This is a genomic window from Dickeya undicola (genome assembly GCF_000784735.1).
Taxonomy (GTDB): Bacteria; Pseudomonadota; Gammaproteobacteria; order Enterobacterales; family Enterobacteriaceae; genus Dickeya; species Dickeya undicola.
This window is the reverse complement of the sequence record NZ_JSYG01000012.1, coordinates 1-57,671: the sequence shown is the minus strand read 5'-3', so window position 1 is coordinate 57,671 and position 57,671 is coordinate 1. Positions and strand designations below refer to the sequence as shown.

Sequence of the window (57,671 nt, the reverse complement as noted above, 5' to 3'; positions counted from 1 at the left end):
GCGAACAGTAAGCCTTTGCCATTCGGGCGGTCGAACTGGTTGCCCGCGTACAGCCACGGTGTACCGGGGCTATCTTCTGTCAGGCACGGCCACGGCACGTAACCCAGGCCGGACATTTTCTCGTAGGTCGCGCCGTAGTAAAGCGGGCACAGATTGCGCAACTCATCCCAAATTTCCTGGGTGTTGTTGTAATGCATCGGGTAACCCAGCGCGGTCGCCATCAGGCTGATGATTTCCCAGTCCGGTTTGACGTTGCCCTGCGGTTCAACCGCCTTGTAAAAACGCTGGAAGCCACGGTCGGCGGCGGAGTAAACCCCTTCATGTTCGCCCCAGGAGGTCGCAGGGAAGATCACGTCCGCCACGGCGGCGGTCTTGGTCATGAAGATGTCCTGAACGATCAGCAGTTCCAACTGGTTGAAGGTTTCGCGCACCACTGACAAATCCGGTTCGGTTTGCAGTGGGTCTTCGCCCATCAGGTAATTGGCCTTGATCTTGCCTTCCTTGATCATGTGTGGCACGTCGGTCAGCGAGTAGCCGATACGGTCGGACAGCGATGGCACGCCCCAGGCTTTGGCGAATTTTTCGCGCACATCCGCGTCGGTGACTTTCTGGTAGCCGGGGAACTGATTCGGCAGCGCACCCATATCGCAGGCACCCTGCACGTTGTTTTGCCCACGTACCGGGCCGACGCCGACATTCGGGCGGCCGAGGTTGCCGGTGAGCAACGCCAGACCGGACAAGCCTTTCACCACATCCACGCCTTGCGTCCACTGGGTCACACCCATGCCCCACAGTATGGTGGCGGATGGTGCCGCGGCATACATCCGAATAGCATCACGGATTAACTGCGGGTCAAGACCGGTGATGTCCGCCACGTATTCCGGCGTGTACTTCGCCACCAGATTACGGTATTCCTCGAATCCTTCGGTATGTTGGGCCACGAAGTTGGCGTTATACAGCCCTTCATTGATCAGCACATTGGCGAAGGCGTTGACCAGCGCCATGTTGGAGCCGTTTTTCAGCGGCAGCCACAGGTCGGCGATACGGGCGGTTTCGATATGGCGCGGGTCGCAGACGATGATTTTGGCACCACGCTCTTTGGCCTTGATGATGCGGCGCGCCACAATCGGGTGGGAATCCGCCGCGTTGTAACCGAACACCAGAATGCAGTCGGTGTGTTCGATTTCGCAGATTGAGTTACTCATCGCACCGTTGCCCAGTGTGACCTGCAACCCAGACACTGACGGGCCGTGGCACACACGGGCGCAACAGTCGATGTTGTTGGTGCCGGTGACCGCACGGGCGAATTTCTGCATCACATAGTTGGTTTCATTACCCGGCCCGCGGGACGAACCGGTGTGCATGATGGCGTCCGGACCGTATTTCTCCTTGATGGCTTTCAGGCGCGAACTGGCGAAATCGATAGCTTCGTCCCAGGATACCACTTCGAACGGTGCGCCTTTCTGGCGGCGGATCATCGGTTGTTTCAGGCGCGGGGTTAACAGCTTGGTATCGTTAAGAAAATCCCAGCCGTAGTAACCTTTCAGGCATAACTCGCCTTCGTTGGTCAAGCCGTTGGCACCTTCTGCGCCGACCACTTTACCGTTTTCCACCAACAGGTTAATTTTGCAGCCTGACCCACAGTAAGGGCAGACGGTAATCACTTTCTGCATGACATTGCTCTCCTTCATCGTACCGACGGCACGCTCAGAATTTCATTTCCGCGGCTTCATCCAGTGCAGCGCGCCGCTGTTTACGTTGGATCATTTCCTGAATGTCTTCTCTGCTTATCAGGCGCAGGGCTTTGGTCGGGCAGACTTCAACACAGGCCGGGCCGTTGGCGCGACCTTCACACAGATCGCACTTATGCGCCTCTGCCTTGATGCAGTTGCCCAGCGTCTGATAATGGCTGATACGCGCTACCGGTTTACTGATCACCGTCATGGCACCGTAAGGGCAGGCCACTACGCAGGTTTTACAACCAATGCATTTCTCTTGCTGCACCCGGATATGGTCGCCTGCGTGTTCGATAGCCCCATTCGGGCAAACATTGGCGCAAGGCGCGTCTTCACAGTGGCGGCATTGAATGGTGGTACTGACATTCAGCCCCTTCACCACTTTCAGGCGCGGTGTGAAATGCTCTGGCGACAGCGACGACGGGTTACCATCGCTGTGCGCCAACACACAGGCAACTTCGCAGGTGCGGCAGCCAATACATTTCCTGGGGTCTGCTAAAACGAACCGGTTCATGACAGGGTCTCCTTCCGCGGCTCTGATGGACTAAGGGTTATGTCGACGACGTAGCCACCGACACATCACCACCCATAAAGCAGGGTTTATGCCAGAATGAATGCTTATGATTTATGGTATTGATTTTAAATATATTTAAAGTAGTTCCTTCGAAAGTAAATCACCTTTTACCCGTCAGTGACGAGTGTCGGACGACGAGATTCGGCAGATTTGACGATGTGTGCCCGGTGCGATGCAGGTCGCAGTGACAGACAAATAACCCCATCTAGTGCGAAGCGTGTTCCAGTGTTGAAAACAGCCTGTCGAGGTGAGAAAGCCTGGCCTTTATGGTGTCTTCAGCGCGATGGCGCTTTACCCGCCTATTTCAGCGCTGCGCAGTGGCTTTTTATTTCTCAGTGAAATCAATATGAAGCCTTTTGCTGGGCGGAAGACTGAAATAGGGTGATTGTATCCCTTGGGATACGGTGTTACGCTATTCATTGACAAGGAGTGCCAATGCCTGAGATTGACAGACTGGCAGGGTTAATCTTCCATTTGTACTTTTACGATGATGAACGGCACCACTTGCCGCACGTTCATGTCTGCTACGGCAACCATGAGCTGATCATCAGTATTCGTACCGGAACCGAGATCGAAGGATATCTGCCGAATAACAAGCGCAAACTGGCGCTTGCACATATCAGAACCCATCGGGAACAACTGCTGAGTATGTGGGAGCGGGCGGTAGTGGGGCGAAATCCGGGAAAACTGTGAGGAACTTATGCATAAAATCGTAGAAGTTGATGTTATTGGTGACTTTTCGTTGCGCCTGACCTATGAAGATGGTTTGGTTTGCGACATCAATCTTTATCAGTATGCCTCCAGCCCGGTATTTTCGAACGCCAGCCTGTTCATCAAGTTTGGACTGTTGCCGGATGGTGCACTGGAATGGTCACCAGATATCAAGATTTCCGCGTCGGAATTGCGAAAAAAAGGGGAGTATGTCAGCCACACGTTGGCGGTGCGGGAAAATAACTTCGCTGATGTTATTTCTCGCGCCTTCTATGATGCCGTGATTGAAAACCGGCCGGAAATTCTGCAAGCGGCGTTAAAAATCGCGGTGGCAAAGCACGGCAACAGTACTGTCGCCAAAGAGGCGGGGGCGAAAAGCCGCACCAGCCTGTATAAGTCGCTGAATAAAAATACCCATGTCAGCCTGGCGACGGTGGTTAGCCTGGCGCATACCGTGTTGCAACTGGAAGAAAAAGAATAATGTAGAGGAGTAATCCTGTTTATTACCATTTCTATATACCCATGCTCATTGATGGATGCGGAGCTTGTAATTTAAATCTTCATTTAATTTTTTTTTTTGTTATTTATTCAATGGTTATTTTCCAATAATCAAATACATCATAAATTATAATCATGTAAATTATTTATGTGATAATAATTGAGTTTGAATTTGTAGAGATAAATTAAATGTATGATATATTTAATTCTGCATCATCTTTCATAAAAAGAAATGCTTTTATTATTGTTCGTAATAGTGCTAATCGTAAGGGATAATATATGACTTGTAAATTTATTATATATAATGTGGCATTAGGTCAATGTATCGGAGTTGTTCCTGAAGATAATAATTATGCTATGATGGTTGATTGTGGGCATGATGATAATTTTCATCCTATTGATGATTTTAAAAAATATCTTCCTAGGGAAAATAATAAAGAGTGCCTTCGTAGTTTGATTATTACGAATTACGATCATGACCATTTTAGTGATTTGCCAAGAGTAAATGGATTTGTAGATATTAAAAGTGTATTGCTGCCTAATAATTTATCCATGAATCAGATTCGTGATTTAAAGAGCGAATCCACTACTGCATTAGATACTTTGGAGGATATTCGTAATCGATATACATCATCTGTAGAAAATTACAACCCACCATTTACTAAAAAACGATTTCTGCTACAGCAAGATGAACTTAGGGAGGCTGGTATTCCTATCGAAACAAACCACTTGAGCCAAATGATTTTCATTAAGTATGGTGATATAACTATTTGTATACCAGGTGACCTAGAAAGAAGAAGTTGGGAGTTGATGTTGTCAAAGACTGATGTCCAAAGTTGGCTTGGAAAATCGAATATTTTTGTAGCAGCACACCACGGTAGAGAGAATGGATATCATGCGGGTGTATTTGATTACTGTCAGCCAGATTGCGTGATTATATCAGATAAAGAGATTATTCATGGTACTCAGAATGGAATGTCAAACTCATATTCTAATCATGTAAGAAGCGATGGGGTTGTATATACATCAGGCTCTGGAGATGAATCTAGACGGAAAGTATTAACAACGCGTAACGATGGACACATTTTGGTGACGGTGCCTTCTTCGGGAATGCCGACTTTTCGTGCATACAGTATATGATTATCATGAGTGAGTATACTTTTAAGGCTCGCCTCGCGCCAACGGCGTTGGCCGCACCGCCAATTTTATTATTATGCAATGTCTTGTTTGATACTCAAGCAAGTCAATGGTTGGAATCCGATACTATGACATGGTTATTTGGTAAAGGTGTCGCTTCAGCAGCATTAGTCTATTTTATGATGCAGGTTAATCGATTCATTGGATTAGAGATATTCCAGCGTTGGGTCTCAAAGGATGAATTGAATTTTCCTACTACCCGATTGCTTTTAGCAACAAATATAGAGATGAGTAGTGCTCAGCGAGATAATATTGACAAAAAAATTCAAAAAGATTTTCAAATTGCTCTATTATCTCAAGTTATGGGAGATAATCATCAAGTTCGTCGCCATAATGCTGATATTGTTGGTCGGATACGAAAATTTGTTGGAAATCCAAAAAAACTATTACGATTTAATATTGAATACGGTTTTTTCAGGAATCTAATCGGTGCTAGTGTCCCTGCACTACTCGCAGGGATTGTATGTGGATATATATATTGGGATGGTTTATTCCCTAAATGGGCATTTCATATTACATTGGCTTATGATTTCTTTGCGCTGATTTTAATTTTTACATCGCGATTTATTATTGAAAGGTTAGGAATTCAATATGCACGGGTTCTTTTTCAGGAGTATCTTGAAAAAGATAACAAGAATAGTGTGGGGTAATTATTGACGGTGTATTGTAAACGCATGTGTTTCTCTTTTTTAAGAAATAACACCGGTTATTACCGGTGTTATTATTCACGCCAGCACCTCAAACCCGCCGTTCTCCTCCCAGCCGGATAAGCGCTGATACAGGGTGTCCACCGCCTGGGTTACTTCCGGGCTAATCGGGAAGTAGAACGCCACCAGCATTGGTTGGATGCCGACGAAAATCACCTCGGGAATGTCTTCCTTCAGGCTGTCGATCAGGTAATTCAGCGGCAGGCTGTGGGTATTCATCAGCATATCTTCGGCGATACGGTCCGGGTCGACGATGCGGATTTCACCGGGTGCAAGCCCCATATCGGTGGCGTCCACCACCAGCAGGCGGCGGGGCTTCAGTTCCCGCAGCGTGTGGGCGGCATTTTCCGGGATAGCGCCGCCGTCAATCACCGACCAACCCGCTACGGGCTGCTGGCTCATGCGTTCCGCCAGCAGCGGACCGGCACCATCATCGCCCATCAGGGTGTTCCCGACGGTCAGCACCATGTTTTCGATATACAGTGGCGCTTCATTATGCAGATGTTCAGTCATCGATACGTTTCACCATCAGATAAAGAGCCGGTTCCCGTTGCATGGCGGCGAGGTAGTCCATCAGTGTCGCGGTCCACTCCGGGTTGCTGTCTTGCGGTGCTAGTGCGCTGAATGCACCGCCCAGCAGGGCGGTGTGGGTGTGGTCAATGGTGATTTCGCCAAAGCGCAGCAGGCCCAGCATTTTGCGGCGGGCTTCATCATCGCTCAGTTGGCCGACCCAGCCTTCGTACCCTGCCAGTGGGCAGTGCAGCACCTGTTTCAGGCAGTCGATAACACCGACGTGATGGCCGATAGCCAGTGAGTAATACATCACTTGCTGTGCCTGTTCCGGTATTTTGTCGCGGCTGTCGAGAAATTTGCGGTTCAGGGCATAGAAACGCACGCTACTCATCACAGGATCTCCCCATTCAGCATGGCGTGGTAAATGCGCAGCAGGCGACCGACGATCTCGTTCAGCCGAGGGTCGTTATGCTGATCAAGCCAGCCGGTAACCCGTTGCTCAAACCCTTCCAGTGGCTGGTTTTCCAGCAGCCCAAGGAAACGATCGCTGATTTCTCGCCCCTGGCGATACCCCGCCATTAAACGGGCTTCCCGCTCCACCCGTACCCGTAAATCCAGCGGCAGTGCCGCATGAATCAGCGCGGCTTTTTCATGGTCGGCCTGTTGGTGGTCGCTGCCGTGCAGTTTTTGCTCCAGCAGCCCCAATGCCACGGCGAAACCATAAATGGTTGCCGCTGGGGTCGGCGGGCAACCGGGGATGTAGACGTCGATCGGCACAATCTTGTCGCTGCCGCCCCACACGCAGTACAAATCGTGGAAGATGCCGCCGCCGCAGCCACAGGCACCGTAGGAGATGCAGATTTTCGGATCCGGTGCCGATTCATAGGCACGTAGCGCTGGGGTTCGCATGGCGCGGGTTACCGCGCCGGTAAACAGCAGAATGTCGGCGTGGCGCGGCGATGCCACCACTTTGATGCCGAAGCGTTCGGCGTCGAACAGCGGGGTGATGGCGGAGAAAATTTCTATCTCGCAGCCGTTACAACCGCCGCAGTCCACACGGTAAACATAGGCCGAGCGCTGGATGTCCTTCAGCAGTGTCTTTTTCAGCTGTTGGGCTTGTTCATCCAGTGTAATCGGGGTGGTCTGGTAGTGATCAACCCCGTTGGGCAGCATACTCATTGTGCGTTCCCCCTGTGCGTGGTCGGGGTGGACAGGTGCTGGTTTAACTGCACGTTGCCCTGATGGTTCATGTTTTGTTTGCGTTTGCAGTCCGGACAGGTTTCGAACTGATGACGGCGAGATTCCACCTCGCTTTCCGGCACACCGGCGTGCGCCAGCAGCGCCATGGCGTACTCCACCTCTTTCTGTGGCGCGAACGGCTGCTGGCAAACATGGCAGTTCAGCAACCGAAAGGTGGCTCGCTGATACAGGTCGGCCTTGCTGGCGACCGCCATTTCGAAATCTTGCGACAGCACGATGGCGCGGGTCGGGCACACTTCTTCACAGCGGCCGCAGAAGATGCAGCGGCCGAGAAACAGTTGCCAGGTGCGGGTGCCGTTATCCAGATCATTAGCCATGGTCAGCGCGTTGGCCGGGCAGGCCATGGTACAGGCCGCGCAACCGATGCATTGCTCCGGGTCGTACTCCGGTTTGCCGCGAAATCCGGCGGGCACCGCCAGCGGGGCGAACGGGTATTTCACCGTGCTGTTACCCGCTTTGAGGATGGTTTTGAACAGTTTAATCATGGGGCCTCCCTCATTTCAGCGGCGAACGGGTACGTTCCAGCCCGTAGCGCTCAATTTCTTTGTACGGCACGGTGGTGATTTTTTTCTTGCGCACATCCACCAGCGTGACGCGGTCGGTACAGGAGTAACAAGGGTCGAGGCTACCGATGATCAGCGGCGCGTCTGATATCGTGTTGCCACGCAGCATAAAGCGCAGCACCGGCCAGTTGGCATAGGTGGCCGCGCGGCAACGCCAGCGGAACAGCTTCTGGTTGTCACCGGTCATACTCCAGTGAATGTCTTCGCCGCGTGGCGCTTCGGTAAAGCCCAGTGCGAACTTGTGCGGCTGATAGTGGATATGCTCGTTGAGGATCGGCCCTTCCGGCATGTTATCCAGCCCGAACTCGATCATCGCCAGCGAGGTGAACACCTCCCGCACCCGCACCAGCACACGGGAGTAAACGTCACCGGCGTCGAGGTGATGCAGTTCCATCGGCAGGTCCAGATAGCCCGCGAACGGGTGGTCAACACGCACGTCGCGCTGGAAGCCACTGGCGCGGATCATCGGCCCTACCGGGCTATAATCGCGCGCCACCTGACGGTCGAGCACGCCGATACCCTGGGTGCGCTGCGCCATATTGGCGGTATTCAGCAGCATGTCGGTCAGTTGTGTGACTTCTTCGCGCATTTCACGAATCAGTTTGATGGTCTTCAGGCGGTCTTCTTTCAGAATGTCGCGGCGAATGCCGCCAATCAGGTTAAGGCCGTAGGTTTTGCGCGCGCCGGTCAGCATCTCGGCTATCTGCATTGATTTTTCACGCACCCGGAAGAACTGCATGAACCCGGTGTCGAAGCCGACAAAGTGGCTCGACAGCCCAATATTCAGCAGGTGACTGTGCAGGCGCTCGACCTCCAGCAAAATGCTGCGGATGGTATGCGCGCGCGCTGGCACCACCACGCCCAGCGCGTTCTCGATCGATGAGGTATACGCCACGCTGTGGGTGAAACCGCAGATGCCGCACACCCGGTCAGACAGGAAGGTGACTTCGTTGTAACCCATACGGGTTTCCGCCAGCTTTTCCATGCCGCGATGGACGTAGAACAAACGGTAGTCGGCGTCGATAATCTGCTCACCGTCGACGAACAACCGGAAGTGCCCCGGTTCGTCGGAGGTGATGTGCATCGGGCCGATCGGCACGACACGGGTGTCGCCGGTGGCTTCATTGACGAAGGTGTAGGACTCGTCGTCACGGGTGGGGGCAGGGCGCTGGCGGTAATCCATCGCGTCTTTGCGCAGCGGGTAGAGTTCGTCCGGCCAGTCGTCCGGCAGCACCAGGCGGCGCTCATCCGGCAGGCCAACCGGGATCAGCCCGTACATGTCGCGTACTTCGCGCTCACCCCACACGGCGGCGGGTACGCGCGGCGTTACCGACGGGAATTCCGGCACCGTTGGGTTGACCAGCGCTTTCACCACTACCCAGCATTTTTCGCCCTGTTCCATCGACAACACATAGTAGACGGCGAAATGGCCGTTGAGGGTACGTTCGTCGTTGCCGAACAGCACCGACAGCCAGCCGCCGTGCTGGTAATAGAGGTATTCCACCACCTCCGGCAACTGGTGAAGTTTGACGGTGATGGTCAACTGATTGGCGGTTTGCCGTTCTTCTTCCAGAATCGCCGTCGGGAATTGCTGTCTGACATGGGCGACGTAATTAGCGCCTAAATTTTCAGCACTGGTCGCAGCGGATGAATTAATCACGGTACATCTCCTGACGGGAAGGGGTTAACGATGAAGCGGGTGCCGTATCTGGCGTGCCAGTACTCGGCGTGGTGGTACTGGCGTTCAGCGCAGGCCAACCCAGGCTGGGCTGCGCTTGCTCACCCGCCGGGTTGCCGTTCAGCACAATGGCGGTGGCACGCTCCAGCAAATGGGTGACTGGCTGTGGAATATGCGTCCCCATCACCAGCATTAATACCAGCAGAATCAGCATCGGTGCGGTAGTCAGCCAACCCAGCTCGCCTTTGCTGACCGCTTCCGGCTGGCTGCCCAGCACACTGGTGGCGATCATCCGCACCAGCCCGGCCAACACCACGGTCAGCAGCACCAACAACACCAGCACCAGTGGCAACTGACCGGCGTGGATACCGGCGGTCACCGTCATGAATTCGCTCAGGAACACGTTGAACGGCGGCATACCGCCAAGCGCCAGCGCGCCACCGGCCAGCAGCGCACCGGTTACCGGCGCAACGCGCAGGATGCCCTTCACCGCGTCCATATCGCGGGTGCCGTATTTCAGCAGCACGTTACCGGAGCCGCAGAATAGCAAGGTCTTCGCCAGACTGTGATTCAGGGTGTGCAGCAGCGCGGCCAGAATGCCGAGCGGGCCGCCGATGCCGAGCGCCACGGCGATCAGCCCCATGTTTTCCACGCTGGAGTAGGCCAGCAGGCGTTTCATGTCGCGCTGTACCAGAATCAGGAACGCGGCGACGGCCACCGACAGCAAGCCGAATATCAACAACAGCCGTTGCGGGAATTCAGGGCCGATAGCCGCGCTTATCAGGATGGTGTAACGCACAATCACCAACAGTGCGCAGTTGAGCAGCACGGCGGAGAGCAGGGCGCTGGTGGGGCTGGGTGCCTCACTGTGGGCGTCCGGCAGCCAGGCGTGCATCGGAAACAGGCCGGTTTTGGTGCCAAAACCGATCAGAATAAAGATGAACGCCAGATGCATCAGCGTACTGTCCAGCTCGCTGGCGTGTTGCAGTACTTCGGTCCAGAAGATGGCATTGCCCGGTTCCGCCATCACGTTGGCGGCGTTGGCGTACACCAGCACCGTGCCGTACAGGCCGAACGCGACGCCGACGGTACAAATGATGATGTATTTCCACGCAGCTTCCAGCGACGAACGCTGACCGTACAGCCCCACCAGAAACGCTGAACTCAAGGTAGTGGCTTCAATCGCCGCCCACATCAGGATCAGGTTATTACTGGTGATCACCAGCAACATGGTGAACAGGAACAGGTGGAAGAAGCCGTAGTAGTGGCACAACGTGGTCACGCTGACTTCGCCGCCGTCCACCTCGTGGCGCATGTATCCCATCGAGTAGAGGCCGGTGAGAAAACCGATGACCCCGAGAATCGCCAGAAACAATGCGCTCAGGCTGTCGAGATGCAGCCAGCGGTGGGCGGCCAGCAGTTCACCCTGCTGGTATACCGTCCATACCGCCAGCAATGCCACCAGCAGCAGCGCACTGATGCCGAGCAGATGAATCAGGCTCACCAGCGTGCGCGCTGCCGGGCCGGTAAAGCGGCAGGCAAACGCCAGCAGGGCGGCGGCAAACGGCACGCCCAGCAGCAGGGAAAAAAGATCCAAAGTCGTCATGGTGATTATCCTTTCAGCGCGGTCAGTTGCTGAACATCCAGCGTGTGCAGCGTGCGGTGGATTTTGCGCGCCATCAGAGCCATCACGATGACGGCGAAAATGGCGTCGGTGGCGATGCCGATTTCCACCAGTTCTGGTGCGCGATAAGCCAGCAACGCCAGTGTCAGGTGGGCACCGTTTTCCATCAGGCAGTAACCGAACACCTGTTTGAGAATGTTGCGCTGGCTGACGATGCACAGCAGGCCGATCAGGAAGTGGCCGAGCGATACCGCCAGCACCGGCTTAAGATCGTTGACCATTGGCAGTTTTACCGGCGAGACGGCAAAGTAGCTCAGCAGCACAATCAGGGTGGCGATCAGTATCAATGTGGCGGTGCCAATCACGCCGCCATCGGCTTTCGGGTCTGCCAGTCGGCAGAAGGCAAAACTCATAATGGCGGGCACCATCACCACCTTGGTGATGAACGCGGTCAGCGACCACAGATACAGCTCGTGGGAGCCCAGCAACCCACCCAGTGCCACAAAAATCAGCACCAGTACCAGCGACTGCAACGCGTACAGCGCGGCGGACACCGTGGGTTTTCTGGCGGCGATCACCAGCAGCGAGGTGATGATCAGCAAACCAGCCAGATTATTGACGAGAAGTGATCCAGTCATGGGTATTCCTTATTTCAGCCAGAGTGCGGCGATAACGCTGGAGCACAGCGACATCACTATCAGCACCAGCAGCACCAGATTCATCGACAGCGGCACCGATGTGGCCGACGCCACGTCATCGGACGGCTCGCCCGGCACGGTACGACCAAACCAGTAGAGGAACCAGGCAAAGCTGGCGACCGATTCCACCAGCGCGATAATCAGCAGCGGCAGCAGCCACCAGATGTCGTTTGACAGCGCAAACCCGGCGGCGAACAGCGGAAATTTGCTGAAGAAGCCGTTGAACGGCGGCACGCCGGTGATCGCCAGCGCCGCCACGCAGAACCCTACGCCCAGTAGTGGTAATCGCGTCATCATGCCGCGCAACTGCGGCAGCATACGGGTGCCGCAGCTGTAGCTGAGGGCACCTGCTACCAGGAAGAACAGGCTTTTGGCGTAAGCGTGGTTGAAGATGTAGGCCATACCGGCGTCGAAGGCCGTGCGAGAACCAAAGATGGACAACGACAGCGCCAGAAAGATGTAGGCCAGCTGGGTGATGGTGGAGTAGGCCAGCAGTCGCTTCATGTCTTTTTGTGGCAGGTACATCAGGAAGCCGTACACCAGCGTGATGGTCGCCATGATGACGCCGACTACGCCTATCACATGCGGCACCTCGACGGCGGACAGAATGGCGCGGGCAAAGATATACACGCCCACTTTCACCATCGACGCGGCGTGCAGGTAGGCACTCACCGGTGTTGGCGCTTCCATCGCATCCGGCAGCCAGACATGCAGCGGCAACTGGGCTGACTTGCCCCAGGCCGCGAACAGAATGCCGCTGAATACGATGATTTTGCTGTTGTCGTCCAACTGTGCGATGGCACTGAGCGCGAAGGTGCCGGTGGTGGCGAACAGCCAGGCCGCCGCCAGATACAGGCCGACCGACGCGATATGGGTCACCAGCAGTGCTTTCAGTGCCGAGCGTAGCGACTTCGGTTTCTGGTAGTAACCAATCAACGCCCAGGAACAGCCGCCGGTGATTTCAAAGAACAACAACTGGCCGAGGATAGTGGATGACAGCGTCAACCCGGCCATTGCGCCGATGAACACCAGCAAAAACGCGTAGTAGCGATTGCTGCCGTCGTGTGGGTGCTCGCGGTTGCCCAGCGTCAGGTAGCCACACGAGTAGAGGCTAACCAGGAAACCGAGCGATACCACGGCAAAGCCGATCAACAGGCTGATGCGGTCAAACACAAAACCGAATAAATCGGCCTGACCGTACCGATAAAGCGGAACGACCAGATCGGTTTTGCCGCCGTCGAGGTAACGCCAGGCCAGCAATGCCATGCCGAGTGTCGCCAGCAGGGCAAATAGCGTACATAACCCTTTGGCAAGGCGTTGCGGCGCAAACGCTATCAACAGCGCGCCGAGAAACGGCAGCAACAGGGTAGCAAGAGCAATATTCTCCATGATGGATGCCGACTCCTTATAGTCCGGTGAGGTAGAAAACAAACGCCAGCGCGGCTACGCCGAAGCCGAGCCAGGTCACCCGGCCGGTCAGCAGAAAGCGCCCGCGCGCCAGACTGTTTTCGATAATCGCGGCGATGACAAACACCACTACCAGCTTGATAAGCAGCGCCAGCACACCCCACAACAGGTTGACGGTGGTGAGCGTTTCCGCTTTGCCGAATGGCACGAAAATCGACAAAAACAGTGTGGCAACGACCACCTGTTTAAGGCTGATGCCCCATTTCACCAGCGCCAGCCCGGCACCGGCGTATTCGGTCAGCGGGCCTTCCTGTAGCTCTTGTTCCGCCTCTGCCACATCGAACGGGATTTTGCCCATCTCGATAAAGGTGGCGAACGCGCAGGCCAGCAAGGCTAATGCCGTAGCCGTAGGGGACACCCAGTGGCCACTCGCCAGTTTGGCGCTGATGTTGCCGATGTTGGTGGAGTCGGCGACCAACGCCACCACCAGCAACGCCAGCATCAGGATTGGTTCCACCAGAATGCCGAGTGTCAGCTCACGGCTGGCACCGATACCGGCAAAAGTGCTGCCGGAATCCAGACCAGACAACGAGAAGAAGAAGCGAAACACCGCAAACAGATACAGCAGGGTGATGACGTCACCCGCTGCGCCGAACGGCGATGCGTCGGTTACGGCGGGCAGTGTCATCGCCACCAGTAGCATGGTGGCGAGCAACACGAACGGCATCAGGCGAAACACGCCGCCGCTGTGCTCGGGGGCCACTTCCTGACGGCGCAGCAATTTGAAGATGTCACGGTAATCCTGTAATACGCCCGGCCCCTGACGGGAGTGCATTTTGGCGCGGATCACCCGCGACATGCCGGACAACAGCGGAGCCGCTGCCATCAGCAGCACCGCCTGTAACAGCGCGCCCAGCAGCGGAAAAACGAGTGAAACGTAAGTCATGTTCCGTTCTCCTTAAGCCAGAGTAGCCAGTAGCAGGGCAACCAGCGCCGCCACCACATACAGGCAGTACACCCGGAAGTCGCCGTGCTGAATCCATTGCACCGCGCGGCTGATGCGCTGCACACCACTGACCACCGGCATCACCACGTGGTCGTCCCATACCGGCTCGACATACGCCGCCGCCTGGGTGGTTTTCTCCAGTGCCTGTTGCATGGCGGGCACCGGGTCGAGTGTTTTACGCACGCGATAGAGCGGCGCGAACATCACCCGCAGCGGTTGGGTAAAGCTACCGGCCGACGCTGACATGGCTTGCTCATAGCCATAGCCACAAGCCCAGGGAGTGCCTTTGTGGCGAAAGCCGAGACGCGGGCCGCGCAGCAGGCTGTAGAGCATCAGCGGTAGCAGCGGCAATGCCAGCAGCAGGATGAAAATCAGCGGGGTATTGAGGCGGGTTTGCTGGCTGTCGCCAGGGAAGACACCCAGTCCTTGCGCCATGGACACCGCGGGGATGTGTGTCAGGTCGGCGGCAATCCGGGTGATGACCGGTGTGATCATGCTGGCCCCGACGCCGAGCAACACGCACAACAGCGCCAGCAGGAGCATGGCGACCGTCATCGGCCAGGGCACTTCGCGGGCGTGAGCGGCTTTCTCACTGCGCGGTGCGCCACAGAAACTGATGCCATATACCTTGACGAAACACATCGCCGCCAGCGCGCCGGTGATCGCCAGCATCACGATGGCGACGGGTGCCGCCAACCGCAGACCGATACCGCCGTCATGGCTGAGGGTGAACAATGACTGATAGGTAAACCACTCGCTGACGAAGCCGTTAAGCGGTGGCAGGGCGGATATCGCCATACACCCGACCAGAAACGCCAGTGCGGTACGTGGCATCAACCGAGCCAGACCGCCCATCTTTTCCATGTCTTTGGTGTGAACGCGGTAAATTACCGCACCAGCACCGAGAAACAGCAGCCCCTTGAACACCGCGTGGTTGAGCAGGTGATACAACCCACCCAGCAGGCCAAGCAGCGCCAGCAGCGGATGATGGGTGGCAATACCGATCATGCCGACGCCGACCCCCATCAAAATGATGCCGATGTTTTCCACCGTGTGGTACGCCAGCAAACGTTTGATATCGTGTTCAGCCAGCGCGTACAGCACGCCCAGCACCGACGACACCGCGCCGAACGCCAGCACCACCACGCCCCACCAGGCTTCGGTCGCTCCCAGCAAATCAACACCGACTTTGATGATGCCGAACACACCGATCTTCACCATCACGCCTGACATCAGCGCCGAGGCGTGCGACGGTGCGGCCGGGTGTGCGCGCGGCAGCCAGCCATGCAGCGGCAACATCCCGGCTTTAGCACCGAAACCAAAGAACGCCAGCAGGAACACCACCGAGGCTTGCGGTGCGGATAACGAGGCATGGCGGAAATCGGCAAAGTCGAGGCTGCTGCTGTGACGATAGAGCAGGAAGAAGGCAATCATGATCAGCACCGAACCGGCATGGGCGATCAGGAAATACAACAACCCGGCACCGACGGCTTCTTCATCCTGATCGGCGATCACCAGGAAGTAGGAACTGAGCGACATCACTTCGAACAGCACAATGAAGTAGAAGGCGTTGTCCACCACCACCAGCGCCACCATTGAGGCGACGAACAGATTCATGAAGAACCCCATCGCCCAGGCACCACGACCGCGGTACTCCTCCAGATAAGCCAGTGAATACAAGGCGGACACCGCCACCAGCAGCGAGATCACCAGCGTCATAAATGCAGACAGGGTATCGAAGCGCAGCGTGAGGTGGGCGAAGGCGTCAAACGGCCCGTCGAACACGGCGGTCAGCACACCGCCACCAAGCAAAATGGGCGCTGCCGCCAGCACACCGGCGCAACCGCCTACCAGCGCACACAGCCCGCTTAAGCGAATCGCCAGCGACTCCTGGCGGCACAGGCATAACGAAAGCAGCGCACCGGCCAGGTACAACGTGAGCGACAGGCCCAGCCAGTGCAGTGGCGTGATCAATTGCAGAGGCGTCATCATAATGTTTGCTCCCTGTCAGTCCCTGCGGCGGGAAACGGGATGTTGCCTTCCGGCCATTCCGCTGCCTGACGGCGTTTGGCGGCGATAGCATCGTCCAGCGCGGCGTCATCCACCAGATACAGTGCGTGTGTCGGACAGACACGCACACACTCCGGCCCCTGTTCACGGAAATCGCACAGGTCGCATTTCACCGCGATGCTGCGCACCCCAGCGTTCCACGCCAGCATCGGGTGAACCGACGGCGGGCTTACCGGCACATCGGACAGCAGCGACAGCGGGATGTGGTGATCAAACGTAGTCGGGATTGCCAGCGGCGTGCTGCCGGATGGCGTGATAGCGCCGAACGGACAGGCGATGGCGCACAGTTTGCAGCCGATGCAGGTGTTTTCATCCAGTAGCACGGCGTTGTCCTGGTGCCTGATGGCGTTGACCGGGCACACTTTGGCGCAAGGCGCATCCTCACAGTGACGGCATAACACCGGCGCGGTGCCGTTGGCATCACGCTCGACCGCCAGCCTCGGATGAGACTGTAGACCCTGCTGACGATGTACCTGCGTACAGGCCGCCATGCAGGTGTTGCATCCGATACAACGCGTAGGCTCCGCAATGACGAAGCGGTTCATAGCCATACCCTCCGGGGTGATAGAAATGTTTCCTGCGCCGGAAGCATATTCCATGCCATAAGAAAAATGGTGGATTGATATCTTTTAAAATCAGTTGGTTATTTGATGGTGTGCTATCTGTTTCAGCGAATCGAACCTGCTGCTCGACATTAGTGACGACATTTTTCCGCCGGTTTTTACCCGATTGTCGTCACCGTCGACAGCATCGGGCGACGCTGAAAACTCGACACTTTTGACGAGCGCTGCGGTTTTTTACAGGTCAAAGCGATATTAGTTACAACATACTTTATCATGGTGGGCTTTCCGCTCGCGGCTGGTGCGGGATCAAGGTGGCTGGCACCGAATTTGCTTAGGCTGTCGGGTAGCAATGGTGACTTCAACCAACAGGATGGATGTTATGTGTCTGGGAATTCCGGGGCAGGTGGTGGAATGGGCGTCGGTGGATCATCAACTGGCGTGGGTGGATGTGTGCGGCGTGCGGCGTGAAGTCAATGTGGCGCTGGTGCTGGAAGACGGGCAACCGTCATCGCTGGTAGGCCAATGGGTGCTGGTACACGTCGGGTTTGCCATGAGTCGGCTGGACGAGCAGGAAGCGCGCGACACGCTGGATGCGCTACGGCAGATGGAAGAAGTGGAGTCGGATGTCGGCGCGTTTCTGGCTAAGTCGATTTGAGGTGGGAAGAGCCATAATTGGTATTATGGCTCTGAACGGGACTGTGTTTTAAATTGTATAATCGGCGGATTCAACGCCGAAGTGAGAGAGTTACAATCCTGCAAATTTAAACGGCGTAGCCAGCTTAAAGTGTTCTGAAGCTTGACCAGAATAAATGATGCTTTGGTTTGGCCCTAAATCTAATTTGCTGGCGTTATTTCCGCGTGGAGCGAAATCAATCTTTTTCAAGTCAACCCAGAAGATATTGGGAGATACAGCAGATTCAAAAAAGTATTTTAGCGATTTATGGTCGATAACGGTACGCCAGCGTGTTGAAGCGATATTTGGTATGTTCGGTAAAGAATAACCATAAGGAACCGAAACATTTCGTATGATACTGAATGCGGTGGCTAAATCCGATTTATCTTTTTCTATTTTCCCTTTTTCTGCTACCCCAGGAATGAGCTTATTGGGGGCAACATTCTTCACATAGAATGAAGCACGAACAAAGCGGTCAGCAGCGCGGTTCGTTCCTGGTAGCATTACATTACCACCGATCTGATCCCAATAAGCATTCAGTGTTAACTGTTGATCGAAAGTCGGAGAATTGGTCATTACCTGATATTTTTGGTCATGGTGAATAACTTGTTTACCATCGATATATTCAATGATTGCACTGTCGCCAGACGAATCTGATAAGGATAAATGGAGCGTTGCCAGTCGATCCTGTCCAGGTACGTCTTTGGTAACCAGTATAAATTTTTCCTGCTGTAGCGATTTCACCGCTTCATCGACGGTAGCAAAATTATCCAGCACGTATTGTGCCCATGCAGCGACGCTTAATCCCGGTTTTTCCGCTGTCGGCTTGATTTTAGGATATTCAGACTCAGCCAGCCAGAGCACGTTAGCTGCCAAACCTTTCTCGTTTATGCCATCAGTTGTGGAAGCCATTTTCTCGTTGCCATCAAAAGCAGCGGCAATAACACTACCGTATTTTGATGTCCATTCAAGAGAATACCGGCCAGCGGCACCAGAGCGTTTTAATTCTCTAGGGAAGATCCAAAGATTCGTTTCCGTATCGAATGCCCAATCCATTGAGCGAGCGGTAACAGGATAATCAGGGTTATTAGGGTCTTTATAAACGAACCGCGTGCAGGCGAGTGAAACTGCTGAGCCTAGCGTTAATACTGTTAATGATAGTGCATATACTGCAGTCTTAAGATGCTTATTATTTTTTTTCATTTAATTTCCCCATGATTGCTTATTAATTGTCAAAATTAATATTGAATTCTTATTATAGTCTCTTGTTTTTTATTTTATGGTTTTAGAACTTGTCCACAGGACATGTCGTGTAATTAGCGAATTAATTGGTGACGAGATATAACCATTTTTCCCATTCGTCTCTGGTAACCAGGTGCTGAGTTATCAGATCCTGACCAGGCGCCAGAAAACTCCCTTGGGATGTGTTGACTAAATGAACCCTGGGTAACATAGAACCGCCTTATTGCTGAATAGTAGAGTAAGCCATTGATACCATCTGGTTAAAATAAAAAATGATTTTTGCACCAATACACAGTGTAGGCAAGGTGATGATAGATATACCCGGCATACCTCAGGTTACAGGTGTGTTGGCTACGCTACTCGTCCCATTTTATGGGCCTCACCCCTCCGGGATTGCTGCTAACAGCGTTCAAACCCACGTCGCCAATTCGTTATCATATATCGCAAAAAGTTATAAATAGTAAGTTTTCTTTATTTGTATGAAATAACAATACTTCGTATGAATAGTGCTAACAACAGCGATGGACAAGGGACAAGGGCGTGAACTTTCAACAATTGAAGATTATCCGTGAGTCGGCGCGGTGCAACTATAACCTGACCGATGTCGCCAATACCCTGTTCACTTCCCAGTCCGGGGTAAGTCGCCATATCCGTGAGCTGGAAGAAGAACTGGGTATCGAGATTTTTATTCGTCGCGGCAAGCGCCTGCTGGGGATGACCGAGCCGGGCAAAGAGCTGCTGGTGATGGCCGAGCGTATTCTTAACGACGCCAATCATATTCGGCGGCTGGCTAACCTGTTCAGCGATAACGATGTTGGGCAACTGGTGATCGCCACCACCCACACGCAGGCGCGTTACAGCTTGCCGGGCGTGATCAAGGAATTCCGTGCACTTTATCCTCAGGTGCAACTGGTGCTCAATCAGGGCACGCCGGATGAAATTGTGGCGATGCTGGAATCTGGCGAAGCGGACATCGGCATTGCCACTGAGCAGTTGATGAATGTGAATTCACTGGCGGCATTTCCTTATTACCGTTGGCATCACGCCATCCTGGTGCCGGAAGGCCATGAACTGGCGCAAGAGACTGCGGTGACGCTGGACAAGCTCAGCGCGGTGCCGCTGATTACTTACCGGCAGGGCATCACTGGCCGTTCTCGTATCGATCGTGCATTCGCTGCCGCCGGTCTGACGCCGCATATTTCCATCAGCGCGCAGGATTCGGATGTGATCAAGACCTATGTCGAGCTGGGTTTGGGGGTGGGTATCGTCGCCGACATGTCATTTGACGCGACACGCGATCCCGCTCTGGTGCGGCTGGATGCTCGTCATCTGTTTGAAGCCAATACGGTCTGGCTGGGCCTCAAACGAGGACAGTTGCAACGTAACTACACCTGGCAGTTTATCCAGTTATGCAACCCGGAACTGACGCAGGATGATATCAAAGCGCGGGTGTTCGCCGACGACAACGACGCGGTGATCGATTATCAAATTTGACGGTGGCGATTCAGTCTCTTACATCCGAAAATCCGATCGCATGGTGTTCTGTGCGAGCGGATTTTTGGGTATTCATCCCCGATAAGGGCGCTGCCTACGTACAGTGATGAAGCGCATAATTATGAAAGTTCGTCTGAATGAAGCGCTTGATCTCAAGGGGATGCGATAGTAGCATGTCGCGGCATAACAATAAGTTATGTTTTTTTATTTTCTTTTGCGATACAAATAGTTGAGCATTTTAAATGAATAACTATTTGATTACGCATTCTGTTTTAGTGGGTCACATGTTTGCCTGTGGGTCACGCAATTGTGCAAAAAACAACCTTCATTTCTCCCCCTATCTGTCGTAATTCAGCATTAGCTGGAGTGTCTGGTGGTAGTCATTTAACCATCAGTAAGTAGTTGCAGGGAGCACAGACAATGGATTCGTATCATGAAAAAACAGAAAGTTAGCCTTGCCTGGCAAATTCTCATCGCGTTGATCATCGGTATTGCTGTTGGAGCCTGGTTGCATGAAAACCCGGCCAATAAACAATGGCTGATCGCCAACGTCCTGAGCCCGGCTGGGGACATTTTTATCCGGTTGATTAAGATGATTGTGGTGCCGATTGTTATCACCACGCTGGTGGTGGGCATTGCCGGTGTTGGCGACGCCAAAAAGCTGGGCCGCATCGGTTTCAAAACCATCCTGTATTTCGAAGTGATTACTACGCTGGCGATTGTGATCGGCATTACGCTGGCTAATGTGTTCCAGCCGGGGCATGGCATCGACATGTCGATGCTCACACGGGTGGATATTTCCCAATACGAGAAAACCACCGAGCAGGTGCAAAGCGGTTCGCACAGCCTGGTGAGTACCATTTTGTCGTTGATTCCATCCAACATCTTTGCCGCGCTAGCCAAGGGTGACATGCTGCCGGTGATCTTCTTCTCGGTGTTGTTCGGTCTTGGGTTGTCCTCGCTGGCGCGTGAACAGCGTGAACCGTTGCTGAACGTGTTCCGCAGTGCATCGGAAACCATGTTCCGTGTCACCAACATGATCATGCGCTATGCGCCGGTCGGGGTATTTGCACTCATTTCCGTTACCGTTGCCAACTTCGGTTTCGCGTCGTTATGGCCGCTCGCCAAACTGGTGATTCTGGTGTACATCGCGATTCTGTTCTTTGCACTGGTGGTGCTGGGCACGGTGGCGCGGCTGTGTGGGCTGCGTATCATGACACTGATCCGCATTTTGAAGGATGAGTTGATCCTGGCGTACTCCACCGCCAGTTCGGAAACGGTGTTACCGCGGATTATTCAGAAGATGGAAGCCTATGGTGCGCCGAAGGCCATCACCAGTTTCGTGGTGCCGACCGGCTACTCGTTCAATCTGGATGGCTCCACGCTATACCAGAGTATCGCGGCTATTTTTATCGCTCAGCTGTACGGGATCGATCTCAGCCTGTGGCAGGAACTGGTGCTAGTGTTGACGCTGATGATCACCTCTAAAGGCATTGCCGGTGTGCCGGGCGTCTCCTTTGTGGTGTTGCTGGCAACGCTCGGCAGCGTCGGCATCCCGCTGGAAGGGCTGGCGTTCATCGCCGGTGTTGACCGCATTCTGGATATGGCGCGTACCGCACTTAACGTGGTGGGCAATGCCCTGGCGGTGCTGGTGATCGCCAAATGGGAAGGGCAGTTCGACGAAGAAAAAGCACGTGCGTACGAGCAGGAACGGGCTGCGCTGGCGGCGCGTCCGGCCAATCAGGAATAATTCTGTCGTATCATGTCCGTCACCTAATGCTGGTCACGTCAAGTGACCAGCATTAATCCGCAACGAGAAACCGCCCGACGGCTGGGGCCGAACGGGCGGTTGGAGGGAGAAACGATGACTACGCCGATGTGCCCGGCGCAGTGGATAACTCAGTAATACCCGTACATGGCAGCGAACACCCAGCCGAATACGCAGGAGGTGCTGACGCCAATCAGGCCGGGCAGGATGAAGCTGTGGTTAATCACAAACCGGCCGATGTGGGTGGTCCCTGAGCGGTCAAACTGGATAGCGGCCAGATCGCTGGGGTAGGTCGGCAGAATATAGTAACCATAGCAAGCCGGAGCGGATGCCACGATGTACGCCGGGTCAACACCAATCGCCAGTGCAACCGGTACGATTGCAGCCAGCGCAGCGGCTTGCGAGTTGACGAATTTGGACACCAGCAACAGGATCAGCGCATACGCCCACGGGTACTCTTTCACCAGTGCGCCCAGTGTCTCCTTGATTTGCGTCAGGTGTGCACCGAACATGGTTTCCGCCATCCAGGCGATACCGTACACCGCAACAATCGCGATCATCCCAGAACGGAACACCTCATTCTTCGAAATCGATCCCGGATTGGTTTTGGTGGCGATAATGATAATGGCACCCGACAGCAGCATGAACATCTGAATCACCAGCACCATCGACAGCGGTTTACCGCCGAAGGACGGACGCAGGCTTTCCACCGCGCCCAGCAGTGCTACCGCAGCGATAGTGGCAAGGAAGATCCACATGGCGATCCAGTTGCTGCGTGGCAGTTTGCGGTCCAGCAGGGTGGCTGTGTCACCGTATACATATTCACGGTTTTCTGGTACGGAAATTAACTTCTGGAATTCCGGGTCTTTGTCCAGATCTTTACCCCTGAACCAACTGAAAATCCCGATGGCCAGAATACCCAACAGGGTAGAGGGAATCGTGATTGCCAGTAAGTCCAGGAATTCAAGGTGTTTGCCGTGGAAGGTGAATTTACCCAGCATGGCGACCAGCGACACCACCGCTACCGATACCGGGCTGGCGATGATCCCCATCTGCGCGCCGATCGAACTGGCGGCCATCGGCCGTTCCGGGCGGATGTTGTTCTTGATGGCGACGTCATAAATAATCGGCAGAATGGTATACACCACGTGGCCGGTGCCGCACAGAATCGTCAGCGTACAGGTCACGAACGGCGCAATGATCGACACATATTTCGGGTTGCGTCGCAGCATTTTTTCCGCCACCTGCAACATCACATCCAGCCCGCCGGAGGCTTGCAGTGTAGCCGACGCGGCCACGACGGAAATGATAACCAGCATGACATCAACTGGCGGTTTCCCAGGTTCTAGTTTAAAGATGAAAACCAGAATGACGAGCCCGATACCCCCTAGTAATCCGAGCGCGATACCACCTTTTCGCGCACCGTAAAACAGGCAGATCAGGACTATGATAAGTTGAATGATAAAGTCCATAGATTCCCCATTGCTCAAAATGACGAGTTAATTAATTGAGATTGGATTACTGTCGTCATGGGTACTATAGAGATTATTCCGACTGTTTTTTCTTGATCTAAATCTACTATTCCAACTGTTTCTTTCTCTGATAGTGAATTAAATGGATATATAGCGAGAATAAAAACCGCCTGATTTTTTTAGTTTATTAACTATAAGATTAATTTTATAATTCTTAATAAAGATGAGTTGTCGTGAATTTGTTTCATTGGTTTTATTGTTGCAGCATTTTATCTTTGTCGGTGTTTTTGTTTTGTTGAGTTGATGTTTTTTTATGGTTATTTTATTGCTCCAATAGCGTGCATGTGGTGAGTTTTATTTATTGGTGAAAATGTAATGGTAATAACAATATATATTAACTATATGATTTTTATTGATTTATGTTATTTTGTTGTTATGTTGATTTCTATTTCTTTAATGTCAACCGGGTATGCAGATAGTTGGGGGTAAATGATAATAATTCCCGGCGGTGTTGCATGTGTTATTTTATAAATCTACCGATGGCATCACATTATTCCAGTTGTAACAGAATGAATATGATGAAGAGTGGTTAATAGTTTATCTGGTTATTAAAATATACCCCAAAGAATTCGAGTTTAGAGTAAGGCTCATTAACGCCTTGTAACGCGGCGGTCCCGCAGGAGCAGGCCCAGTGATGAGCCGAGTCATCAAGCCCGCGTACCTGTAACTTGAAGTATGACGAGTACAGTGTGTTATCTGTCAGAAATACGTCAGGTAGCCCAAAGCCCGTGGTAACGGTGGTAACGGGAGTCGCAGGACTGTGTTCTTTTACCTATGGGCTCCCACCCATTTGACCATCGCCGGGCAGCCATGTTCTTGTTGTAACCCATCCATTACCCCCTGGCGGTCTTCCGGTGTTCTGTTCTGGCTCACTTTCCATTTACCGTCGAGTGTCGTGATCGGAATCTCCAGCCCGATAATGCCGTTAAGTTGGGTAGTGATAAACGCGGCGGGCGCGTCGTCCACTTGCCACGGCCGGGGGCGCAGATGTTCATGAATCTGGGTCAGGTCACTAACCTGCTGCCGTAGCCAATTAGCGTCATCTATCAGTGTTGGCGTACCGCGTGCCTGCACCATTACATAGTTCCAGGTCGGTACTGCTTTGCCGTGCACCTGCTTCGATGGATACCAGTCGGGTGAGATATAGCTGTCCGGTCCTTGAAACACGACCAGCACGTCGCTGACCGCCTTTAACGCATTTATCTGGGGATTATTACGCGCTAAGTGGGCTCGTAATGTCCCGAAGACGCCATCATCGGTTAACAGAAAAGGAACGAGGTTGGCCGACAGACCACCAGGACCCGCAGTAATCAGCATCGCAAGTGGGTGGGCGCGCATCAGCGCGTGTAGTATTGGTTGGCGTGTTTCCCGAAATACATGTGGACAATACATAGTAATGATTCCTTCTGTGGCGAGGTCATGTCTTCATGCCGGATATTGTGCGGTAAAGTGGTCTATATTGAAGGGCCACTTATGTCCTATATTGATAGGCCACTATTTATGGGCAGAACCCGCGCATGACTCGTGATGGACACACGGTATTGATAGCGATGTTCTGCGCGAAACCTGACGAAGGAGTGAATTGCGGATGCCACGAGCGCGTTGTTTGACCGAACTGCCTGCGTTGGGGGCACTGGACCGGGCTGCGGGGTCTGTGGGCCGTCAATTGGCTCAGGCGCTGCGGCAGGCTATTCAGATCGGGGAATTGAAAGCGGGCGAGCGTATCCCGTCGACCCGAACGCTGGCGCGAACACTCGGGCTGGCGCGTGCGACGGTGGCGGATGTGTTTGAACAACTGGCAGCCGAGGGATATCTGGATGCGCGCAGCGGCTCCGGCACCTGGGTTTCCTCCGCGTTTGATGCGATGACGCCGGTCAGCGTGACCGTTTCCCCCCCTGCTTCCCCAACTACGGTGTCGTTGCCCTCCTCAGCGCAGCGTTATGCTGCCATCGCCCGTGCACTGACGCCGTTACCTGCGGTGCCGTTTTCGGTGGCGGTGCCTGAAGGGGCGGTGGCACCGGACGATCGCTGGCGGCGTATCGGCAACCGGGTGCGAGCCAGCCAGGCGGCAGCGCTGACGGGCTACAGTGACCCAAGAGGACTGCTTTCACTGCGGGAGGCGCTCGCCACGTATCTGCGCCAGTCGCGAGCGGTGAACAGTGAGCCAGATAACATCATTCTGACAGAAGGCACCCAACAAGGATTATATCTGGCGGCACGGGTCTTATTGTCGCCTGGCGATAGTGCCTGGGCGGAAGACCCAGCCTATGCCGGGCTAACCGAAGTGTTGGCCGAATGCGGCGTACAAACCCGGCGAATACCGGTAGATGCACAGGGCATCAATGTAGAACTGGCGTTAAGCCGGTATGCCGATGCACGGGCGGCGTTCGTCACGCCGTCTCATCAATACCCGCTGGGTATGCCGCTCAGCATGGGGAGACGTCTGGCACTGTTGGAATGGGCCAGGCAGCACGATAGCTGGATTGTTGAAGATGATTACGACAGCGAACTGCGTTACGCCGGGCATCCGTTTCCCGCGATGCAAGGGTTGGATGCCCAGCGCGTCATTTATTTGGGCACCTTCAGTAAGGTGATGGCACCGTCGTTGCGGCTCGGGTATATGGTGGTGCCCGCTGCGCTGACGGAGGCGTTTGCCGGGGCCCGTGCGTTGATGGGGCGCGCTTCACCGTTGGCTGACCAGCACGTGCTGGCGGCGTATATGCAGGAGGGATACTTCGAGGCGCACCTTCGCCGTATTCGCACCGTCTATGCTGAACGACGTCGGATAGTGATTGAGGAACTGCAACGCGAAACCCCCTGGTTGCAGGTCGAACCCTGTGATCAGGGGATGCATCTGGTGGCGTGGCTGCCTGAGGGGGTTTCGGATGTGGCGGTCGAGCGTGCGGCACATGCCGCTGGGCTGGCGCTGCGTGCGCTCTCGCCGATGTATGCCGGAACGACACACCGTTCGGGCCTGATGCTGGGGTTTGGCGGATTTTCCCCTGAGAGGCTGCGGTATGCCGTCCGGCGACTGCGAACCGTACTAACACCGCTTATGCCTTAGTTGCACCATCTGATGTGATTGATGTCGTGCCCTGGTCACGCTCTCTTTGCCATCTCTCAGCTACGCTTGAAAGGCTCAGCCACGCCGGAGGTAGGGTGAGTGCATTTTTTTACCGATAAGTTCGCCATCACCGTGAAGATGGCAGGTATTTTGCACTATCTGGCGTATGAGTTTTTTATACCCGTCATACTTCAAGTTACAGATGCGTTGGCTGCGTTCGTTCACCCGAATCACTTACCTGTGTAAGCGCATCGGGGCCAACTCTCTTGCCGCCTTCCTGCAACGCGAATTATTTGGGTATATACGCGTGTTTTGCAATACAACCACTACGGTACGTCTACAGCTATTGCTTCGAGGGACAGGGTATGCACGACAATTTACTGACTGACATGTTGATTGACGGAAAACGGGTGTCGGGCAACGGGGAGCCTTACACGGTATACAACCCGGCGACCGGCGAAGCCATCGCCGCCATTGCGCAGGCGGACCTGACGCAGGTGGATGCCGCGGTGATGGCGGCGGATGCAGCGTTTGCTCAGTGGGGGCAAACCACACCCAAAACACGCGCGGCGCTGTTGCTGAAACTGGCAGACCTGATTGAGGCGCACGGTGAAACGCTGGCCCGGCTGGAGTCGCTAAACTGCGGCAAACCCTACCACGCAGCGCTGAATGACGAAATTCCGGCGGTAGCGGACGTATTCCGCTTTTTCGCCGGGGCGGCGCGCTGCCTGAACGGTTCGGCGGCGGGTGAGTATCTGGAAGGGCATACGTCAATGATTCGCCGTGATCCGGTCGGTGTCGTCGCCTCTATCGCCCCCTGGAATTATCCGCTGATGATGGCGGCGTGGAAGCTGGCCCCAGCACTGGCGGCGGGAAACTGCGTGGTGTTGAAACCGGCGGAGCAGACACCGCTGACGACCTTGTATCTGGTCAGCCTGCTGGCCGACCTGTTCCCGGCGGGTGTGGTCAATATTCTGTTCGGGCAGGGACGAGAAATCGGTGATGCGCTAACCGGCCACGAACGGGTGCGCATGGTATCACTGACCGGTTCGATCGCCACCGGTTCGCATATCATCGGTAATGCGGCGGCCAGCGTGAAACGCACCCACATGGAGCTGGGCGGCAAGGCACCGGTGATCGTATTTGACGATGCCGACCTGGATCAGGTGGTGGACGGTATTCGCAGTTTCGGTTTTTACAACGCCGGGCAGGATTGCACCGCCGCCTGTCGCCTGTATGTGCAGCGCCCGGTGTATGAACAACTGGTGACGAAGCTGGGCGCGGCGGTGGCTACTCTGAGGATTGGCGCACCCGACGACCCGACCACTGAACTGGGGCCGCTGATTACCGCCGATCAACTGGAGCGGGTCGCCGGTTTTGTCGAGCGCGCCCGCGCGCAACCACACATTCGGCTGATCACCGGTGGGGAACGGGTGCCCGGCAGCGGTTACTATTTTCAGCCCACGGTCCTGGCGGATGCCCGCCAGGAGGACGAAATTGTCCAGCGGGAAGTGTTTGGCCCGGTCATCTCCATCACGCCGTTTGACGACGAAGCGCAGGTGGTGGCGTGGGCTAACGACTCACGCTACGGGCTGTCGTCCTCAGTGTGGACCCGCGACATCGGGCGTGCGCATCGTGTCGCCGCCTGCCTGGAATACGGCTGCACCTGGGTCAATACCCACTTTATGCTGGTGAGCGAGATGCCGCACGGTGGCCAGAAGCTGTCTGGCTACGGCAAAGATCTGTCTGCCTATGGTCTGGAAGATTACACCGTGGTGCGGCACATCATGATCCGCCATTGACGGTATGGCGAGTATGGGCAGGTGATGAAAAAATGCCCGATACTGGGGCGGATTGCACATTCGTAGTGCGTTCGCCTTGTTTTTTGAGCGTTTTTTGCTCTTCATAAGGCTGCTAATGGCAGGGGGTGATACGAAATAGATTATTTTGTTTATAAAGTGTTTCAAAAATAGACAGTGACAGGAGGAAATCTCGATTTCCAAATTGGGTGGGCAAGTGGTGCGTTATATGCATTACTTAAATTGGTATCACGTGATACCTCACTCCCAAGGAGTACACTTTGTCCAGACAACTGTCGCATCTTAACCCGCTAGAGTGTTCTCAGCAGGCCCTTGATTTGATTATGAGCGATACCCTATCCACCGACGCGATGGTGGCGCTCAATCAGGAAACCCTTAACGCTTTTCGTGAATACGTCAATCCCGGTTTTCTGGAATACAGAAAATCCGTCACCTCTGGTGGCAGCTACGGTGCGGTAGAATGGCGCGCCAGCGGCCCCAACACGCTGCTTGATACGCAAGGCAATGAATACCTCGACTGCCTGGGTGGCTATGGCATTTTCAACGTCGGTCACCGTAACCCTACGGTGGTGGCGGCGGTGGAAAAACAGTTGTCCAAACAGCCGCTGCACAGCCAGGAACTGCTGGACCCGCTGCGCGCCATGCTGGCGAAAACGCTGGCGGCGATCACACCAGGTACGCTGAAGTACAGTTTCTTTAGCAACAGCGGCACCGAGTCGGTGGAAGCGGCGCTCAAACTGGCGAAAGCTTACCAGTCTCCGCGCGGCAAGTCCAGTTTCATCGCGACTCACGGTGCATTCCACGGTAAGTCGCTGGGGGCGTTGTCCGCTACCGCCAAGCCGGTGTTCCGTCGCCCGTTCATGCCGTTATTGCCGGATTTCCACCACGTAGCGTTTGGTGATATTCAGGCTATGCGGCAGAAAGTCGAACAGTGTCAGCGCAACGGCGAAGGCATCGCCGCGGTGATTCTGGAGCCGATTCAGGGTGAAGGTGGGGTCATCGTACCGCCTGATCAGTATCTGCCCGCCGTTCGCGCCTTATGCGATGAAATTGGCGCGTTGCTGATTCTGGATGAAGTGCAGACCGGCATGGGGCGCACCGGCAAGATGTTCGCCTGTGAGCATTATGGCGTACAGCCGGATATCCTCTGCCTGGCCAAAGCGCTTGGCGGCGGTGTGATGCCGATTGGCGCGACGGTCGCCACCGAAGAGGTGTTTTCGGTGCTGTTTGACAACCCGTTCCTGCATACCACCACCTTTGGTGGCAACCCGCTGGCTTGCGCGGCGGCGCTGGCGACGGTCAACGTGCTGTTGCGCGACAATCTGGCGGAGCAGGCGGCGCGTCAGGGGGCGTTTTTGCTGACCGGGTTGCAACGGCTGGCGGCAGCGTACCCGGACCTGATCGTGGAAGCGCGCGGCAAAGGGTTGTTACAGGCCATTGAATTTAAAGAAAACGCGATGGGCTATGCCTTTGCCAGCGAACTGTTCCAGCGCCGGGTGCTGGTGGCGGGCACGCTGAACAACGCCAAGTCGATTCGCATCGAACCACCGCTGACCATCACCCACGAGCAATGTCAGCACGTACTGCAAGAGGCAGAACGAGCGCTGGCGAGGCTACGGGCAACCGGTGTGGATGACACCAAACCCAAACCTGTCAATAAGGAACTCGCACTCCAGTGAACACCCACCCTTATGCGTTCAGCCCGGTGCTGAGCCGATACGTTAAGCCAGTCTGATTAGTCGACTGGCTTTTTTTTGGCAAATCTGTCGGGTATTGAAGCGAAATTAAAAATCATATTCACTAATTCTGTCTTCTATCTGCTGATTTCCTTTGTACTTATGTTTGAGCTCGTTCTGCTGTTTTTTCGCCGCTTTACAGTACTTATTCGCTTGCCGCTCAATGTCCCGCTGAAGTGATTTAGACAGTGTACTGTCCCACTCTCCAGAGAAATATTGGCATTCTTCCGCGTTATTTAAAAATCGCTGCACGTCATCAGGAAAATGGTCGGTATTCGCTAACGTAACCTGCAATGGTAACAGGAAAAAGAGGATGGTGATTCTTGAACTGTTGTCACGGATTCTCTGCATTTTATTCACTTATATTGGGAGAGGTAAAGAAAACTGTTGTAAATCAAAATGCCAAATATCGATTTGGTATCGACTGATGTTTCAATAGTGTAGTTATAGCAGTGGTAATCACGTAGTTTTTACCATAGGACACACAATCAAATCTTACAGTCAGCTTTGGGCGAGGAACGAACCATGTCACCGTCATGAGCATCAATGTTTGCTATAAGAAGTTTCTGGTTTAATTGTAAGTTATTTTTAATAATTGACTGGTGGTATAAAATTACCGAAATGTTAATTATTTTTTAAAACGCTTTGATTTTATGTTCCAAAAATCATAAAGGAAGTTACTTTCATTATTATTAAAATCTTTAATCATCTCGGATAGATGGCTTTCAAGCTCCATACTTTTATACTCGTCCGGTAGTTGATTGTGAAAGTCATTTAAATAATGTACAAAGTCTAGTGTGGAGGTGTGATTTCTACGCATATTTTTTGTAAGGGTTATAATGATGTATTGCATTTTGAAGTTATGCTTTAAATTTTCAAAGAAATTATCATTCATATTGTCAAGGTAAATATTTGTCACATCGCTCCAATTTTTATCATTGGTAAGTAATCGCTCAAAGTCAACGGGAAGAATATTGTCTAAACGCAATAAACTATTATCCTTTTTACGTCTAAAGATATCAACTCCAATGGTTTTATAAGCTAAATCCACGAATTGAGAACAAAAAAGTGATGTTTCGCTTTCTTTAAGAATGATTCCGTAGTTATAAGCCTTTTTAAAATGGAATATTCCTGATTTTTTTATTTCTTCCTCGGTTTCGTCGTTTATTTCAATATGTCTTATGACTTTCCAGTTTCCCTCTGATTTATCGAGTAGTTCAGGAAAGAAAGCCAAGTCTACGCCACAAGAAGTATCAGCATGTATAAATATACCATCACCTAAACTTAGTGCAACATGAGTGGTGTTAACTGAAGGGGTTTTACGTAAAATTTTTTGTCCTAAAATATTGTACCATCGGTTTTTCGTTCTATTGTTTATTAGTAGAATGTCACCCGCATTTAGACCAGTTACAGACATTACATCTCCTTGATTTTTTCTTTTAATTTATAGCATGAGTCTAATTATTTATAAACTGTTAAGACTAAATTTTTCTTGTATGTTTAATAACAGACTAATGTTAATCACCTCCGCCCCCTGACACAAATCCACCCACCAGATTAAACACAGCCCTGAGCCACAACGCATCAGCTCAAATCTGAGAGAATAAACGTTTCTCGTTCACTACTCGCCTCTCTATTAAATCAACCAGTCTCACCACCTGTCCTTTTCCCTTCACCATTTCGTCATCCACGCTTCGCCAGTCTGTCACACAGCTTTGCCAACATAATCGCCAATCCCCCTGATTGAAGCGATGTACCGCGTTGCCCGCTGGCAGCACTCCGGTCGCGCTTCGTGGCTAACCGACCCGTGAGCGAATGTGCCCCCGGAAAGGCTCCCTGCGAGCAGGAGTTTTTTTATGGATATGATATCTAGACATCCTACCACTGTGTATCAGGCCATCGCCGCCCGGCTGGAAGAAGAACTGCGCACCGTCTACCGCTGTGGCGACTATCTGCCGTCCGAGCAGCAACTGGCGGCGCGCTACGAGGTGAATCGCCATACGCTGCGGCGTGCGGTAGACGAGCTGGTGAATAAAGGGTTGGTGCAGCGTCGGCATGGCGTCGGCATTCTGGTGCTGATGCGTCCCTATGATTACCCATTACATGCGCAAACACGTTTTAGCCAGAACCTGCTGGAGCAGGGCAGTCATCCCACCAGCGAACGGCTGCTGGCGGTGTTGCGACCGGCTAATGCATCCGTAGCGGCGGCGCTGGGGCGGGAAGAGGGCGATGAGGTGATTCATCTGCGAACTCTGCGTCGGGTCAACGGTGTACCGGTATCACTGATCGATCACTACCTGCCGAATCTCGACTGGTGGCCCGTGCTACAGCGTTTCACCAGCGGCTCGCTGCACGATTTTCTGGCCCGCGAATTACAGCAATCCCTGACCCGTCGGCAGACCCGCATCAGCGCCCGTGCATCACAGGCGAAAGAAGCGCAATTGCTGGAAGTGGCGCGGCAAACCCCGCTGATGTGCATTCGCACGCTCAATATTTGTAGCGGCAGCGACCGGGTGGCGGAGTACTCCGTCAGTCTGGCGCGGGCCGACATGATCGAACTGACAATGGAGCACTGAATGACAACCCAAACCGCAAGGCAACGCTGGCTGTCGGTACTGGCGCACAGCGACCCGGATCAACTGCGGCGTCACTGGCAACCGCTGAGTCTGCATCCGGTCTGGCAAACGTTGCGGGCACCGGAAACCGGGCTGGCGCGTTTGCAGGCGCGTATTGGCGCTACCGGTAATCGCTTCGTGCTGGGTGATGTCACCGTCACCCGCGCGGTGGTCCGGCTGGAAGATGGGACGTGCGGCTACAGCTACGTCACCGGCCGCAATAAGCCTCACGCTGAACTGTGCGCGTTAATCGACGCCCTGCTGCAACAACAGGGGACGCAAAGCGCGCTCTACCAACACCTGATCGTGCCGCTGGCCGCGACCCGTGACGAGTTGCGTCAGCAACGGGCGCGGGAAATTGCCAGCAGCAAGGTCGATTTCTTTACGCTGGTGCGAGGAGATAACGCATGACGCTACTGGCAGGCTTTTCCCATCCCTGGCGCGATGCGCAGTACGCCTTTCGCCGCATTTTGAAAGCCATGAGCGAACCGGGCGTGGTGGTGTCGCTGAATCACGATAGCGGCTGGGGTGGCTTATCGCCGTCCGCCACTGCGGTGGTGCTGACGCTGATGGACCGTGAAACACCGCTGTGGCTGGACCCGGCGTTGTCGCAGGAGACGTTGCTGACCAACCTGCGCTTTCACACCGGCGTGAAGCTGGTGGAGCGCGAGGCGGCGGCGTTCGCGCTGTTGCCGGTCAGCCGGGAGCTGTCGCTGGACGGCTTTGCCGCTGGCGATGAGATGGCTCCGGAAAACAGCGTCACGCTGGTGCTGGAGGTGCCCGCGCTGGGCGGCGGACGTGCCCTGCGCCTGACCGGGCCGGGGATTGCCGAAGCACGCATGATTGCCCCTCAGTTGCCTGCCAGCGTGCAGGATTATCTGGAACAGCGCCCGCATCCGTTTCCCGCCGGGCTGGACTTCATTTTTACCTGCGGCGGCACGCTGATGGCGCTGCCGCGCACCACGCATGTGGAGGTGTGCTGATGTATGTCGCGGTGAAAGGGGGCGAAAAAGCCATTGAGGCCGCTCATCAGTTACAGGCTAACCTGCGGCGCGGCGACACCCGGCTGCCAGAGGTGCAGGCGGCGCAGATTGAACAGCAACTGGGGCTGGCGGTAGACCGGGTGATGACCGAAGGCGGAATTTACGACCGGGAACTGGCGGCGCTGGCGATCAAGCAGGCCAGCGGCGACCTGGTAGAGGCGATTTTTCTGCTGCGCGCCTACCGCACCACGCTGCCACGGCTGGCGGACAGCCTGCCGCTGGATACCGGGCGGATGCAGCTGGAACGGCGTATTTCGGCGGTGTACAAGGACTTGCCCGGCGGGCAGGTGCTTGGCCCCACGTATGACTATACCCACCGGTTGCTGGATTTTGTCCTGCTGGCGGAAGGCGAGCCGCCGCTCGCGCCAAAGGCGCAGGAACCGCTGGCGGACCATTGTCCGCACATGTTCGCCATGATGACGGCGGAAGGGCTGGCGGCGGCCGAACAGGATGATGGCGGCGAGCCGCTGGATATCACCCGTGATCCACCCGCTTACCCAATGCCACGCAGCGCCCGGTTACAGCAACTGGCGCGCGGCGACGAAGGGTTCCTGCTGGCGTTGGGCTATTCCACCCAGCGTGGCTACGGCCGTACCCACCCGTTTGCGGGCGAGATTCGCACCGGTTATGTCACGGTAGAAATCGAGCCGGAAGAGCTGGGCTTTGCGCTGGAAATCGGCGACATCCTGTTGACCGAATGCGAGATGGTCAACGGGTTTACCGTGCCGGAGGATGAGCCGCCGCACTTTACCCGTGGCTACGGGCTGGTGTTTGGCCGCGCTGAGCGCAAGGCGATGGCGATGGCGCTGGTGGACCGGGCGTTGCAGGCACCGGCCTATCAGGAGCCAATTAGTAGCCCGGCGCAGGACGAAGAGTTTGTGCTGTCGCACGCGGACAATGTGGAGGCGGCCGGTTTTGTCTCCCACCTTAAATTGCCGCATTACGTCGACTTTCAGGCTGAGCTGGCGTTGCTGCGCCAGTTGCGCCAGTCACCGCAGGAGGAGCGCGATGAACACGCTGAGCGGATATAACCCCGGTTATCTGGACGAACAGAGTAAACGCACGATTCGGCGCGCCATCCTCAAAGCGGTGGCGATCCCCGGTTATCAGGTGCCGTTTGGCGGGCGGGAAATGCCGATGCCTTACGGCTGGGGCACCGGCGGCATCCAACTGACCGCCAGCCTGATCGGCGATGACGACGTGCTGAAAGTCATCGATCAAGGGGCCGACGACACCACCAACGCGGTATCGATCCGCCGTTTCTTCCAGCGGGTCAGCGAAGCCGCTGTCACCGAACGTACCACCGACGCTACGCTGATCCAGACCCGTCACCGCATCCCGGAAACACCGTTGCGTGAAGACCAAATCCTGATTTATCAGGTGCCGATCCCAGAACCGCTGCGCTTTATCGAGCCGCGTGAGACGGAAACACGCAAAATGCACGCGCTGGAGGAGTACGGCATCATGCAGGTGAAGTTGTACGAAGATATCGCCCGCTTCGGCCACATCGCCACCACCTACGCTTACCCGGTCAGGGTGAATCACCGCTACATCATGGACCCGTCGCCGATCCCGAAATTCGACAACCCGAAAATGCACATGATGCCCGCGTTGCAACTGTTCGGTGCCGGGCGCGAAAAGCGCATTTACGCCCTGCCGCCTTATACCCAGGTGGAAAGCCTCGATTTTGACGACCACCCGTTCAGCGTCCAGCGCTGGGACCAGCCCTGCGCACTGTGTGGTTCGCACCACAGTTACCTCGACGAGGTGGTGATGGACGATCAGGGCACCCGGCTGTACGTCTGTTCTGATACCGATTATTGCCGTGAGCGTCAGGAGGCCGGGCACCATGAATCACATTGATCAGGCAGGTATGGATCAGGCAGGCATGGATCAGGCCGCCGCGTCGGTTGTGGGTGCCAGCGCACGTTACGACGACGAGACGCCGCTGTTGCAGGTGCGCAACCTGACCCACCTGTACGCGCCCGGCAAGGGTTTTTGCGAGGTGTCGTTTGACCTGTACCCCGGCGAAGTGCTGGGCATTGTCGGCGAATCCGGTTCCGGTAAAACCACCCTGCTGAAGGCGATTTCCGCCCGGCTGACGCCGCAGGCCGGGCAGATTGACTACCAGGGCCGCTCGCTGTACGCCATGAGCGAAAGCGACCGACGCCGCCTGCTGCGCACCGAGTGGGGCGTGGTGCACCAGCATCCGCTGGATGGCCTGCGCCCTCGCGTGTCAGCGGGCGGCAACATCGGCGAACGGCTGATGGCGGTCGGTGCCCGTCACTATGGCGATATTCGTCGTCAGGCCGGGCAGTGGTTGCAGGATGTGGAGATCCCGCTGTCCCGGCTTGACGACCTGCCCACCACCTTTTCCGGCGGGATGCAGCAGCGGTTGCAGGTAGCCCGCAATCTGGTCACCCATCCGAAGCTGGTGTTCATGGACGAACCGACCGGCGGGCTGGATGTGTCGGTGCAGGCACGATTGCTGGACTTGCTGCGCACGCTGGTGCGCGACCTCGGTCTGGCGGTGGTGATCGTGACCCATGACCTCGGTGTGGCGCGTCTGCTGGCGCACCGGCTGTTGGTGATGCGCGAGGGCAGGGTAGTGGAAAGCGGCCTGACCGACCGGGTGCTGGATGATCCTCATCATCCTTATACCCAGTTGCTGGTGTCGTCGGTGTTGGGATAAGCGTGAATGGCGATGAGGTGAAACATGACAACCGAAGGCACGTCCATGACGGTTCTGCGCGTGGAAAATCTGAGTAAAACCTTTGTACTGCACAACCAGCACGCCGCCCGGCTGCCGGTGTTGCATCAGGCCAGCCTGACGGTGGCCGCTGGCGAGTGCGTGGTGCTGCATGGCCATTCCGGCAGCGGCAAGTCCACGCTGTTGCGATCGCTGTACGCTAACTACCAGCCGGACAGCGGCCAGGTGTGGGTGCGTCATCGCGAAGCGTGGGTCGATCTGGTGACCGCACCGGCCCGACAGGTGCTGGCGGTACGGCGCGATACCATCGGCTGGGTCAGCCAGTTTCTGCGGGTGATCCCGCGTATTCCGACGCTAGAGGTGGTGATGCAACCGCTGCTGGAGCGCGGCGAAGACCGGGCGGTATGCGAAGCGCGCGCTGAAGCGTTGCTGACCCGGCTCAACGTCCCGCGTCGGCTCTGGACGCTGGCACCCGCCACCTTCTCCGGCGGCGAGCAGCAGCGGGTCAACATCGCCCGCGGGTTTATCGCCGATTATTCGTTGCTGCTGCTGGACGAACCGACCGCTTCGCTGGACACCGCCAACCGTGATGCCGTAGTCGCACTGATTGAGCAAGCGCGGGCACGCGGCGCAGCGGTAGTCGGTATTTTCCATGATGAAGCGGTGCGAAACCGGGTTGCGGATCGCCTGCATGTGATGAGCCCAGTCAGCCAGGAGTTGACTCATGATCATTAATAATGTCCGCCTGGTGCTGGAAAATGAGGTGGTAACCGGTTCGCTGGAGTGCCATCAGGGAATCATCCGCACGATTGCCCAAACACCCAGTCAGTTGCCGCAGGCGCTGGACGGCGAAGGCGGCTGGCTGCTGCCGGGGCTGGTGGAACTGCATACCGACAATCTGGACAAGTTCTTCATGCCACGCCCGAAGGTTGACTGGCCAGCGCATTCAGCGATGAGCAGCCACGATGCGCTGATCGTCGCCAGCGGCATCACCACGGTGCTGGATGCGGTAGCGATAGGCGATGTGCGCGACGGCGGCCACCGGCTCGATAATCTGCGTCGCATGATTGACGCCATTGTCCACAGCCAGCAACAGGGGGTGAACCGGGCGCAGCATCTGATTCACCTGCGTTGCGAATTACCGCACCACACCACCTTGCCGCTGTTTGAAGCGTTGATGACCACGCCGGAAGTGGCGCTGGTGTCGCTGATGGACCACTCGCCAGGGCAGCGGCAGTTCGCCACGCCGGAAAAATACCGCGAGTATTATCAGGGGAAATACCGCTTGAACGATGCCGAGATGGATGCGTTTGAAACCGAACAGCGAACGCTGTCTGAACGGTGGTCGACGCCGAACCGGCTGGCGATTGCCGCGCATTGCCGCGAGCGCGGTATTGCGCTGGCCAGCCACGACGATGCCACCGCCGCCCATGTGCATGAATCGCTGGCGCTGGGGAGCGTGATCGCCGAGTTCCCCACTACCGAGATAGCGGCGCAGGCGTCGCACGTCAGCGGCATGAAGGTGCTGATGGGCGCGCCCAACATCGTGCGCGGTGGTTCCCACTCCGGCAACGTGGCGGCGTCCCGGCTGGCGGAGCAAGGGCTGCTGGATATTCTGTCATCCGACTATTACCCCGCCAGCTTACTGGATGCGGCGTTTCGGCTGGCAGACGATGAGCATAATCCGTTTACCTTGCCGCAGACGGTGGCGATGGTCAGTGCCAATCCGGCGCAGTCGGTGGGCCTGAACGACCGGGGACGCATCGGCGAAGGGCTGCGCGCCGATCTGGTGCTGGCGCACCATTCGCACGGTCAGGTACGGATTCGTCAGGTGTGGGCGCAGGGACGACAGGTGTTCTGATGGCGCGGTTAATCTGGCTGACCGGTGCGTCCGGCTCCGGCAAAGATTCCCTGCTGGATGCCCTGCGGCAGACCAATCCGACACGTTTGCTGGTGGCGCATCGCTACATTACCCGCCCGGCACAGGCTGGTGGCGAAAACCATATTGCGCTCAGCGATGCGGAGTTCGCGCATCGCCGCGAGTGCGGTTTGTTCGCATTGCACTGGCAGGCCCACCACTATCAGTACGGCATCGGCATTGAAATCGACCTGTGGCTATCCGCCGGGTTGGATGTGGTGGTCAACGGCTCGCGTTTTCATCATCAACAGGCACAAACGCGCTACGGCGAGCGCTTGTTGCCGGTGTGCCTGCACGTGTCTCCGGCGGTGCTGGCGCAGCGTTTGCGTCAGCGCGGGCGGGAAGATGAAGCGGCGATCGCGCAGCGGTTGCAGCGGGCCAGCGAGATGCCGGTTCCGGCGGCGTGCCGACGACTGAATAACGATGGCGCACTAGCCCAAACGCTACAGGCGTTCCACACCCTGTTAGCGGCTGAAGAGAAGAATAGATTGCTACCCCTTTAGCTTGAGATAGTGATTTTTCCCGGCGTCAAAAACTGTGCTGAGGTGGGCGACTTCGCCGGGTGAGCAGCATGGATGCTGCGAAAGCCCGTGCCGCGTCTGACAAAAACGCCGGGAGCGTTTTTGAACAGCGTTTACGCTGGCCCGTAGGGCGAGCCCCAGGTATGGGGCGAGTAAACGCGTCACAGGCGGCCCGAATAGCGAAGTCGAGTGCCGAAGGTAGCGCGTAGCGCCACAGTTTAGCCACCAGCCAGAGGTCAAGGAGAGGCGGCGATGAGCCTCTCCTTGTCGTGCGTGCGATGACGTTACAAAGAGATCATTGAGGTCATCACGCACGAAACATTTCACGGCGTTGACATCTATTCGCCAATAACAAAACAACACGGCTGTTTGTTAACAGCCTCAAAAGTGGAGCTAATGTTATGGAACTGATGTTTATGGGAACCGGCGACGCCCAGCAGGTGCCGTTGACCGGTTGTGACTGTATCGCCTGTGAGCGGGCGCGGTTGGACCCGCGTTTTCGGCGTGGACCGAGCAGTATGCTGGTGCGGTGCGATGGTGAAAGCACCTTGCTGGATGCCGGTGTCACACAACTGGAACAGCGCTTTGGCGCCAACGAGATTCGGCGCATCCTGCTGACGCATTACCATGTCGACCATGTGCAGGGGCTGTTTTCGCTGCGCTGGGGCATCGGCGATCTCATCCCGGTATTCGGACCGCCGGACGAACAAGGGTGTGACGACCTGTACAAGCATCCGCGTCGGCTTGATTTCCAGCCAGCGATGATGCCGTTTCAGACGGTGGCGATGGGCGCGCTGCGGGTGACCGCGCTGCCGCTTAATCATTCCAAACCCACCTTCGGTTACCTGCTGGAACATGAGGGGCAGACGGTGGCTTACCTGACCGACACCTGTGGCCTGCCGGATGACACGCGGGATTTTCTCGTCGGCAAACGGCTCGATCACATGGTGATGGACTGCACCCAGCCGCCGCGCGACACACCGCCGCTCAACCACAGCGACCTCAACACCGTGCTGCGGGTGCGCGAACAGCTGCGGCCGACGCAGACCTGGCTGACTCACGTTAGCCACGAAACTGACGCCTGGTTGATGCTAAACGACCTGCCGGACGGGGTGCGCGCGGCGGCGGATGGCATGTGGATTGCCTAGGGAACTTTATTGGCGAGATTGGCGAGGCGGCCTCTGAGGGTGTGAATGTTCATTTTCTAATCACAAGGTTGTCATGAAGCTTTCATCTGCGCTGCGCTTAATAACGTCCATATTGTTGACTAAACGATGACGAATTCATGGCACAGGCACTGTTGGCATCTGAAAGCGCGACCTCATTGCACGCACATCATTTCCAGACTCAACCGCAGCAGACCGTGCTGTCGGTGCGTCAGCTGTGTAAGGCTTATTCCGGGCAGCAGAACCGGGTGTTGGAAAACATCAGTTTTGACCTGCACGCCGGTGAAATGGTGGCGGTGATTGGCCGTTCCGGTGCGGGCAAGTCTACCTTGCTGCACGTGATGAACGGCACTATTCCGGCCAGCGAAGGGCAAATCCTGCGCTACCCTGATCCGCATAACGGCCAACAGGGAGACACGCAAGATATTCTGCGTTTCAGCAGCCGTCAGATGCGCCAGTGGCGCAGCGAATGCGGCATGATTTTTCAGGATTTCTGCCTGGTGCCGCGGCTGGATGTGTTAACCAACGTCCTGCTGGGCCGCCTGAGCCGCACCTCTACCCTGAAGTCGTTCTTCAAACTGTTTTCCGATGAGGATCGTGCGCACGCCATCGGGCTGCTGCAATGGATGAGTCTGTTGCCGCACGCCTTGCAGCGGGCGGAGAACCTGTCCGGCGGCCAGATGCAACGCGTTGCTATCTGCCGTGCATTGATGCAGAACCCCAAAATCCTGCTGGCCGACGAGCCGGTGGCGTCGCTCGACCCGAAAAACACCCGCCGTATCATGGATGTGCTGCGACAGGTGAGCGACAACGGCATCACCGTGGTGGTGAACCTGCATTCGGTCGAACTGGTGAAAGAATACTGTAGCCGGGCTATTGGCATCGCTCAGGGACGCATCTTGTTTGACGGCCCGCCGTCAGAACTGACCGACAGCCTGCTGCGTACCCTGTACGGCGACGATTTGCAGTCGGTGCACTAATCCATTGATTCCCTTTAATCTGCACGACCCGCGCGGTGGTTTAACGCGGGTACAGAATTTTCGACGTCACCTTGGCATAACGACAACATAGGCAAAATAGGCAAAACCGATGAAAAAAACTTTCACGTTGACCACCTTGCTGGCCGGTGCGGTAGTGTCCGCCAGCGTATTCGCCGCACAAACACCGAAAACGCTGAATCTGGGCATCCTGGGCGGTCAGAACGCGACCCAGCAGATCGGCGATAACCAGTGCGTTAAGCAGTTTCTGGATAAAGAGCTGAATGTCGACACCCAACTGCGTAATTCATCCGACTATGCCGGGGTCATTCAGGGGCTGTTGGGTAAGAAGATTGATCTGGTGTTGAGCATGTCACCGTCGTCGTATGCATCGGTCTACATCAAAGATCCTAACGCGGTGGATGTTGTCGGTATCGCGGTGGACGACGTTGACCAGTCGCGCGGTTACCACTCGGTGGTGATCGTCAAGGCCGACAGCCCGTACCAGAAGCTGGAAGACCTGAAAGGCAAGGCATTCGGTTTTGCCGACCCGGATTCCACCTCCGGCTACCTGATTCCTAATCAGGCGTTTAAAGAAAAATTTGGCGGCTCGCCGGACAACAAATACAACAACTTTTTTTCCAGCGTGACGTTCTCTGGTGGTCATGAGCAGGACATCCTCGGCGTATTGAACGGCCAGTTTGACGGCGCGGTGACCTGGGCGTCGATGATTGGTGACTACAACACCGGCTACACCAGCGGCGCGTTCGGCCGTCTGATTCGCATGGACCACCCGGATCTGATGAAACAGATTCGTATCATCTGGCAATCGCCGCTGATCCCGAACGGCCCGATTCTGGTGAGCAATGCGCTGCCAGCCGACTTCAAAGCCAAACTGATTACCGCGGTAAACAAGCTGGATAAAGAAGATCATGGCTGTTTCATCAAGGCGATGGGTGGCAAGCAGCACATCGGCCCGGCCAGCGTGGATGACTACAAAACCATTATCGCCATGAAGCGTGAACTGACTAAAGGCAACCGCTAAGGATGGAACGCGGGGTCGTCAGACCCGGCGTTTTCCCGACAGACGGTGTGCAACGGCGCAACATTGACGGACTGCAACACAGGCAGGATGCCTTTTTTCACCCTGTTGCGGTTGTAAACCCATCATCGTTTTCCCACCATTCAGACCAAACCCATGCTGAACCCTGATTTTGAACGCTATTACCAGCGAATACGCGCGCAGCAGAAGCGTGAGTCGTTTGTCTGGTCGCTGATATTGGTGTTGTTGTATATCGGCGCGGGCAAACTGTCCGAATTCAATCTGCATACGTTGTGGACGTCGTTTCCTCATTTCTTTGACTATCTGTCCGAAACGCTGCCGGTGTTGCATTGGCGGCTGCTGTTCGCCAACGGTCATACCGAAGGCTCACTGGCTTACTGGGGCTACCGTATTCCTATCCAACTGCCGTTGATTTGGGAGACGCTCAATCTGGCGCTGGCGGCGACGCTGTTGTCGGTGGCGGTGTCGGTGGTGCTGGGGTTTCTGGCGGCCAACAATACCCAAAGCCCGCCGGGTGTCCGTTTTACTTTGCGCGCATTGCTGGCGTTTCTGCGTACTATGCCGGAGCTGGCGTGGGCGGTGATGTTCGTGATGGCGTTTGGTATCGGCGTTATTCCGGGGTTTCTGGCGCTGGCACTGCATACCGTCGGTTGCCTGACCAAACTGTTTTATGAAGCTATTGAAAGCGCCTCAGAACGGCCGGTGCGCGGGCTGGCTGCCTGCGGTGCCAGCGTGTTTCAGCGGATGCGGTTTGGGTTGTGGCCGCAAGTTAAGCCGATTGTACTGTCCTACAGCTTTATGCGGCTGGAAATTAACTTTCGCCAGTCGACCATTCTCGGGCTGGTGGGGGCAGGAGGCATCGGGCAGGAGTTGATGACCAACATCAAACTCGACCGCTACGATCAGGTCAGCCTGACGATGCTGCTGATTATCGTGGTGGTGTCGATTCTGGATGCGCTGTCCGGGCGGTTGCGGCGGCAAGTGGTGGAGGGCGGCAAATGAACATGACCCCGTTGACGCCGGCGGACATCGCCGCGATGAAACAGCAACACCCGGCGTTGTTCCGCCAGCAACGTCGCTATTTATGGCGTGTTGGGCTGATGGCTGCGGTAGTGCTGTTGTATTACGTCGCGTTTTTGGTGTTTTTCGGTATCAGTGCCGAGCAGTGGCTGCGCGGTGTTAGCGAACTAGAGCGCTATTTTCTGCGGATGTTCGTGTGGCATGACTTTCTCAACTGGCCGTTCGGCTACTATCTGTCACAGGTATTCATCACCATTGCCATCGTGTTTGCCGGTACGCTGACCGCCACAATAGTGGCGCTACCGTTGTCGTTTCTGGCGGCACGCAACGTGATGCACGAGCCCATGCTACGGCCGGTGGCATTGCTGGTACGCCGTCTGCTGGATATCTTACGCGGCATCGACATGGCGATCTGGGGGCTGATTTTCGTGCGGGCGGTGGGAATGGGGCCATTGTCCGGTGCGCTGGCGATCCTGATGCAGGATGCCGGGCTGCTCGGCAAACTCTACGCAGAAGGGCACGAAGCGGTGGAACGCTCGCCCAGTCGCGGACTTGGCGCGGTGGGAGCCAATAGCCTGCAAAAACACCGCTTCGGTATCTTCACCCAGTCGTTTCCTGCGTTTCTGGCGTTGAGCCTGTATCAAATGGAGTCCAATGTGCGCTCGGCGGCGGTGCTGGGGTTTGTCGGTGCCGGTGGCGTCGGGTTGGTGTACGCCGAAAACATGCGGTTGTGGAACTGGGATGTGGTGATGTTCATCACCCTGATTCTGGTGGTCGTCGTGATGCTGATGGATGTCTTGTCCGCGTATTTACGCCGCCGCTACATCATCGGCAAACCGTTACCACTGTTTGACGCGGAGCCGTCGTCGCACTAACGTCACGCCCAACGTACACTTGCCAGAAGCCGGTTTTCCTGTGAGGGGAAACCGGCTTTTTTATCACCAGAACGCATCAGGTGCCGATGATAAATAATCATGAGTTCGTCATTTCCTCTGCTTGATCGTAACGAATGGCGGCAGAATTCTGCATGATGGTGACTCGTAGTAATACGGAAATTTTGTTTAGTTCTTTTTTGTGATTCATGTCACATAAATGATTTTTCATTTCATCCGCCATTTTCCCACTTTTGGGCGTCATCCCGCGCTGAAAGTCCTCTCGCCGCCTGCATTTAGTTAACATTCCGCCAGAGATTGTAAGGATTTGGTTATGAAAACCGTCATTTAAATAACACTTGAGCGTCATTATTGTTAATGATAATTGTTGTCATTATCAATATCACAGGGGGTGAAGACGATGTCAGAGACACAGTTTGCGGTTAAGGATCATGTGCAGAGAACCAATGCAGATTATCTGGAGCGACAGGGATGGTTTGAGTCCAATGTTCGAAGTTATCCGCGCAAACTGCCGTTGGTCATTCAACAAGCACAAGGCGTATGGGTGACCGATGTGGATGGCAATCAATATCTGGATTGCCTGGCCGGTGCCGGTACGCTGGCGCTGGGCCATAACCACCCTGAAGTGGTGGCTAGCATCCAGGCATTTCTGGCGTCGGGCCTGCCGATGCACACGCTGGACCTCACCACGCCGTTGAAAGACGCCTTCTGCGAAACCTTGCTGGCACAACTGCCCGGCGGTGAAAACCAGTACTGCCTGCAGTTCTGCGGCCCTTCGGGAGCCGATGCGGTTGAGGCCGCCTTAAAACTGGCGAAAACCTATACCGGCCGCGGCGGCATCATCAGCTTTTCCGGTGGTTACCACGGCATGACGCACGGTGCGCTGGCCGTTACCGGCAACACCGGCCCTAAAGATGCGGTGCAGAATCTGATGCCCGGTGTCCAATTCCTGCCTTACCCGCACGAATACCGCTGCCCGTTGGGGATTGGCGGCGAGGCGGGCGTGCAGGCGCTGAGTCATTATTTCACGGCGTTTATCGAGGATGTCGAGCGTGGCATGTCATTGCCAGCGGCTGTCATCGTCGAAGCAGTACAAGGCGAGGGCGGTGTGAATCCGGCACCGGCCAGCTGGTTGCAAACGCTGCGCGAGGTGACTCGTCGCCACGGCATTCTGCTGATTGTGGATGAAGTGCAGGCCGGATTTGCCCGTACCGGCACGTTGTTCGCCTTCGAACAGGCTGGCATCGAGCCGGATATTATCGTGATGTCGAAAGCGGTGGGCGGTGGCTTACCGATGGCGGTACTGGGTATTCGCCGCGAGTTCGATGTCTGGAAACCGGGTACGCATACTGGCACCTTCCGTGGTAACCAGATGGCGATGGCTTCTGGCAAAACCACCATTGAGATTTTGCTGCGCGATAAGCTGGCGGCACAGGCGGCTACCCGTGGTGACTGGCTGCAACAACAGTTCACCCAATTGCAGGCGCGCTTCCCCTGTCTGGGACAGGTACGCGGCCGCGGCCTGATGCTAGGGATTGAAATTGTGGATGAGCGCCAGCCTGTGCAGACCGGTGGCTGTTATCCGCTGGATGCCGAGCTGGCGGTCGCGATTCAACAGCACTGTTTCCGTCAGGGCTTACTGCTGGAGCGAGGCGGACGACAAGGCAATGTGGTCAGGCTGCTGCCACCACTGATTATTACCGAGGATCAATGCCGTGAGGTGGTAGCGCGTTTTGAGCGTGCGTTGATCGAAGCCGTGGCGCAGGTTCGCCACCCGTGATGCCAGAGGTAAGTATAGGGTCCGTAATAATAATGACGTCGGAATAATAAAAAGAACAGTGAGTCGGCATTATTACGGATATAGCCTGAGGCTAAACAATAATATTAATAACGTATGCTGGCAGAGCCGCCAGCATTTATTTACTGGGAAGATAATAATGAGGTTGAATGAATGAAGGTTCGGGCATTATATGCGTTGACGCCATTATTTTTATTTGCACAGGCTAACGCAGCAGACAGCACAAGCAAAAATGACAACGAAATGGTGGTGACGGCATCCCGAACGGATACCGAGAAAAAAGATTCGCCTCAGGTCGTGACGATTATTACTAAAGAACAGATCGAACAGCAGCGACAAATCACCAGTGATTCTTCTCAGATATTAAGCAATCTATTGCCATCAATGGCACCCAGTCGCCAAAAAATGAGTGGCAGTGGCGAGACATTTCGCGGTCGTGCCCCGCTGATTCTGGTCGATGGCATTCCGCAGTCCAACCCGCTGCGCCCCACCGGGCGTGAAATGCATACCATCGATTTCTCGATGGTGGATCGCATCGAGGTAATTCACGGTGCCAGCGCCAGCAACGGTATCGGCGCGACCGGCGGGGTGATCAATATTATTACCCGTCGCCCGGAGCCCGGCTCGTTCAATCAGCACTTTAGTGTGGAAACCACCTCGCCGACCAAAGTCAGTTCGGACACCATGAGTTACAAAACCACCTACGGGTTCAGTGGTCGTGAAGAGTATCTGGATTACCTGTTTTCAGTCAGTTACGAAGATCAGGGCTTATTCATGGATGGGAAAGATCGCCCTATCGGGGTGGATAACACCCAGGGCGACCTGATGGATTCGCGTGCCTACGATATAATGGCAAAAGTCGGCTACTGGCTGGATAACGACCAGCGGATACAGTTCAGCCTGAATCGCTATCAGATCAAAGGCAAGATGAACTATTTAGGCGTCGCCGGTGACCGTAATAACGGCATCCCGACCACCTCGGTATCCGGGCGTCCGGTCGGCGATGCGCCAATGAACAGCGTCTGGACCACCAGCGCCACCTACGATAACTACAATCTGGCGGGCATGAAGCTGAACTCGCTGGTGTATTACCAGAATTACGAGTCGTTGTTCGGTGCCGATAATTCGGACTCTTTCCAGGATATCCGTATTGCGCCGCTCAATCAGCTGTACGACCAGTCGCGGGTGACCTCCAGCCGTTACGGCAGCAAAGTGGCGTTGACCAAGGACGATATCTGGGACGATTACCTGAAAGCGACGGTCGGGTTCGATACCCTGTTCGATACCGGCAAACAGGATTTCTGGCTGACCAAACGCCTGTACGCGCCGCAGATGAAATATACCGATCTGTCGCCGTTTATGCAGTTTGATATCCAGCCGATCGATTCGCTGAAAATCACCACCGGGGTGCGCTACGAATACGCGCGTCTGGATATCGACAGCTTCCGCACGGTAGCAGCCAGCACCGTACAAAAATCTAATAACAGCGTAGATGTGCAGGGTGGGCGCCTGAGCTTCAACAAGACGTTGTACAACGTGGGCGCGGTGTGGACCACGCCTTATCAGCCGCTGAGCTTGTTCGCCAACTACTCGCAGGGCTTCGGTCTTCCCGACGTGGGCCGCAAGTTGCGCAGCATTAAAACCGCCGGTCAGTCGGTCAACATGTTGCAGTTGGAGCCGATTGTTACCGACAACGTTGAAACCGGCTTTCGCATCCAGAAAGACCCGGTGGAATTTGAGCTGAGCTACTACCGTTCGACATCCAAATTGGGTGAGCGCGTGGTGGATGTAAGCGGCACCTTCCAGAGTGAACGTCAGAAAACCCGTATCGATGGCATCGAGACGTCGCTGGGGTACAAGGTGAATGACGATCATCGCCTGAAACTCGGTTATTCCCACATTCAGGGCTGGTATGACAGCGATGGCAACGGCAGCCTGGACGGCAAACTGGACGGGCTGAATATCCCGCCGGATCGCCTGACCGCCAGCTGGTCCGCCAACTGGACGCCGCAATGGTCATCCTTTATTCAGGCTAATTACGCCTTTGACCGCATTATGGATAAACGTCAGCAGGACTTTAACGGTTATATGCTGGTGGATGCCGCCGTCGGTTATAAATTACCAAAAGGTAAAATTAATCTGGCGGTTTCCAATCTGTTCGACAAGGAGTACATCACGTATTACTCGCAAAGTGCGATTGTGAACTCCCTGCGTTATTTCTCCGGTCGGGGAAGAACCGTGACATTAGGGTATAGCGTTGACTTCTGATAATAACCCCGCCGTAAGGCGGGGCATTATTCAGTGATTTATTCAGGATATTTAACCTTCGCCACGAAATAAGAGTCGACTCCTACATGGCAAGCAAAATAGTGCTATTGGGATAGGTTCTACACCACCGGCCGATTGTTATTCTTACGGAGCAGAGATGAACAACCGAAATCATGATGTTTTGTCCACCATGATAAGCGAAAAAGCAGCCTTACATGGGTTACTGAATTGTCTTATCAAAGAGTTCGCGATACCGGAAGGGTATTTGCGATATGAATGGCCAGACGAAATGAAAGGGATCCCGCCGGGGGCTTATTTTGATGGTGGAGACTGGAAAGGCATCCCGATGATGATCGGCTTGCCCGACCAACTGCAACTGTTTGTCATGGTCGACCGCCGTGACACCTTCGGCAGCCAGCATTATCTGTCCGATGTTTACCTGCGTCAGGCGCAAGGTGAATGGCAGTGCCCCGATTTTGAACGTCTGGTCGCTCGCCTGCTGACCGCGTGCGAGCACATTGCCGGGCGGAAAAACCCGGAGCTGTATGAACAGATTCTGCAAAGCCAGCGGCTGGTGAGCGCGATTGTTAGCCATAACGGCCGACAACGTGCGGACGCACCACTGCAACATTACTTACAGAGTGAGCAGGGGTTATGGTTCGGCCACCCCAGCCACCCCGCGCCCAAAGCGCGGCTGTGGCCCGCACACCTGGGGCAAGAGCAGTGGGCACCTGAGTTCCAGGCTCGTGCGGCGTTGCACCAGTTCGAAGTACCGGTGGACGGATTGCACATCGGTGCCAACGGCCTGACGCCGCAACAGGTGCTGCACGGGTTTGCTGACCAGCAGTCAGCCACGGTAGGTCACGCCATTATCTGTATGCACCCGGTGCAGGCGCAGCTGTTTATGCAGGATGAACGCGTACAGCAGCTGTTGCGCGATAACGTGATCCGCGATTTGGGCCAGAGTGGCCGCGTCGCCAGCCCGACCGCCTCTATTCGCACCTGGTTCATCGACGATCACGATTACTTCATCAAAGGTTCGCTGAATGTGCGCATTACCAACTGTGTGCGCAAAAACGCCTGGTATGAACTGGAAAGTACGGTGCTGATCGACCGGTTGTTCCGCCAGTTGCTGGAGCAGCATAGCGACACCTTGGGTGGGTTGGTCGCTGCGGCCGAACCCGGCGTGGTGAGCTGGAGCCCGATTACGGCCAGCGAGTCGGACCAGTACTGGTTCCGCGAGCAGACCGGCGGCATTCTGCGTGAGAATTTCTGCCGCCGAACTGGCGCGGATTGCAGCATCATGGCCGGTACGCTGTTTGCACGCGGCGTAGACTTACAACCCATGATTCAAACCTTCCTGCGCACGCACTATGGTGAGGCGCTGGATGACAACATGTTGTTGTACTGGTTTGATGACTACCAGACACGGCTGCTACGCCCGGTGCTGTCGCTGTTCTTTAATCACGGTGTGGTGATGGAACCGCATCTGCAAAACAGTGTGCTGGTACATCAACACGGACGTCCACAGCAGGTGCTGCTGCGCGACTTCGAAGGCGTGAAGCTGACCGATGATCTTGGTGCCCGCTATATCGGCGACGACATCCATCCCCGCGTGCGTCAGTCGCTACTGTACTCGCGTGAGCAGGGCTGGAACCGCATCATGTACTGCCTGTTCATCAACCATCTGTCCGAAACCATTCTGGCCTTGAGTCAGGGACGAGCCCATCTGGCACCGCTGATGTGGCAACGGGTGCGGCAACAACTGCGCGCCATTCAGGACGAACTGAAACAGCCGTCGCCGGAGCTGGACGCGTTGATCGCCGGTCATCCGGTGGCGTGCAAAACCAACCTCAAGGTCAGGCTGGCGGCTGAAGCCGACCGTCAGGCCAGCTATGTCCACTTACCGTCACCCTGGGGCAAGGCGGCGCAGCACGGCAGCGAACTACCTCATAGAGAAGTACCACATAGCGAAGTAGCGCAGGGTGAGGTGCAGCATGGCTAAGTTGCCTTCACATGTTCACGATGTGATTGTTCGCCTGCAACAGCAACATACCGACCCGCTGGCGGCGTTTGTGTACGACCTGACGGCGCTGCGCCAGCACGTCAGCGACGTGATGGCGGCGCTGCCGCCGGGCGTGGAACTCTATTACGCCATCAAAGCCAACAGCGAAAAACCGATTCTGGATGCGATCGCGCCGTTGGTGCACGGCTTTGAAATCTCGTCGGGCGGGGAAATCGCCCGCGTAGCCGGTTGCGATACGCGTAAACCCTTCGTGTTCTCCGGGCCGGGCAAACTGGACTCGGACTTCGACCTGGCGCTGCAACAAGGCGTGGAAGCGGTGCATGTGGAAAGCCGCCACGAGATTGCCCGCCTGCAACAACGGGCGAAACAGCATGGCGTGGTTCAGCCGGTGTTCATCCGTATCAATCCGGAGCTGGCGTCATCGCTGACCAGTAAACTGGCGATGGCTGGCACGCCGACACCGTTCGGCATGGATGAAGCGGACCTGCCAGATGCGGTACGCGAGGTGGATAACGCCAGCCACCTGCAACTGAAAGGGTTCCATGTTCACGCGATGTCGCACCAGATGGTGGTGGAGCGGCATCAGCAACTGCTGGATCTCTACCTGACGCGCTGGCCGCAGTGGAAAGCGCTGTCTGCCTATCCGCAGCATATTACCCACCTGAACGTGGGCGGCGGTATCGGCGTGCCGTACCTGACGCCAGCACGTTTTGACTGGCCTGCACTGTGCGATTACCTGCGCACGCGGCTGGCGCAACAGCCGGATGTACCAGTGGTGCGCTTCGAGCCGGGACGTTTTATCAGCGCCTACTGTGGCTATTACGCCATCGAAGTGCTGGATAAAAAGCGCAGCCACGGCAAACATTTCCTGGTCTGTCGCGGTGGTACTCACCAGTTCCGTCTGCCGGTGGCGCAAGGGCACGACCATCCGGTGGTCCATCTGCCGTTGGCCGCGGTGTCGACGGCCGGGGAGACGTGCGACTGGACGGTGGTCGGTCAGTTGTGCACACCGAAGGATGTGCTGAGCCGCGACCAGCGCCTGACTGACGTCAACATCGGTGATCTGCTGGTGTTGCCGCTGGCAGGTGCCTATGGCTACAACATTTCCCATGCCGATTTCTTGTGTCATCCGCGCCCGGAGCAGTATTTCATCACGGACGACGGCATGACGGTAGATGCCGCCGGAGCGGTGTGCCGTGTCTAATCGCGTCGTTCCCCGTTGGCTGGTGGTGGTTAATGTGCTGCTCGGCACCACGACCGTCAGCCTGAGTAACAGCACGCTTAATCCGGCGTTGCCGACGTTTATCGAGGTGTTTCAGATAGGGCCGTTGCTTGCTACCTGGATCGTGGCGGCGTTCATGGTCAGCATGGGTATGACCATGCCATTGACCGGCTATCTTGGCCACCGGCTGGGCAACAAACCGCTCTACCTGCTCGGTGTGGCGCTGTTTATCACCGGCTCACTGCTGGGGATGATGGCGGATTCCATCTCGCTGGTGATCGCCGCCCGCACGGTGCAGGGCGTTGCCAGCGGGTTGATGATCCCGCTGTCGCTGACGCTGATTTTTTCGGTGTACCCGAAGCAGGAGCGGGGCGGTATTACCGGCATCTGGGGCGCTATCGTCATGTTGGCTCCGGCGCTGGGGCCGCTGTGCGGCGGCATTCTGCTGGAGTGGTTCAGCTGGCGGGCGCTGTTCGCCATGAATATTCCCATTGGGGTGCTGGCGCTGCTGATGGGGCTGGTGGTGTTGCCGAAAACTGCGCCGGGTGAGCGCAAACCGTTCGATATGACCGGTTATCTGCTGGTGTCTGCCGGTATCGGGCTACTGATGATCGGGGCCGGGCGGTTGCATCATGCTGCGGCGCTGGCGAATCCGCTCAACCTGCTGATGCTGCTGGCCGCTGCGGCTTGTCTGACAGCGTTTGTTCGCGTCGAACTGCGCAAGCGTGAACCGCTGCTTAACCTGCGTATTTTTCAACTGCACGGCTATCGACTCAGCGTGGTGATCGCCGTGGTGCAGTCGGTCGGGATGTTCGAGTGCCTGGTGCTGTTGCCGATGCTGGTACAAATGGTGATGGGCTACAGCGCTATCTGGACCGGGCTGGCGTTGCTGTGCACCGCGCTGTTCGCCAGCTTATTTGGCAAGGTCGGCGGCAGCCTGCTGGACCGCCACGGTCCGTCGCGGGTGGTAGGTGCAGGGGTATTGCTGACCGCGCTGGCGACCATCGGGTTAGGTATGGCGGGCGCGCAGACGTCGATTGGCGTGGTGTTCGGCTGGATGATACTGCGTGGTGTCGGGCTGGGGCTGTCTTACATGCCGGTCACCACCGCCGGGCTGAATGTGTTGCCGGAAACGCTGGTTACACAGGGGGCCGCCATGAACAACATTTCACGCCGATTAGTGTCGTCGCTGGCGATTGTGGTGGCGTCGTTGTACCTCGAATTCCGGTTGTCGGGCAGCGGGCTGGCACACGAAGCCGTGCGCGCTGCGGCTATCAATGAAACCTTTATTGCTACCGGCATTTTAATCTTGCTGGCGTTGCCGTGCGCCCTGCGTTTCCCCACGGCAACCGATGAGGCGGCCGCCTCCGACGAGTCCAGCGCGTCAGACGCGCTGACCGGCGTCAGAGGGCCGCGCTGATGTTTAGGTTGCGCCCTGTGATGACAGGTGAACCGCGCTGGCGCTCACCGCACAACAGGGCACCGCTTACTGTTTCTTCAGGCCGGGTGCCGTCATGCGTCGAGCCGACAGCACCCGTTCAGTCTGACTCAACTGACACACTGACAAGGTAATAGCATGGAGACATTATCCCCCGCCGTATTTCAGGACATCGCCTGCGACTGGCTGCCGCAAATGGATGCGCAGCGTTATCAGCTGGTGGAACAGCGTGTGGTCGGACAGCTGCTACAGACGCTGCTGTACGAGGATGTGCTGCCTTATCACCGCACGCCGCTTGGCGACGGTAATAGCCAGTTTGTGATAACCGGGCATGATGCACAGCGGGTGCCGGTGGAGTACCGGTGCCGCGGGCTGTTTAGCGACAGCTTCTGTCTGATCCGCCTCGACTACGCCAGCGTGCGCCGCATCGGCCCTGACGGCGATGCGCAGTCGCCCAACTTGCACCAGATGCTGGAGGAACTGCTGGGCGAGCAGGAGAACAACCCCTTCCTGACGCGTTTTGTACAGGAACTGGAGCAGACCCAACTGAAGGATTTGCAGTCGCGGGCGCAGCATTACCAGCCGGGTAAACCGGCGCACCAGCTCAGCTTCGACGAGCTGGAACGCCACTTTATGGATGCCCACAGCTACCACCCCTGTTACAAGTCGCGTATCGGCTTCAGCTTGCAGGATAACGCCCAATGGGGGCCAGAGTTCGGCCAGCCGTTCGCCATTGTCTGGCTGGCGTTGGCGAAGCATCGGGCGTCCGCCAACCATTCGACCAAGCTGGATCTGGATGATTTCCTGCAAACCGAATTCGGCGCGGCGCGCTGGCAGGCATTTGGCGAACAGCTGGCGCGTCAGGGGCGTAAGCCGGAAGACTACCAACTGATACCGGTACACCCGTGGCAGTGGAAAAACGTGATTGCGCCGGTGTTTTATCCGGAGCTTTCCAGCGGCGAGCTGATTTACCTCGGCGCGTCCGATGACCGCTGGCAGGCGCAGCAGTCGATCCGCACGCTGGCGAACGTGACCGAGAAAACGCGGCCTTACGTCAAGCTGGCAATGAGCATGACCAACACCTCCAGCACCCGTATTCTGGCGCGGCACACGGTGATGAACGGACCGATTATTACCGACTGGCTACAGCAGTTGATCGACACCGACCAGACCGCCCGCAACCTGAAATTCGTGATTCTCGGCGAAGTCGCCGGGGTGAGTTTCGACACCCAACCGTTGTCCGCTACGCGTATGGCACAGGCCTACGGCGTGATGGGGGCGATCTGGCGCGAAAGCATCCATCAGTATTTGCAGCCGGACGAGCAGGCGGTGCCGTTCAACGGCTTGAGTCACGTCGAACACCGTTACGACGGCGGCGAGCAGGCGCCGTTTATCGATGCCTGGATTCGTCAGTACGGGCTGGAAGCCTGGACCCGCCAACTGTTGCAGGTCACGGTGTCGCCGATCATCCACATGCTGTACGCCGAAGGCATCGGGATGGAATCGCACGGCCAGAATATCGTGCTGATCGTGCGCGATGGCTGGCCGCAGCGCATTGCACTCAAAGACTTCCATGACGGTGTGCGTTATTCGCCAGACCATCTGGCGCGCCCCGCCATGCGCCCGGACCTGGTGCCGCTGCCTGCCAGTCACGCCAAAATCAACCGCAACTCGTTCATCCTCACCGATGACATCGACGCGGTGCGCGATTTTACCTGTGACTCGTTCTTCTTCATTTGTCTGGCTGAAATGGCGATTTTCCTGCGCCAGCATTACCAGTTACCGGAAGCCCAGTTCTGGGAAATGACGGCAGACGTGGTGCTGCGTTATCAGGCCGAGCACCCGCAACACCGCTCGCGCTACACCTTGTTCGATGTGTTTGCACCGACCTACGAGGTAGAGGAACTGACCAAACGCCGATTGATGGGCGATGGCGAGCGCCGCTTCAAATCGGTGCCGAACCCGCTGCATCCGTTCAGGCCGTCGTCATGCTAAGAACCAACCAACTCAAGCGCAAGCTGGCGGCAGGTACGCCGGTCTACGGGTTGATTGCCTCGATTCCCTCGCCGGTATCGGTGGAGTTAATCGCCGAAGCCGGGTTCGATTTCGTGATTATCGACAGCGAACACGTGCTGATTAACCCGGAAACGGTGGAGAACATGATCCGGGTGGCGGAGAGCTACGCGCTGACGCCGCTGGTGCGGGTGGCGGATGATAACCCCAAAACCATGCTGCGCCTGCTGGATGGCGGCGCGCAGGGCATCGTGTTGCCGAGGGTGGAGCAGGCCGAGCAGGTACGCGCAGCGGTGCGTGCCTGCAAATACCATCCGCAGGGCGAGCGCAGCCTGAACAGCGGCCGTCCCGGCGCATTCGGCAAGCACAGCCTGGCGGAATATGTCGCGCTGGCGAACCGGGAAATCATGCTGGTGGCGATGATTGAAAGCGCAGAAGGCGTGCGTCAGGCCGAGGCGATCGCAGCGGTGGCGGGGGTGGACATGATTCTTGAAGGCGCGGCGGATCTCTCCCAGTCGCTGGGAATGCCGTGGCAGACCGCGGCGACGCCGGTGCAGGCGGCGCTGGACGAGGTGCGGCGGGCTGCCGACGCGCAGGGCGTCACGTACTGCGCCATTCCCCGCCAGCACGACGATCATGCACGCTGGCGCGAGCAGGGCGTGCGCGCATTTGTCTTGGGCGACGAACGCGGTATCGCGTTTCGCGCTTTACAGGCCAGATTGGCCGCAACGATTTCAGCAGAAGGAAAGTGATCCGATGGAAAGTAATGCGATGGAAAGTAGTGTGATTAAGACCTCGTCTCACTACAAGGACGCCAGCCACAGCGTGATGCAGGATCTGGTGGATTGCCTGTTGGCCGAAGAATTTTTTGGTGCTCAGCCGCTGGCGTTGTACACCACCGATGAGTGGCAGCAGCAATACGGGAAAGCGACACCGCTAGGTGCGCTGGATAGCGCAGCCCGCCTGTGGCGCTGGTGCAGCGATGAACGCGAACAGCGTCATCTGGTGGTGGCGCTGCGCCCCGGTATTACCCAGCGGTGGGAAAAAGTACCGGGCACCACGGTTTACGCCTGGCAGCAGGGCGGCGATGACTGGCGCGAACTGGAGCCGGAGAGCTTCATGCATCTGGTGTTCGCCGGTCAGCGTGGCGAAGAAGAGCAGGCCAGCGAAGATAATAATGCCAAAGGGCAGGCGTTGTTTCTGGATGTGCTTAACACCAGCGTCGAGCAGACCGCGCTGTCACGCGAGCACCGCATCGATACCGATAACCTGCTTGCCCGCGGCAACGCCGATTTCTTCCATGTGATGGAGCAGTGGGCGTCGTTGCGCGATCGTCCGTTCCATCCGACCGCCAAGGCTAAACAAGGGCTGAATGCGCAGGAATATCGCCGGTACGTAGCCGAGTTCGCTGAGCCAGTGGCGTTGAACTGGGTGGCGATAGCGAAAAATCGCCTGCAATGCGGCGACGGTATCAGCAACACGGTTGAGCAGTACCCGGCGCGCTATCTGCTGCCGCAGGCGGAGCAGGCGGCGTTGCAGCAGGAACTGGTGACGCGTGGCCTCGCCGAGAGCCATATCGCGCTGCCGGTACACCCCTGGCAATTCGACCACATTCTGGAAACCCAACTGGGCGATGCCTTTCGCAACGGCGACTGCCACCGGCTGGATTTCAGCGCCGCTCGCTATCTGCCGACGTCATCACTGCGTTCAATGACGCCGTGTTTCGCCAGCGCTGATTACCTCAAGCTACCGATGGCGGTTTACTCGCTGGGGGCGTCGCGCTACCTGCCAGCGGTAAAAATGATCAACGGCGGCTTAAGCGAAGCGCTGCTGCGGCAGGCGCGTGACAAAGACGCCGTGTTGCAGGAGCGGTTGTATCTGTGCGATGAAGGTAAGTGGTGGGCGTTCATGCCGCCGCAGGCCACGCTGTTTGACGAAGCACCGCGCCACCTGTCGGCGATGGTCCGCCATTATCCGTCAGTGCTGTTCGATGATCCGGATTATCGCTTGTTACCGATGGCCGCATTGGGTACGCCGCTGCCGGGCAGCAATCGTCACTTCTTCGACGACTGGTTGGCATATCGCGGTTTACCGACGAACACCGATTCGGTCTTGACATTGTTTGCTGAGCTTTGTCATTGTTTCTTCGACATTAATTTCCGCATGTTCCGGTTGGGAATGCTGGGCGAGATCCACGGCCAGAATGCGGTGCTGGTATGGAAAGCCGGTCAGGCCCACGGTGTGTTGCTGCGCGATCACGACTCGCTGCGCATCCATGTACCCACGCTGGAACAGAACGGGATGCAGGACCCGGTGTACCGCATCAAGCAAGGCCATGCCAACACGCTGTACCACGATCGACTGGACGACCTGCTATTCTGGCTGCAAACCTTGGGTATTCAGGTCAACATGCGGGCGATTATCGAAACGTTGTCGCTGACTTATGATATCGACGCTGCGACGCTGTGGGGCGTAATGCGCCGTGAAATCAACGACGTCATTGACCGTGCCGGTTTCGCCGCCGATACCCAGACGATGCTGAAAACCCGTCTGTTCGAGGTGCCGAACTGGCCGCAGAAACTGCTGATCACCCCGATGATCGCCCGCGCCGGTGGACCGGGGAGTATGCCGTTCGGCAAAGGGGAAGTGATTAACCCATTCCAGGCGATTATTGGAAAATAGACAGTCATTAGCTTTTTAGTGACGAGCTTGCAGGATATACGCTGATTTTTGGGGCGTCAAAAACTGTGCTGAGGTGGGCGACTTCGCCGGGTGAGCCGCATGGACGCGGCGAAAGCCCGTGCCGCGCAGGGAGCGCGTCACGGGCGGCCCGAACAGCGAAGGCG

50 protein-coding genes (1 of these 50 running past the window's edge) are annotated in these 57,671 nt (G+C 56.0%); 32 read left to right on the top strand and 18 right to left on the bottom strand.

Going from position 1 to position 57,671, the window contains the following annotated elements:
• A protein-coding gene (fdhF, locus tag OB87_RS06895; protein ID WP_033568703.1) for a formate dehydrogenase subunit alpha crosses the window boundary here: on the bottom strand, positions 1 to 1,673 show its 5' portion. It extends 478 nt beyond the left edge of the window; only the first 1,673 of its 2,151 coding nucleotides appear in the window; it begins with the start codon at positions 1,671 to 1,673; its stop codon lies beyond the left edge, outside the window.
• Between the two features lie 34 nt (positions 1,674 to 1,707).
• A complete protein-coding gene (locus OB87_RS06890) occupies positions 1,708 to 2,250 on the bottom strand; it encodes a 4Fe-4S dicluster domain-containing protein (RefSeq protein WP_033568702.1) in 543 nt (180 codons plus the stop codon).
• 495 nt (positions 2,251 to 2,745) lie between these two features.
• Between OB87_RS06890 and dhiT the strand changes: the two genes are divergently transcribed.
• The 4 genes from dhiT to OB87_RS06875 all read left to right on the top strand — a co-directional run bounded on the left by dhiT (position 2,746) and on the right by OB87_RS06875 (position 5,366).
• Positions 2,746 to 3,003: a type II toxin-antitoxin system toxin DhiT gene (gene dhiT, locus OB87_RS06885; RefSeq protein ID WP_033568701.1), complete on the top strand. Its 258-nt coding sequence runs from the start codon at positions 2,746 to 2,748 to the stop codon at positions 3,001 to 3,003.
• A 7-nt stretch (positions 3,004 to 3,010) separates the two neighbouring features.
• Entirely contained in the window at positions 3,011 to 3,502 is a 492-nt protein-coding gene (dhiA, locus tag OB87_RS06880; RefSeq protein WP_033568700.1) for a type II toxin-antitoxin system antitoxin DhiA, read from the top strand.
• A 296-nt stretch (positions 3,503 to 3,798) separates the two neighbouring features.
• Complete coding sequence (locus tag OB87_RS20555; protein WP_152605879.1) at positions 3,799 to 4,659, top strand: ComEC/Rec2 family competence protein; 861 nt, start codon at positions 3,799 to 3,801, stop codon at positions 4,657 to 4,659.
• A gap of 5 nt (positions 4,660 to 4,664) precedes the next feature.
• A complete protein-coding gene (locus tag OB87_RS06875; RefSeq protein WP_152605878.1) occupies positions 4,665 to 5,366 on the top strand; it encodes a hypothetical protein in 702 nt (233 codons plus the stop codon).
• A gap of 75 nt (positions 5,367 to 5,441) precedes the next feature.
• Here the strand turns inward: OB87_RS06875 and hycI are convergent, their stop codons facing one another.
• Genes hycI through OB87_RS06820 form a run of 11 tightly spaced genes read right to left on the bottom strand, consistent with a single transcriptional unit; the run spans position 5,442 to position 16,787 of the window.
• Positions 5,442 to 5,936 (bottom strand): hydrogenase maturation peptidase HycI, encoded by a 495-nt coding sequence (gene hycI / locus OB87_RS06870; RefSeq protein WP_081977359.1) that lies wholly within the window; start codon positions 5,934 to 5,936, stop codon positions 5,442 to 5,444.
• On the bottom strand, positions 5,929 to 6,327 hold the full coding sequence (locus OB87_RS06865; RefSeq protein ID WP_033568698.1) for a formate hydrogenlyase maturation HycH family protein: 399 nt from the start codon (positions 6,325 to 6,327) through the stop codon (positions 5,929 to 5,931). The genes hycI and OB87_RS06865 overlap by 8 nt, the downstream gene beginning before the upstream one ends.
• Positions 6,327 to 7,115: an NADH-quinone oxidoreductase subunit B family protein gene (locus tag OB87_RS06860; protein WP_033568697.1), complete on the bottom strand. Its 789-nt coding sequence runs from the start codon at positions 7,113 to 7,115 to the stop codon at positions 6,327 to 6,329. Before OB87_RS06860 ends, OB87_RS06865 begins: the two co-directional genes overlap by 1 nt.
• Positions 7,112 to 7,681 (bottom strand): hydrogenase 4 subunit H, encoded by a 570-nt coding sequence (gene hyfH / locus OB87_RS06855; RefSeq protein ID WP_033568696.1) that lies wholly within the window; start codon positions 7,679 to 7,681, stop codon positions 7,112 to 7,114. Before hyfH ends, OB87_RS06860 begins: the two co-directional genes overlap by 4 nt.
• A 10-nt stretch (positions 7,682 to 7,691) precedes the next feature.
• Positions 7,692 to 9,419 (bottom strand): hydrogenase large subunit, encoded by a 1,728-nt coding sequence (locus OB87_RS06850; protein WP_033568695.1) that lies wholly within the window; start codon positions 9,417 to 9,419, stop codon positions 7,692 to 7,694.
• The gene (locus OB87_RS06845; protein WP_033568694.1) at positions 9,412 to 11,043 is read right to left on the bottom strand and encodes a hydrogenase 4 subunit F; all 1,632 of its coding nucleotides are present in this window, start codon (positions 11,041 to 11,043) and stop codon (positions 9,412 to 9,414) included. The genes OB87_RS06850 and OB87_RS06845 overlap by 8 nt, the downstream gene beginning before the upstream one ends.
• 5 nt (positions 11,044 to 11,048) lie before the next feature.
• The gene (gene hyfE / locus OB87_RS06840) at positions 11,049 to 11,699 is read right to left on the bottom strand and encodes a hydrogenase 4 membrane subunit (protein WP_033568693.1); all 651 of its coding nucleotides are present in this window, start codon (positions 11,697 to 11,699) and stop codon (positions 11,049 to 11,051) included.
• Positions 11,700 to 11,708: 9 nt separating this feature from the next.
• Positions 11,709 to 13,148 (bottom strand): hydrogenase 4 subunit D, encoded by a 1,440-nt coding sequence (locus OB87_RS06835; RefSeq protein WP_033568692.1) that lies wholly within the window; start codon positions 13,146 to 13,148, stop codon positions 11,709 to 11,711.
• Positions 13,149 to 13,164: 16 nt separating this feature from the next.
• Entirely contained in the window at positions 13,165 to 14,112 is a 948-nt protein-coding gene (locus OB87_RS06830; protein WP_033568691.1) for a respiratory chain complex I subunit 1 family protein, read from the bottom strand.
• Positions 14,113 to 14,124: 12 nt separating this feature from the next.
• Positions 14,125 to 16,164, bottom strand: coding sequence for a hydrogenase 4 subunit B (gene hyfB, locus OB87_RS06825; RefSeq protein WP_050515658.1), 2,040 nt, complete (start codon positions 16,162 to 16,164; stop codon positions 14,125 to 14,127).
• Positions 16,161 to 16,787, bottom strand: coding sequence for a 4Fe-4S dicluster domain-containing protein (locus OB87_RS06820; RefSeq protein WP_033568690.1), 627 nt, complete (start codon positions 16,785 to 16,787; stop codon positions 16,161 to 16,163). Before OB87_RS06820 ends, hyfB begins: the two co-directional genes overlap by 4 nt.
• 397 nt (positions 16,788 to 17,184) lie before the next feature.
• Between OB87_RS06820 and hybG the strand changes: the two genes are divergently transcribed.
• Positions 17,185 to 17,460 (top strand): hydrogenase maturation factor HybG, encoded by a 276-nt coding sequence (gene hybG / locus OB87_RS06815; protein WP_033568689.1) that lies wholly within the window; start codon positions 17,185 to 17,187, stop codon positions 17,458 to 17,460.
• Positions 17,461 to 17,550: 90 nt separating this feature from the next.
• Here hybG and OB87_RS06810 read toward each other — a convergent pair whose 3' ends face one another.
• On the bottom strand, positions 17,551 to 18,681 hold the full coding sequence (locus tag OB87_RS06810) for a linear amide C-N hydrolase (RefSeq protein WP_033568688.1): 1,131 nt from the start codon (positions 18,679 to 18,681) through the stop codon (positions 17,551 to 17,553).
• Between the two features lie 579 nt (positions 18,682 to 19,260).
• On the opposite strand from OB87_RS06810, the gene cbl reads away from it, so the two are divergent.
• Together cbl and gltP are read left to right on the top strand one after the other, a co-directional pair.
• Positions 19,261 to 20,214, top strand: a complete 954-nt coding sequence (gene cbl, locus OB87_RS06805; RefSeq protein WP_033568687.1) for an HTH-type transcriptional regulator Cbl — start codon at positions 19,261 to 19,263, stop codon at positions 20,212 to 20,214.
• A gap of 433 nt (positions 20,215 to 20,647) precedes the next feature.
• A complete protein-coding gene (gltP, locus tag OB87_RS06800; protein ID WP_033568686.1) occupies positions 20,648 to 21,964 on the top strand; it encodes a glutamate/aspartate:proton symporter GltP in 1,317 nt (438 codons plus the stop codon).
• A 149-nt stretch (positions 21,965 to 22,113) separates the two neighbouring features.
• On the opposite strand, the gene OB87_RS06795 is transcribed toward gltP, so the two are convergent.
• Together OB87_RS06795 and OB87_RS06790 are read right to left on the bottom strand one after the other, a co-directional pair.
• Positions 22,114 to 23,454 (bottom strand): anaerobic C4-dicarboxylate transporter, encoded by a 1,341-nt coding sequence (locus tag OB87_RS06795; RefSeq protein WP_033568685.1) that lies wholly within the window; start codon positions 23,452 to 23,454, stop codon positions 22,114 to 22,116.
• A gap of 828 nt (positions 23,455 to 24,282) precedes the next feature.
• Entirely contained in the window at positions 24,283 to 24,906 is a 624-nt protein-coding gene (locus tag OB87_RS06790; protein ID WP_033568684.1) for an FMN-binding negative transcriptional regulator, read from the bottom strand.
• 196 nt (positions 24,907 to 25,102) lie between these two features.
• Here OB87_RS06790 and pdxR point away from each other — a divergent pair, with 196 nt between their 5' ends.
• From pdxR to ygjG, 3 genes are all read left to right on the top strand, one after another.
• Positions 25,103 to 26,578 (top strand): MocR-like pyridoxine biosynthesis transcription factor PdxR, encoded by a 1,476-nt coding sequence (pdxR, locus tag OB87_RS06785; RefSeq protein WP_033568683.1) that lies wholly within the window; start codon positions 25,103 to 25,105, stop codon positions 26,576 to 26,578.
• A gap of 365 nt (positions 26,579 to 26,943) precedes the next feature.
• Entirely contained in the window at positions 26,944 to 28,380 is a 1,437-nt protein-coding gene (gene patD / locus OB87_RS06780; RefSeq protein ID WP_033568682.1) for an aminobutyraldehyde dehydrogenase, read from the top strand.
• 278 nt (positions 28,381 to 28,658) lie between these two features.
• On the top strand, positions 28,659 to 30,077 hold the full coding sequence (gene ygjG, locus OB87_RS06775; RefSeq protein ID WP_033568681.1) for a putrescine aminotransferase: 1,419 nt from the start codon (positions 28,659 to 28,661) through the stop codon (positions 30,075 to 30,077).
• A gap of 105 nt (positions 30,078 to 30,182) precedes the next feature.
• Here the strand turns inward: ygjG and OB87_RS06770 are convergent, their stop codons facing one another.
• Together OB87_RS06770 and OB87_RS06765 are read right to left on the bottom strand one after the other, a co-directional pair.
• Positions 30,183 to 30,485 (bottom strand): hypothetical protein, encoded by a 303-nt coding sequence (locus OB87_RS06770; protein WP_050515657.1) that lies wholly within the window; start codon positions 30,483 to 30,485, stop codon positions 30,183 to 30,185.
• 277 nt (positions 30,486 to 30,762) lie between these two features.
• The gene (locus tag OB87_RS06765; RefSeq protein WP_072025440.1) at positions 30,763 to 31,551 is read right to left on the bottom strand and encodes a YiiX/YebB-like N1pC/P60 family cysteine hydrolase; all 789 of its coding nucleotides are present in this window, start codon (positions 31,549 to 31,551) and stop codon (positions 30,763 to 30,765) included.
• A 439-nt stretch (positions 31,552 to 31,990) separates the two neighbouring features.
• On the opposite strand from OB87_RS06765, the gene phnF reads away from it, so the two are divergent.
• The 22 genes from phnF to OB87_RS06655 all read left to right on the top strand — a co-directional run bounded on the left by phnF (position 31,991) and on the right by OB87_RS06655 (position 57,507).
• Positions 31,991 to 32,710 carry a phosphonate metabolism transcriptional regulator PhnF gene (phnF, locus tag OB87_RS20935; protein WP_033568680.1) on the top strand — a complete coding sequence of 240 codons (720 nt, stop codon included), beginning with the start codon at positions 31,991 to 31,993 and terminating at the stop codon, positions 32,708 to 32,710.
• Positions 32,711 to 33,160 (top strand): phosphonate C-P lyase system protein PhnG, encoded by a 450-nt coding sequence (phnG, locus tag OB87_RS20930; protein ID WP_033568679.1) that lies wholly within the window; start codon positions 32,711 to 32,713, stop codon positions 33,158 to 33,160.
• The gene (gene phnH, locus OB87_RS06750) at positions 33,157 to 33,732 is read left to right on the top strand and encodes a phosphonate C-P lyase system protein PhnH (RefSeq protein WP_033568678.1); all 576 of its coding nucleotides are present in this window, start codon (positions 33,157 to 33,159) and stop codon (positions 33,730 to 33,732) included. Before phnG ends, phnH begins: the two co-directional genes overlap by 4 nt.
• The gene (locus tag OB87_RS06745; protein WP_033568677.1) at positions 33,732 to 34,823 is read left to right on the top strand and encodes a carbon-phosphorus lyase complex subunit PhnI; all 1,092 of its coding nucleotides are present in this window, start codon (positions 33,732 to 33,734) and stop codon (positions 34,821 to 34,823) included. Before phnH ends, OB87_RS06745 begins: the two co-directional genes overlap by 1 nt.
• Positions 34,801 to 35,655, top strand: coding sequence for an alpha-D-ribose 1-methylphosphonate 5-phosphate C-P-lyase PhnJ (locus OB87_RS06740; protein WP_033568676.1), 855 nt, complete (start codon positions 34,801 to 34,803; stop codon positions 35,653 to 35,655). The genes OB87_RS06745 and OB87_RS06740 overlap by 23 nt, the downstream gene beginning before the upstream one ends.
• 25 nt (positions 35,656 to 35,680) lie before the next feature.
• Positions 35,681 to 36,484, top strand: coding sequence for a phosphonate C-P lyase system protein PhnK (phnK, locus tag OB87_RS06735; protein WP_050515662.1), 804 nt, complete (start codon positions 35,681 to 35,683; stop codon positions 36,482 to 36,484).
• Positions 36,485 to 36,508: 24 nt separating this feature from the next.
• Positions 36,509 to 37,237, top strand: coding sequence for a phosphonate C-P lyase system protein PhnL (gene phnL, locus OB87_RS06730; RefSeq protein WP_033568675.1), 729 nt, complete (start codon positions 36,509 to 36,511; stop codon positions 37,235 to 37,237).
• Positions 37,227 to 38,363, top strand: coding sequence for an alpha-D-ribose 1-methylphosphonate 5-triphosphate diphosphatase (gene phnM, locus OB87_RS06725; protein ID WP_033568674.1), 1,137 nt, complete (start codon positions 37,227 to 37,229; stop codon positions 38,361 to 38,363). Before phnL ends, phnM begins: the two co-directional genes overlap by 11 nt.
• Positions 38,363 to 38,923, top strand: a complete 561-nt coding sequence (phnN, locus tag OB87_RS06720; RefSeq protein ID WP_033568673.1) for a ribose 1,5-bisphosphokinase — start codon at positions 38,363 to 38,365, stop codon at positions 38,921 to 38,923. Before phnM ends, phnN begins: the two co-directional genes overlap by 1 nt.
• Before the next feature lie 419 nt (positions 38,924 to 39,342).
• Positions 39,343 to 40,089: a phosphonate metabolism protein PhnP gene (phnP, locus tag OB87_RS06715; RefSeq protein ID WP_033568672.1), complete on the top strand. Its 747-nt coding sequence runs from the start codon at positions 39,343 to 39,345 to the stop codon at positions 40,087 to 40,089.
• Between the two features lie 137 nt (positions 40,090 to 40,226).
• Positions 40,227 to 41,087, top strand: coding sequence for a phosphonate ABC transporter ATP-binding protein (gene phnC / locus OB87_RS06710; protein WP_033568671.1), 861 nt, complete (start codon positions 40,227 to 40,229; stop codon positions 41,085 to 41,087).
• Between the two features lie 109 nt (positions 41,088 to 41,196).
• Positions 41,197 to 42,129: a phosphonate ABC transporter substrate-binding protein gene (gene phnD / locus OB87_RS06705; protein WP_033568670.1), complete on the top strand. Its 933-nt coding sequence runs from the start codon at positions 41,197 to 41,199 to the stop codon at positions 42,127 to 42,129.
• A gap of 153 nt (positions 42,130 to 42,282) precedes the next feature.
• Positions 42,283 to 43,149, top strand: coding sequence for a phosphonate ABC transporter, permease protein PhnE (gene phnE, locus OB87_RS06700; RefSeq protein WP_200884278.1), 867 nt, complete (start codon positions 42,283 to 42,285; stop codon positions 43,147 to 43,149).
• Between the two features lie 2 nt (positions 43,150 to 43,151).
• A complete protein-coding gene (phnE, locus tag OB87_RS06695) occupies positions 43,152 to 44,042 on the top strand; it encodes a phosphonate ABC transporter, permease protein PhnE (RefSeq protein WP_033568714.1) in 891 nt (296 codons plus the stop codon).
• Positions 44,043 to 44,460: 418 nt separating this feature from the next.
• Positions 44,461 to 45,840, top strand: coding sequence for a diaminobutyrate--2-oxoglutarate transaminase (locus OB87_RS06690; RefSeq protein ID WP_050515656.1), 1,380 nt, complete (start codon positions 44,461 to 44,463; stop codon positions 45,838 to 45,840).
• 171 nt (positions 45,841 to 46,011) lie between these two features.
• A complete protein-coding gene (locus OB87_RS06685; protein ID WP_033568669.1) occupies positions 46,012 to 48,126 on the top strand; it encodes a TonB-dependent receptor in 2,115 nt (704 codons plus the stop codon).
• Between the two features lie 157 nt (positions 48,127 to 48,283).
• Positions 48,284 to 50,131 carry an IucA/IucC family protein gene (locus OB87_RS06680; RefSeq protein ID WP_033568668.1) on the top strand — a complete coding sequence of 616 codons (1,848 nt, stop codon included), beginning with the start codon at positions 48,284 to 48,286 and terminating at the stop codon, positions 50,129 to 50,131.
• Entirely contained in the window at positions 50,124 to 51,356 is a 1,233-nt protein-coding gene (locus tag OB87_RS06675) for a type III PLP-dependent enzyme (protein ID WP_033568667.1), read from the top strand. The genes OB87_RS06680 and OB87_RS06675 overlap by 8 nt, the downstream gene beginning before the upstream one ends.
• On the top strand, positions 51,349 to 52,794 hold the full coding sequence (locus tag OB87_RS06670; RefSeq protein WP_033568712.1) for a DHA2 family efflux MFS transporter permease subunit: 1,446 nt from the start codon (positions 51,349 to 51,351) through the stop codon (positions 52,792 to 52,794). Before OB87_RS06675 ends, OB87_RS06670 begins: the two co-directional genes overlap by 8 nt.
• Positions 52,795 to 52,950: 156 nt before the next feature.
• Positions 52,951 to 54,807: an IucA/IucC family protein gene (locus tag OB87_RS06665; protein ID WP_033568666.1), complete on the top strand. Its 1,857-nt coding sequence runs from the start codon at positions 52,951 to 52,953 to the stop codon at positions 54,805 to 54,807.
• Positions 54,801 to 55,577, top strand: a complete 777-nt coding sequence (locus OB87_RS06660; protein WP_033568665.1) for an HpcH/HpaI aldolase family protein — start codon at positions 54,801 to 54,803, stop codon at positions 55,575 to 55,577. Before OB87_RS06665 ends, OB87_RS06660 begins: the two co-directional genes overlap by 7 nt.
• Before the next feature lie 4 nt (positions 55,578 to 55,581).
• Positions 55,582 to 57,507, top strand: a complete 1,926-nt coding sequence (locus tag OB87_RS06655) for an IucA/IucC family protein (protein ID WP_235425247.1) — start codon at positions 55,582 to 55,584, stop codon at positions 57,505 to 57,507.
• The last annotated feature ends 164 nt before the right edge of the window (positions 57,508 to 57,671 follow it).

Excerpts from the sequence above, each read along its gene's own strand:
- OB87_RS06890 (WP_033568702.1), bottom strand. The coding sequence starts at position 2,250 with ATGAACCGGTTCGTTTTAGCAGACCCCAGGAAATGTATTGGCTGCCGC.
- OB87_RS06740 (WP_033568676.1), top strand. The coding sequence starts at position 34,801 with ATGAACACGCTGAGCGGATATAACCCCGGTTATCTGGACGAACAGAGT.
- phnK (WP_050515662.1), top strand. The coding sequence starts at position 35,681 with ATGGATCAGGCCGCCGCGTCGGTTGTGGGTGCCAGCGCACGTTACGAC.
- dhiT (WP_033568701.1), top strand. The coding sequence starts at position 2,746 with ATGCCTGAGATTGACAGACTGGCAGGGTTAATCTTCCATTTGTACTTT.
- OB87_RS06865 (WP_033568698.1), bottom strand. The coding sequence starts at position 6,327 with ATGAGTAGCGTGCGTTTCTATGCCCTGAACCGCAAATTTCTCGACAGC.
- OB87_RS06860 (WP_033568697.1), bottom strand. The coding sequence starts at position 7,115 with ATGAGTATGCTGCCCAACGGGGTTGATCACTACCAGACCACCCCGATT.
- OB87_RS06845 (WP_033568694.1), bottom strand. The coding sequence starts at position 11,043 with ATGACGACTTTGGATCTTTTTTCCCTGCTGCTGGGCGTGCCGTTTGCC.
- OB87_RS06820 (WP_033568690.1), bottom strand. The coding sequence starts at position 16,787 with ATGAACCGCTTCGTCATTGCGGAGCCTACGCGTTGTATCGGATGCAAC.
- OB87_RS06675 (WP_033568667.1), top strand. The coding sequence starts at position 50,124 with ATGGCTAAGTTGCCTTCACATGTTCACGATGTGATTGTTCGCCTGCAA.
- phnP (WP_033568672.1), top strand. The coding sequence starts at position 39,343 with ATGGAACTGATGTTTATGGGAACCGGCGACGCCCAGCAGGTGCCGTTG.
- phnN (WP_033568673.1), top strand. The coding sequence starts at position 38,363 with ATGGCGCGGTTAATCTGGCTGACCGGTGCGTCCGGCTCCGGCAAAGAT.
- OB87_RS06795 (WP_033568685.1), bottom strand. The coding sequence starts at position 23,454 with ATGGACTTTATCATTCAACTTATCATAGTCCTGATCTGCCTGTTTTAC.
- hycI (WP_081977359.1), bottom strand. The coding sequence starts at position 5,936 with ATGACTGAACATCTGCATAATGAAGCGCCACTGTATATCGAAAACATG.
- phnE (WP_200884278.1), top strand. The coding sequence starts at position 42,283 with ATGCTGAACCCTGATTTTGAACGCTATTACCAGCGAATACGCGCGCAG.
- OB87_RS06655 (WP_235425247.1), top strand. The coding sequence starts at position 55,582 with ATGGAAAGTAATGCGATGGAAAGTAGTGTGATTAAGACCTCGTCTCAC.
- pdxR (WP_033568683.1), top strand. The coding sequence starts at position 25,103 with ATGCCACGAGCGCGTTGTTTGACCGAACTGCCTGCGTTGGGGGCACTG.
- phnG (WP_033568679.1), top strand. The coding sequence starts at position 32,711 with ATGACAACCCAAACCGCAAGGCAACGCTGGCTGTCGGTACTGGCGCAC.
- hyfB (WP_050515658.1), bottom strand. The coding sequence starts at position 16,164 with ATGATGACGCCTCTGCAATTGATCACGCCACTGCACTGGCTGGGCCTG.
- gltP (WP_033568686.1), top strand. The coding sequence starts at position 20,648 with ATGAAAAAACAGAAAGTTAGCCTTGCCTGGCAAATTCTCATCGCGTTG.
- OB87_RS06745 (WP_033568677.1), top strand. The coding sequence starts at position 33,732 with ATGTATGTCGCGGTGAAAGGGGGCGAAAAAGCCATTGAGGCCGCTCAT.
- OB87_RS06810 (WP_033568688.1), bottom strand. The coding sequence starts at position 18,681 with ATGAAAAAAAATAATAAGCATCTTAAGACTGCAGTATATGCACTATCA.
- phnH (WP_033568678.1), top strand. The coding sequence starts at position 33,157 with ATGACGCTACTGGCAGGCTTTTCCCATCCCTGGCGCGATGCGCAGTAC.
- OB87_RS06685 (WP_033568669.1), top strand. The coding sequence starts at position 46,012 with ATGAAGGTTCGGGCATTATATGCGTTGACGCCATTATTTTTATTTGCA.
- phnF (WP_033568680.1), top strand. The coding sequence starts at position 31,991 with ATGGATATGATATCTAGACATCCTACCACTGTGTATCAGGCCATCGCC.
- phnC (WP_033568671.1), top strand. The coding sequence starts at position 40,227 with ATGGCACAGGCACTGTTGGCATCTGAAAGCGCGACCTCATTGCACGCA.
- OB87_RS06830 (WP_033568691.1), bottom strand. The coding sequence starts at position 14,112 with ATGACTTACGTTTCACTCGTTTTTCCGCTGCTGGGCGCGCTGTTACAG.
- OB87_RS06875 (WP_152605878.1), top strand. The coding sequence starts at position 4,665 with ATGAGTGAGTATACTTTTAAGGCTCGCCTCGCGCCAACGGCGTTGGCC.
- OB87_RS06680 (WP_033568668.1), top strand. The coding sequence starts at position 48,284 with ATGAACAACCGAAATCATGATGTTTTGTCCACCATGATAAGCGAAAAA.
- OB87_RS06665 (WP_033568666.1), top strand. The coding sequence starts at position 52,951 with ATGGAGACATTATCCCCCGCCGTATTTCAGGACATCGCCTGCGACTGG.
- OB87_RS06770 (WP_050515657.1), bottom strand. The coding sequence starts at position 30,485 with ATGCAGAGAATCCGTGACAACAGTTCAAGAATCACCATCCTCTTTTTC.
- OB87_RS06660 (WP_033568665.1), top strand. The coding sequence starts at position 54,801 with ATGCTAAGAACCAACCAACTCAAGCGCAAGCTGGCGGCAGGTACGCCG.
- phnL (WP_033568675.1), top strand. The coding sequence starts at position 36,509 with ATGACAACCGAAGGCACGTCCATGACGGTTCTGCGCGTGGAAAATCTG.
- hyfH (WP_033568696.1), bottom strand. The coding sequence starts at position 7,681 with ATGATTAAACTGTTCAAAACCATCCTCAAAGCGGGTAACAGCACGGTG.
- OB87_RS06835 (WP_033568692.1), bottom strand. The coding sequence starts at position 13,148 with ATGGAGAATATTGCTCTTGCTACCCTGTTGCTGCCGTTTCTCGGCGCG.
- hyfE (WP_033568693.1), bottom strand. The coding sequence starts at position 11,699 with ATGACTGGATCACTTCTCGTCAATAATCTGGCTGGTTTGCTGATCATC.
- phnE (WP_033568714.1), top strand. The coding sequence starts at position 43,152 with ATGACCCCGTTGACGCCGGCGGACATCGCCGCGATGAAACAGCAACAC.
- OB87_RS06790 (WP_033568684.1), bottom strand. The coding sequence starts at position 24,906 with ATGTATTGTCCACATGTATTTCGGGAAACACGCCAACCAATACTACAC.
- phnD (WP_033568670.1), top strand. The coding sequence starts at position 41,197 with ATGAAAAAAACTTTCACGTTGACCACCTTGCTGGCCGGTGCGGTAGTG.
- dhiA (WP_033568700.1), top strand. The coding sequence starts at position 3,011 with ATGCATAAAATCGTAGAAGTTGATGTTATTGGTGACTTTTCGTTGCGC.
- OB87_RS06690 (WP_050515656.1), top strand. The coding sequence starts at position 44,461 with ATGTCAGAGACACAGTTTGCGGTTAAGGATCATGTGCAGAGAACCAAT.
- patD (WP_033568682.1), top strand. The coding sequence starts at position 26,944 with ATGCACGACAATTTACTGACTGACATGTTGATTGACGGAAAACGGGTG.
- OB87_RS06765 (WP_072025440.1), bottom strand. The coding sequence starts at position 31,551 with ATGTCTGTAACTGGTCTAAATGCGGGTGACATTCTACTAATAAACAAT.
- OB87_RS20555 (WP_152605879.1), top strand. The coding sequence starts at position 3,799 with ATGACTTGTAAATTTATTATATATAATGTGGCATTAGGTCAATGTATC.
- hybG (WP_033568689.1), top strand. The coding sequence starts at position 17,185 with ATGTGTCTGGGAATTCCGGGGCAGGTGGTGGAATGGGCGTCGGTGGAT.
- phnM (WP_033568674.1), top strand. The coding sequence starts at position 37,227 with ATGATCATTAATAATGTCCGCCTGGTGCTGGAAAATGAGGTGGTAACC.